The sequence below is a fragment of the Agrobacterium genomosp. 13 str. CFBP 6927 genome (assembly GCA_900012615.1).
Classification (GTDB): Bacteria; Pseudomonadota; Alphaproteobacteria; order Rhizobiales; family Rhizobiaceae; genus Agrobacterium.
In genome coordinates, this window is sequence record LT009757.1 from 262,954 (window position 1) to 318,023 (window position 55,070).

General features: G+C 60.1%; 45 protein-coding genes and 1 pseudogene. 26 read left to right on the forward strand and 20 right to left on the reverse strand.

The genetic code is table 11. The features are described 5' to 3' along the window. Positions 1-204 precede the first annotated feature (204 nt). Positions 205-2,016 (reverse strand): IlvD/Edd family dehydratase, encoded by a 1,812-nt coding sequence (locus tag AGR13A_RS15545; RefSeq protein ID WP_051796065.1) that lies wholly within the window; start codon positions 2,014-2,016, stop codon positions 205-207. A 520-nt stretch (positions 2,017-2,536) separates the two neighbouring features. Between AGR13A_RS15545 and ytfQ the strand changes: the two genes are divergently transcribed. The 5 genes from ytfQ to AGR13A_RS15570 all read left to right on the forward strand — a co-directional run bounded on the left by ytfQ (position 2,537) and on the right by AGR13A_RS15570 (position 7,974). Further along, entirely contained in the window at positions 2,537-3,496 is a 960-nt protein-coding gene (gene ytfQ, locus AGR13A_RS15550) for a galactofuranose ABC transporter, galactofuranose-binding protein YtfQ (RefSeq protein ID WP_080837286.1), read from the forward strand. Between the two features lie 181 nt (positions 3,497-3,677). Then, positions 3,678-5,201: a sugar ABC transporter ATP-binding protein gene (locus AGR13A_RS15555; RefSeq protein ID WP_080837289.1), complete on the forward strand. Its 1,524-nt coding sequence runs from the start codon at positions 3,678-3,680 to the stop codon at positions 5,199-5,201. Beyond that, complete coding sequence (locus AGR13A_RS15560) at positions 5,201-6,244, forward strand: ABC transporter permease (protein ID WP_167377630.1); 1,044 nt, start codon at positions 5,201-5,203, stop codon at positions 6,242-6,244. The genes AGR13A_RS15555 and AGR13A_RS15560 overlap by 1 nt, the downstream gene beginning before the upstream one ends. Then, positions 6,241-7,221 carry a galactofuranose ABC transporter, permease protein YjfF gene (gene yjfF / locus AGR13A_RS15565; protein WP_080723026.1) on the forward strand — a complete coding sequence of 327 codons (981 nt, stop codon included), beginning with the start codon at positions 6,241-6,243 and terminating at the stop codon, positions 7,219-7,221. The genes AGR13A_RS15560 and yjfF overlap by 4 nt, the downstream gene beginning before the upstream one ends. 18 nt (positions 7,222-7,239) lie before the next feature. Then, positions 7,240-7,974, forward strand: coding sequence for a FadR/GntR family transcriptional regulator (locus AGR13A_RS15570; RefSeq protein ID WP_035220762.1), 735 nt, complete (start codon positions 7,240-7,242; stop codon positions 7,972-7,974). A gap of 42 nt (positions 7,975-8,016) precedes the next feature. On the opposite strand, the gene AGR13A_RS15575 is transcribed toward AGR13A_RS15570, so the two are convergent. Together AGR13A_RS15575 and AGR13A_RS15580 are read right to left on the reverse strand one after the other, a co-directional pair. Then, positions 8,017-9,288 (reverse strand): glycerate kinase type-2 family protein, encoded by a 1,272-nt coding sequence (locus AGR13A_RS15575; RefSeq protein WP_080837299.1) that lies wholly within the window; start codon positions 9,286-9,288, stop codon positions 8,017-8,019. A 4-nt stretch (positions 9,289-9,292) separates the two neighbouring features. Continuing rightward, a complete protein-coding gene (locus tag AGR13A_RS15580) occupies positions 9,293-9,646 on the reverse strand; it encodes a DUF1304 domain-containing protein (protein WP_080837302.1) in 354 nt (117 codons plus the stop codon). 233 nt (positions 9,647-9,879) lie between these two features. Between AGR13A_RS15580 and AGR13A_RS15585 the strand changes: the two genes are divergently transcribed. The 3 genes from AGR13A_RS15585 to AGR13A_RS15595 are packed head-to-tail and all read left to right on the forward strand — an operon-like array spanning position 9,880 to position 15,351. Continuing rightward, the gene (locus AGR13A_RS15585) at positions 9,880-10,644 is read left to right on the forward strand and encodes an ImuA family protein (protein WP_080837304.1); all 765 of its coding nucleotides are present in this window, start codon (positions 9,880-9,882) and stop codon (positions 10,642-10,644) included. Continuing rightward, positions 10,559-12,076: a Y-family DNA polymerase gene (locus tag AGR13A_RS15590; RefSeq protein WP_167377560.1), complete on the forward strand. Its 1,518-nt coding sequence runs from the start codon at positions 10,559-10,561 to the stop codon at positions 12,074-12,076. The genes AGR13A_RS15585 and AGR13A_RS15590 overlap by 86 nt, the downstream gene beginning before the upstream one ends. Next, entirely contained in the window at positions 12,073-15,351 is a 3,279-nt protein-coding gene (locus tag AGR13A_RS15595) for an error-prone DNA polymerase (protein WP_080837310.1), read from the forward strand. Before AGR13A_RS15590 ends, AGR13A_RS15595 begins: the two co-directional genes overlap by 4 nt. Positions 15,352-15,365: 14 nt before the next feature. Here AGR13A_RS15595 and AGR13A_RS15600 read toward each other — a convergent pair whose 3' ends face one another. Then, positions 15,366-16,004 carry a class I SAM-dependent methyltransferase gene (locus AGR13A_RS15600; RefSeq protein ID WP_080837312.1) on the reverse strand — a complete coding sequence of 213 codons (639 nt, stop codon included), beginning with the start codon at positions 16,002-16,004 and terminating at the stop codon, positions 15,366-15,368. A gap of 58 nt (positions 16,005-16,062) precedes the next feature. Next, positions 16,063-17,001, reverse strand: coding sequence for an AraC family transcriptional regulator (locus AGR13A_RS15605; protein WP_035220770.1), 939 nt, complete (start codon positions 16,999-17,001; stop codon positions 16,063-16,065). 180 nt (positions 17,002-17,181) lie between these two features. On the opposite strand from AGR13A_RS15605, the gene AGR13A_RS15610 reads away from it, so the two are divergent. Next, positions 17,182-18,399 (forward strand): MFS transporter, encoded by a 1,218-nt coding sequence (locus AGR13A_RS15610; RefSeq protein WP_080837316.1) that lies wholly within the window; start codon positions 17,182-17,184, stop codon positions 18,397-18,399. A 136-nt stretch (positions 18,400-18,535) separates the two neighbouring features. On the opposite strand, the gene AGR13A_RS15615 is transcribed toward AGR13A_RS15610, so the two are convergent. The 6 genes from AGR13A_RS15615 to AGR13A_RS15640 form a co-directional block, all read right to left on the reverse strand. Then, on the reverse strand, positions 18,536-19,723 hold the full coding sequence (locus tag AGR13A_RS15615) for a Gfo/Idh/MocA family protein (protein WP_080837321.1): 1,188 nt from the start codon (positions 19,721-19,723) through the stop codon (positions 18,536-18,538). A 21-nt stretch (positions 19,724-19,744) separates the two neighbouring features. Continuing rightward, positions 19,745-20,797, reverse strand: a complete 1,053-nt coding sequence (locus tag AGR13A_RS15620; protein WP_080837323.1) for a sugar phosphate isomerase/epimerase family protein — start codon at positions 20,795-20,797, stop codon at positions 19,745-19,747. A gap of 145 nt (positions 20,798-20,942) precedes the next feature. Continuing rightward, positions 20,943-22,016, reverse strand: coding sequence for an ABC transporter ATP-binding protein (locus tag AGR13A_RS15625; RefSeq protein ID WP_080837326.1), 1,074 nt, complete (start codon positions 22,014-22,016; stop codon positions 20,943-20,945). A 17-nt stretch (positions 22,017-22,033) separates the two neighbouring features. Further along, positions 22,034-22,882: a carbohydrate ABC transporter permease gene (locus tag AGR13A_RS15630; RefSeq protein ID WP_080837329.1), complete on the reverse strand. Its 849-nt coding sequence runs from the start codon at positions 22,880-22,882 to the stop codon at positions 22,034-22,036. Beyond that, complete coding sequence (locus tag AGR13A_RS15635; protein ID WP_080837331.1) at positions 22,875-23,813, reverse strand: carbohydrate ABC transporter permease; 939 nt, start codon at positions 23,811-23,813, stop codon at positions 22,875-22,877. Before AGR13A_RS15635 ends, AGR13A_RS15630 begins: the two co-directional genes overlap by 8 nt. 72 nt (positions 23,814-23,885) lie before the next feature. Then, entirely contained in the window at positions 23,886-25,187 is a 1,302-nt protein-coding gene (locus AGR13A_RS15640; protein ID WP_080837333.1) for an ABC transporter substrate-binding protein, read from the reverse strand. Between the two features lie 197 nt (positions 25,188-25,384). On the opposite strand from AGR13A_RS15640, the gene AGR13A_RS15645 reads away from it, so the two are divergent. Genes AGR13A_RS15645 through AGR13A_RS15655 form a run of 3 tightly spaced genes read left to right on the forward strand, consistent with a single transcriptional unit; the run spans position 25,385 to position 28,396 of the window. Continuing rightward, positions 25,385-26,584 (forward strand): ROK family transcriptional regulator, encoded by a 1,200-nt coding sequence (locus AGR13A_RS15645; RefSeq protein WP_080837335.1) that lies wholly within the window; start codon positions 25,385-25,387, stop codon positions 26,582-26,584. A 52-nt stretch (positions 26,585-26,636) separates the two neighbouring features. Further along, positions 26,637-27,737 carry a Gfo/Idh/MocA family protein gene (locus tag AGR13A_RS15650; RefSeq protein ID WP_080837338.1) on the forward strand — a complete coding sequence of 367 codons (1,101 nt, stop codon included), beginning with the start codon at positions 26,637-26,639 and terminating at the stop codon, positions 27,735-27,737. A gap of 17 nt (positions 27,738-27,754) precedes the next feature. Next, positions 27,755-28,396: a ThuA domain-containing protein gene (locus AGR13A_RS15655; protein WP_003500892.1), complete on the forward strand. Its 642-nt coding sequence runs from the start codon at positions 27,755-27,757 to the stop codon at positions 28,394-28,396. 170 nt (positions 28,397-28,566) lie between these two features. On the opposite strand, the pseudogene AGR13A_RS15660 reads toward AGR13A_RS15655, so the two are convergent. Further along, a pseudogene (locus tag AGR13A_RS15660) lies at positions 28,567-29,924 on the reverse strand (amidase). Between the two features lie 344 nt (positions 29,925-30,268). Between AGR13A_RS15660 and AGR13A_RS15665 the strand changes: the two are divergent. From AGR13A_RS15665 to AGR13A_RS15675, 3 genes are all read left to right on the forward strand, one after another. Next, positions 30,269-32,587 carry an EAL domain-containing protein gene (locus AGR13A_RS15665; RefSeq protein WP_080837339.1) on the forward strand — a complete coding sequence of 773 codons (2,319 nt, stop codon included), beginning with the start codon at positions 30,269-30,271 and terminating at the stop codon, positions 32,585-32,587. A 29-nt stretch (positions 32,588-32,616) separates the two neighbouring features. Then, the gene (locus tag AGR13A_RS15670) at positions 32,617-33,510 is read left to right on the forward strand and encodes an amino acid ABC transporter substrate-binding protein (RefSeq protein WP_080837346.1); all 894 of its coding nucleotides are present in this window, start codon (positions 32,617-32,619) and stop codon (positions 33,508-33,510) included. Between the two features lie 71 nt (positions 33,511-33,581). After that, a complete protein-coding gene (locus AGR13A_RS15675; protein WP_080837350.1) occupies positions 33,582-34,484 on the forward strand; it encodes an amino acid ABC transporter substrate-binding protein in 903 nt (300 codons plus the stop codon). Between the two features lie 42 nt (positions 34,485-34,526). On the opposite strand, the gene minE is transcribed toward AGR13A_RS15675, so the two are convergent. Genes minE through minC form a run of 3 tightly spaced genes read right to left on the reverse strand, consistent with a single transcriptional unit; the run spans position 34,527 to position 36,368 of the window. After that, a complete protein-coding gene (gene minE, locus AGR13A_RS15680) occupies positions 34,527-34,787 on the reverse strand; it encodes a cell division topological specificity factor MinE (RefSeq protein WP_003500829.1) in 261 nt (86 codons plus the stop codon). Continuing rightward, positions 34,784-35,599, reverse strand: a complete 816-nt coding sequence (gene minD, locus AGR13A_RS15685) for a septum site-determining protein MinD (RefSeq protein WP_003510752.1) — start codon at positions 35,597-35,599, stop codon at positions 34,784-34,786. Before minD ends, minE begins: the two co-directional genes overlap by 4 nt. 37 nt (positions 35,600-35,636) lie before the next feature. Continuing rightward, the gene (gene minC / locus AGR13A_RS15690) at positions 35,637-36,368 is read right to left on the reverse strand and encodes a septum site-determining protein MinC (RefSeq protein ID WP_167377561.1); all 732 of its coding nucleotides are present in this window, start codon (positions 36,366-36,368) and stop codon (positions 35,637-35,639) included. Positions 36,369-36,780: 412 nt separating this feature from the next. Between minC and AGR13A_RS15695 the strand changes: the two genes are divergently transcribed. From AGR13A_RS15695 to aztD, 9 genes are all read left to right on the forward strand, one after another. After that, a complete protein-coding gene (locus AGR13A_RS15695; protein WP_080837354.1) occupies positions 36,781-37,467 on the forward strand; it encodes an HAD family hydrolase in 687 nt (228 codons plus the stop codon). A gap of 382 nt (positions 37,468-37,849) precedes the next feature. Further along, positions 37,850-38,566, forward strand: coding sequence for a FadR/GntR family transcriptional regulator (locus AGR13A_RS15700; RefSeq protein WP_035220791.1), 717 nt, complete (start codon positions 37,850-37,852; stop codon positions 38,564-38,566). Between the two features lie 62 nt (positions 38,567-38,628). After that, on the forward strand, positions 38,629-39,603 hold the full coding sequence (locus AGR13A_RS15705) for a sialic acid TRAP transporter substrate-binding protein SiaP (RefSeq protein WP_035220792.1): 975 nt from the start codon (positions 38,629-38,631) through the stop codon (positions 39,601-39,603). Between the two features lie 60 nt (positions 39,604-39,663). Next, positions 39,664-40,236, forward strand: a complete 573-nt coding sequence (locus AGR13A_RS15710) for a TRAP transporter small permease (protein ID WP_020809476.1) — start codon at positions 39,664-39,666, stop codon at positions 40,234-40,236. Positions 40,237-40,240: 4 nt separating this feature from the next. Beyond that, positions 40,241-41,647, forward strand: coding sequence for a TRAP transporter large permease (locus AGR13A_RS15715; RefSeq protein WP_035220793.1), 1,407 nt, complete (start codon positions 40,241-40,243; stop codon positions 41,645-41,647). Between the two features lie 69 nt (positions 41,648-41,716). After that, positions 41,717-42,763, forward strand: coding sequence for an L-idonate 5-dehydrogenase (locus AGR13A_RS15720; RefSeq protein ID WP_080837356.1), 1,047 nt, complete (start codon positions 41,717-41,719; stop codon positions 42,761-42,763). 16 nt (positions 42,764-42,779) lie between these two features. Next, positions 42,780-43,988 carry a mannonate dehydratase gene (gene uxuA / locus AGR13A_RS15725; protein ID WP_080837358.1) on the forward strand — a complete coding sequence of 403 codons (1,209 nt, stop codon included), beginning with the start codon at positions 42,780-42,782 and terminating at the stop codon, positions 43,986-43,988. A 350-nt stretch (positions 43,989-44,338) separates the two neighbouring features. Next, positions 44,339-45,283, forward strand: a complete 945-nt coding sequence (trhO, locus tag AGR13A_RS15730; RefSeq protein ID WP_080837361.1) for an oxygen-dependent tRNA uridine(34) hydroxylase TrhO — start codon at positions 44,339-44,341, stop codon at positions 45,281-45,283. Positions 45,284-45,623: 340 nt separating this feature from the next. Next, positions 45,624-46,874, forward strand: a complete 1,251-nt coding sequence (gene aztD, locus AGR13A_RS15735) for a zinc metallochaperone AztD (RefSeq protein ID WP_080837364.1) — start codon at positions 45,624-45,626, stop codon at positions 46,872-46,874. A 69-nt stretch (positions 46,875-46,943) separates the two neighbouring features. On the opposite strand, the gene AGR13A_RS15740 is transcribed toward aztD, so the two are convergent. Genes AGR13A_RS15740 through AGR13A_RS15755 form a run of 4 tightly spaced genes read right to left on the reverse strand, consistent with a single transcriptional unit; the run spans position 46,944 to position 51,795 of the window. Continuing rightward, the gene (locus AGR13A_RS15740) at positions 46,944-47,942 is read right to left on the reverse strand and encodes a TRAP transporter substrate-binding protein (protein ID WP_080837366.1); all 999 of its coding nucleotides are present in this window, start codon (positions 47,940-47,942) and stop codon (positions 46,944-46,946) included. Positions 47,943-47,958: 16 nt separating this feature from the next. Continuing rightward, the gene (locus tag AGR13A_RS15745) at positions 47,959-49,791 is read right to left on the reverse strand and encodes a TRAP transporter large permease (protein ID WP_080837369.1); all 1,833 of its coding nucleotides are present in this window, start codon (positions 49,789-49,791) and stop codon (positions 47,959-47,961) included. A 28-nt stretch (positions 49,792-49,819) separates the two neighbouring features. Further along, complete coding sequence (locus tag AGR13A_RS15750) at positions 49,820-50,947, reverse strand: LLM class flavin-dependent oxidoreductase (protein WP_059758165.1); 1,128 nt, start codon at positions 50,945-50,947, stop codon at positions 49,820-49,822. Further along, positions 50,944-51,795, reverse strand: a complete 852-nt coding sequence (locus tag AGR13A_RS15755) for an ABC transporter substrate-binding protein (RefSeq protein WP_080837371.1) — start codon at positions 51,793-51,795, stop codon at positions 50,944-50,946. Before AGR13A_RS15755 ends, AGR13A_RS15750 begins: the two co-directional genes overlap by 4 nt. A 211-nt stretch (positions 51,796-52,006) precedes the next feature. On the opposite strand from AGR13A_RS15755, the gene AGR13A_RS15760 reads away from it, so the two are divergent. Together AGR13A_RS15760 and AGR13A_RS15765 are read left to right on the forward strand one after the other, a co-directional pair. Continuing rightward, a complete protein-coding gene (locus tag AGR13A_RS15760) occupies positions 52,007-52,372 on the forward strand; it encodes an ArsR/SmtB family transcription factor (protein ID WP_035220809.1) in 366 nt (121 codons plus the stop codon). A gap of 1 nt (position 52,373) precedes the next feature. Next, on the forward strand, positions 52,374-53,003 hold the full coding sequence (locus AGR13A_RS15765) for a glutathione S-transferase family protein (protein WP_080837373.1): 630 nt from the start codon (positions 52,374-52,376) through the stop codon (positions 53,001-53,003). 6 nt (positions 53,004-53,009) lie between these two features. Here AGR13A_RS15765 and AGR13A_RS15770 read toward each other — a convergent pair whose 3' ends face one another. After that, on the reverse strand, positions 53,010-54,845 hold the full coding sequence (locus AGR13A_RS15770; protein WP_080840220.1) for an ABC transporter ATP-binding protein: 1,836 nt from the start codon (positions 54,843-54,845) through the stop codon (positions 53,010-53,012). Positions 54,846-55,070: the final 225 nt, after the last annotated feature.

A 55,070-nucleotide genomic window follows, 5' to 3' on the forward strand; every position in this document is an offset into this window, starting at 1 on the left:
GGTTCCCCCTCATCCGACCCTTCGGGCCACCTTCTCCCCGGCGGGGAGAAGAAAAGTGTGGCAACCTCGCACCCTATCCAAATCCCAGCAACCAATTGACCGGTTACGACATCTCGGTTGGACGCGAGGATTATATAAAAGGCATTTCAGCCCCGGGGATAAACCCGAGGCTGACGAGAAAAGCGTAAGTGCCGCGCCCTTGCTTCAGTGGTTGTCGCGCGGCAGGCCCTTGGTCTGGGCAATGCGCTGATACTTCACGGCCGGTTCCAGAACCGCTCCGGTTTCCATCTGGCTGACGATGCCGCGCTGGATTTCCTGCCATGGTGTCTGGTGATCGGGGAACTTGTAACCGCCCTCGGCGGAAAGCGCCTCATAACGCTTGGCCAATTCCTCACCGGAAATCAGAATATCGGCCTTGCCGCGGCCCACATCGATGCGGACGCGATCACCCGTCTGCAGAATGGCGAGACCGCCGCCTGCCGCCGCTTCCGGGGAAGCGTTGAGGATGGACGGGCTGCCCGACGTGCCGGACTGACGACCATCACCGATGCAGGGCAGCGAATTGACACCTTCCTTCAGAAGATAATCCGGTGCGCGCATGTTCACCACTTCCGCCGCGCCCGGATAACCGATCGGGCCTGCGCCACGCATGAAGAGGATGGTGTTGGCATCGATCTTCAGCGACGGATCGTCGATGCGGTGATGGTAGTCCTCCGGACCGTCGAACACCACGGCACGGCCTTCGAAGGCTTCCGGGTCGTTCGGATTGGAGAGGTAACGGTTGCGGAATTCTTCCGAGATCACGCTGGTCTTCATGATGGCGGAGGAGAACAGGTTGCCGCGCAGAACACGGAAGCCGGCGCGCTCCTTGAGCGGCTGCTCATAGGGACGGATGACCTTCTCGTCTTCGATGATCGCGCCACGGCAATTGTCACCGATGGTCTTGCCGTTGACGGTCATGGCGTCTTCCATGATCAGTCCCTGGGTCATCAGCTGGTTCACGACGGCAGGAACGCCACCGGCATGGTAATAATCCTCGCCGAGATATTCACCGGCCGGCTGCAGGTTGACGAGCAGCGGCACGTCTTCGCCATAGGTCTGCCAGTCATCCACCGTCAGCTCGACGCCGACATGGCGGGCAAGGCCGTTCAGATGGATCGGCGCATTGGTGGAGCCGCCGATGGCCGAATTGACGCGGATGGCGTTGATGAAGGCGTCCTTGGTCATGATATCGGAAGGCTTCAGATCTTCCTTGACCATTTCGACGATACGCAGGCCAGTGAGATAAGAGACCTCCTGACGGTCGCGGTAAGGCGCCGGAATGGCGGCGGAGCCCGGAAGCTGCATGCCGAGCGCTTCGGCAAGCGAGTTCATGGTCGTCGCCGTGCCCATGGTGTTGCAATAACCGGTGGAGGGAGCCGACGAGGCAACGAGCTTGACGAAGCCCTGATAATCGATCTCGCCCTTCGCCAGCAGTTCGCGCGCCTTCCAGACGATGGTGCCGGAACCGGTGCGTTCGCCACGGAACCAGCCGTTCAGCATGGGGCCGACGGACAGGGCGATGGCCGGAATGTTGACGGTGGCCGCCGCCATAAGACAGGCAGGCGTGGTCTTGTCACAGCCGATGGTCAGAACGACGCCATCGAGCGGATAACCATAAAGCACTTCCACGAGGCCGAGATAGGCAAGGTTACGGTCAAGACCCGCCGTCGGGCGCTTGCCGGTTTCCTGGATGGGGTGAACAGGAAATTCAATCGCGATGCCACCCGCTTCACGAATGCCTTCACGCAGGCGGTTCGCCAGCTCCAGATGGTGGCGGTTGCAGGGCGAAAGATCCGAGCCGGTCTGCGCAATACCGATGATCGGGCGATCGGACTGAAGCTCGGCCTGGCTGAGACCGAAGTTCATGTAACGCTCGAGATAAAGCGCGGTCATATCCGCATTGGCGGGGTTGTCGAACCACGCGCGCGAACGAAGCTTGCCTTGAGTTGCAGGCAGATTGTCGGATTTGGTCATTATGCAGGTCTCCAGCCGGAAGTGGCCAACGGTAAAATATTACGAAATGCGACAAGCTTATGTTGTGCGCAAGGAAAATGGAATCAGCTTTCGGAGATCACGCATAACCGACAGAGCCGGCGCAGACGAGTGGATCGGGGCCGTTCTTCGGCTTTAGCCGAATATTTTTCGGTGCTTACCACCATACCGGCACTTCTCAACGGTCTCTTCCTCCCTGCTTTTCCGGGTTACGACCGGCCGCTGGCCGGACATTCCCTCACAAGCTGACTTTCTTATTTATATTACTATTTGACGTCACCATGGGCTGTCAAGCTGGGAGGCCGTACATTTCAGGTGCATTTCGGCATCGGAAGTCAGTAAAAAATGGACACATAAGCCGTTGATTCATCATATTTTATGACAAATATCGATAAAATCGGCATTTCTCTAATTACGAAATGGCTAAAAAATCACTTTTCAAGAGTATTACTATATGCTCATAGTGTCGCCGTCACGCTGACATCATCTCTGGGAGGATAAGATGAGAAAAGCTCTTGCGGCATTCACTGTCGCCGTATCCGCATGCCTTGCATCCAGTGTTTCCGCGCAATCGCTCACCGTCGGCTTCTCGCAGATCGGTTCGGAATCCGGCTGGCGTGCAGCCGAAACCACCGTCACCAAACAGCAGGCCGAAAAGCGCGGCGTCACGCTGAAATTCGCTGACGCTCAGCAGAAGCAGGAAAACCAGATCAAGGCCGTTCGCGGCTTCATCGCGCAGGGCGTCGATGCGATCCTGATTGCGCCCGTCGTCGCCACCGGCTGGGATGCGGTGCTGAAGGAAGCCAAGGAAGAGAAAATCCCCGTCATCCTGCTCGACCGCCAGATCGAAGCGCCGGATGATCTTTATCTGACCGCCGTAACCTCCGATCAGGTGCACGAGGGCAAGGTTGCCGGTGACTGGCTGGTCAAGGATGTCGGCTCCAAGGACTGCAAGGTCGTGGAATTGCAGGGCACGACCGGCTCTTCGCCCGCCATCAACCGCAAAAAGGGCTTCGAAGAAGCCATCGCTTCCCACGCCAATATCAAGATCGTGCGCTCGCAGACGGGTGACTTCACCCGCACCAAGGGCAAGGAAGTCATGGAAAGCTTCATCAAGGCCGAAGGCGGCGGCAAGGATATCTGTGCCGTCTATGCCCATAATGACGACATGGCCGTCGGCGCGATCCAGGCGATCAAGGAAGCCGGCCTGAAGCCCGGAACCGACATCAAGATCGTCTCCATCGACGCCGTGCCAGACATCTTCAAGGCCATGGCGGATGGCGAGGCCAATGCGACGGTGGAACTGACACCCGACATGGCAGGCCCGGCCTTCGATGCGCTCGAAGCCTATCTGAAGGACAAGAAAGCGCCTGCTAAGTGGATTCAGACCGAATCCAAGCTCTACACGGCATCCGACGACCCGATGAAGGTTTACGAGGCGAAGAAGGGCCTGGGGTACTGAGCCGTTTCTTTTGGTAATTAAACGAGGACGAAAGCTCTCTCGCCCCGGCACAGAATGAACGCGTATTGAGCGAGCGGATGCCGCTTGTTTCTTCTCCCCGCCGGGGAGAAGAAAACCAGCCGCCACCTACGCGCTCATTCCACCCTTGATACGAGACCCATTTCGATACGGAAACTACTCAATGTCCGAAACGGCACCACTTCTGGAAGCACGCGCCATCGGCAAATCCTTTCTCGGGATCACGGCGCTGGACAATGTCGATTTCTCGCTCCGGCGCGGTGAAATCCACGCATTGCTCGGCGAAAACGGCGCGGGCAAATCGACGCTGATCAAGATACTGACCGGGGTTTATCACCGCGACAGCGGTTCGATCTTTCTGGAAGGCGCAGAGATTTCGCCCGCCAATGTGGGCGAGGCGCAGGCGCTCGGCATCGGCACGGTCTATCAGGAAGTGAATCTTCTCGAAAACCTCACCGTTGCCGAAAACCTGTTTCTCGGGCGCCAGCCGCGCCGCTTCGGACTGATTGACCGCAGCACGATGCAGAAGAATTCGCAGGCGCTGCTTGCCCAATACGGACTTTCCATCGACGTCAACGCGCTTCTTTCCAGCTATTCCGTGGCCATCCGCCAGATCATCGCCATTGCCCGCGCCGTCGATCTTTCCGGCAAGGTGCTGGTGCTGGACGAGCCGACCGCCAGCCTTGATGCCCATGAAGTCGAGATGCTGTTCGGCGTCTTGAGAAACTTGCGCGCCCGCGGCATCGGCATCGTCATCATCACCCACTTCCTCAATCAGGTCTATGATATCGCCGACCGGGTGACGGTGCTGCGCAACGGCCGCCTTGTCGGCACCCGCGATATCGGCAGCCTGCCCCGTTCCGAACTGATCTCGATGATGCTCGGTCGCGAGCTTCAGCACATTACCCACGACCATCAGGCGACCGAAGATACGGTTGCCGAGGGCGAGCCGCCGATCCGTTTCGAAGGTTATGGCAAACGCGGCAGCATCGCGCCCTTCGATCTCGGCATCCGGCCGGGAGAAATCGTCGGCGTCGCCGGTCTCCTTGGCTCCGGCCGAACCGAAACCGCCTTCCTGCTGTTCGGCATCGACCGGCCCGATACCGGCACTGCGATGATCGACGGAAAGACGGCGGCGATTTCGTCTCCTGAAGCCGCCATCACCGCCGGGTTCGGTTTCTGTCCGGAAGAGCGCAAGACCGACGGCATCATCGGCGACTTTTCCGTCACCGACAATATCGCGCTGGCGCTTCAGGCCCGGCAGGGCTGGGCACGGCCACTCTCGCGCCGGCAGAAGGCGGAACTGGCCGAAAGCTTCATCAAGTCACTCGATATCCGCCCGGCCGACCCCGACCGGCCGATCAAATTCCTGTCCGGCGGCAATCAGCAGAAGGCCATTCTGGCGCGCTGGCTCGCCACCCATCCCCGGCTGCTGATCCTCGACGAGCCGACACGCGGCATCGATATCGGCGCGCATGCGGAAATCTTGAAAATGATCGAAAAACTCTGCAGCGAGGGCATGTCGCTCGTCGTCATCTCTTCGGAACTGGAAGAGCTTACCGCCGTTGCCCATCGTGTCGTCGTGCTGTCCGACCGCCGCCATGTCAGCGAATTGAAGGGCGGCGAAGTGACCGCCGACAACATCATGCGGGCGATTGCAGATGCGGCAAAAACGGAGGCGGCATGATGGCAGCAGTGACACGACGCCTGAAAAGGCTCGCTCCTCAGCTTGTCGCACTGTTCGTCATTCTGGCAGCGATTACAATCGTTTCGCCGGGTTTCCTGCATGTCTCGTTCCAGAACGGCAGGCTCTATGGCAGTCTGGTGGATATTCTCGTGCGCGCCGCACCGGTTGCGCTTTTAACCATCGGCATGACGCTGGTCATCGCCACCAAGGGCATCGATCTTTCCATTGGCGCCGTCATCGCCATCTGCGGCGCGGTCGCGGCCACGCTCATCAGCAATGGCCATTCCATTCCCTCGGTCATCGTCATTTCGCTTGCGGTGGGCATTGCCTGCGGGTTGTGGAACGGCGTGCTGGTTGCCCTTCTCGACATACAGCCGATCATCGCCACGCTGATCCTGATGGTGGCGGGACGCGGCATCGCCCAGCTTATTACCGAAGGTGTCATTCTCACCTTCAACAATGACAGCTTTTCCGCCATCGGCTCCGGCTCGTTCGCAGGCATTCCACTGCCCGTCATCATCTGGGTGGCGGCCGCACTGCTGATCGGCCTTCTGGTACGCAAGAGCGCACTCGGCTTCCTGATCGAGGCGACCGGCATCAATCGCCGCGCCGCAGCCTTGGCCGGCGTCCGGGCCCGCTTCCTGCTGTTCTTCGTTTATGCGGTTTCTGGCCTCTGCGCCGCCATCGCCGGCATGATCGTCACCGCCGATATTCGCGGCGCGGATGCCAACAATGCCGGGCTGTGGCTGGAGCTGGACGCGATCCTTGCGGTGGTCATCGGCGGCACCTCGCTGAATGGCGGGCGCTTCTCCATCACCGCCTCGCTGATCGGCGCGCTGATCATCCAGACCATCAATACCGGCATTCTCGTCTCGGGCTTCCCGCCGGAATTCAACCTCATCATCAAGGCCGGCATCATCATGGTGGTGCTGACGCTGCAATCGCCGGCGATCATGACGGTGTTGGGCTTCGTGAAAGCGCCCAAGCCACACGCTAAACCGGCCGCCTCCAATGGCATGACCAAGGAAGGAACCGCGCGATGATCCACAGCCGCAACCTGCCCTTCCTCACCACGCTGACAATCTTCGTCATCGCCTATCTGCTGTGCGTGCTGCAATATCCGGCAATCCTGTCGACACGGGTGATCGGCAATCTCTTGACCGACAATGCCTTTCTCGGCATTGCGGCTGTCGGCATGACCTTCGTCATCCTGTCTGGCGGCATCGATCTTTCCATCGGTTCGGTCATCGCCTTTACCAGCGTCTTCGTCGCCGTGATGGTCGGCACCTATAATATCCATCCGCTGCTCGCCTTCGCCATCGTGCTGGTTGTCTCGACATTGTTCGGCTGCCTGATGGGGGCGATGATCCGCTTCCTCGCCATCCCGCCCTTCGTGGTAACGCTGGCGGGCATGTTTCTGGCACGCGGCGCGGCTTACCTCATCTCCACCCAGTCCGTGCCGATCTCGCATCCCTTCATCGATGCGATACAGGGTTTTTATTACCGCTTCCCGGGCGGCGGCAGGCTGACGGCGCTGGCCATGCTGATGCTTCTCGTCTTTGCCGCCGGCATGCTGATCGCCAGCCGCACCCGCTTCGGGGCCAATATCTATGCGCTGGGCGGCAACCCGCAATCGGCCGAACTGATGGGTGTGCCGATCGGGGCGACGACCATCGGCATCTATGCGCTTTCCGGCTTTCTCTCCGGCCTCGCCGGCATCGTCTATACGCTCTACACCTCATCGGGCTATTCGCTGGCGACGGTCGGCGTTGAACTCGACGCCATCGCCGCGGTCGTGATCGGCGGGACGTTGCTAACGGGCGGCACGGGGCTGGTGGCGGGCACCTTCATCGGCCTACTGATCCAGGGGCTGATCCAGACCTATATCGTTTTTGACGGAACGCTTTCTTCCTGGTGGACGAAAATCGTCATCGGCGTGCTGCTTTTCGTCTTCATCGTGTTGCAGCGCGCAATCATCTGGTATTCAAACAGGAGACTGGCCGGACCGCATCCGGCATAATTGCAAACGGAGGCTTGCTTGGGGCTGCTCGAAACAACGATAAGCGGACGAAAACGCCGGAACAGCCACGCCCATGTGGTCTCCGAACTCGGCAGCGCCATCGTTTCAGGCAGAATAGCGGAAGGTTCGCTCTTGCCCAATGATGCCGAACTGTCGCTGCGTTTCGGCGTTTCGCGCACCGTGCTGCGCGAAACCATGAAGACGCTGGCGGCCAAGCGCCTCGTCGAACCCAAGGCCAAGGTCGGCACCCGCGTTCTCGACCGTTCGAGCTGGAACTTCTTTGATCCCGACGTGCTGGGCTGGCGCTGCGAAGCCGGGATAGATGAGGAATTCGTCACGCATCTGGCGGAAATCCGCCTCGCTCTCGAACCGGCCGCGGCCGCCGCTGCGGCCCTGCAGGCCTCGAATGACGATATTGTTTCCCTTTACGTGATCGCCGCCAAATTCGACAATCCGAAACATACGCCGGAAACCATCGCCAAGGTCGATCTCGAATTTCACCTTGCCGTTGCACACATGTCCGGCAACCCCTTCATGCGTTCGGCAAGCGGGCTCATCGAAGCAGCGCTGGCCATTTCTTTCCAGCTTTCATCCCCCGCAGCCTCGCCCGGCACCATCGCGGAGATTGCCTCCAATCACCTGCGCATCGTGCACGCCATAGCGGCACGGGATGCCGATGCCGCCGTGAAAGCCATGCGCCATGTGATCGAGGTCGGCAAGGACCGGACGCAGAAGGCGATCAAGGCGCCTTGAGGTCGCCGTACCGCCCTCTCCCCGCGAAGAAGGTCCCACCTTTCACCCGATCAGGATCGCCCTGATATCGTTTACATTCGTCAGCGTCGGCCCCGTCACGACAAGGTCTCCGGCTGCATTGAAAGCCGTGTAGCTATCATGGTTCACGAGTGACTGGCGCGGATCGACGCCGGCATTGCGTATGCGGACAAGCGTATCCGGCGTCACCATCGCACCCGCCGCATCCTCCACGCCATCTATGCCGTCACTGTCGCCGGCAATGGCCCATATGCCGTCTGCGCCCTTCAGCGTCAGCGCAAGGCTCAGCAGGAATTCCGTATTGCGACCACCCTTGCCGGCCGGCCCCTTGCCGATCGTCACTGTGGTTTCGCCGCCGGAAAGCAGTACGGCCGGGCCTTTGACCGGCAGGCCCTTGCGGCTGGCGGAAAGAGCGATACCGGCCATGACAGCGCCGACATCTTTTGACTCGCCTTCCAGCGAATCTCCGAGGATGAGCGGCGTCAGCCCGAGCTTTACGGCCTCATCCGCCGCCGCCTGCAGGGCGAGCGAGGGGGCTGCGATCAGCCGGATATCCTCTTCGATATCACCTGCTTTCGGTGTTTCCTCACCCTTTTCCAGCACCATGCGCACCGTTTCGGGAAGATCGAGCGCATAACGGGAGACGATTTCCCGCACGGTTTCAATATCGCTCGGATCTGCAACCGTCGGGCCGGAGGCGATTTCGGACGGGTCGTCACCCGGCACATCCGAAATCAGCAGCGAAACAACCTTGGCCGGCCTTGCGGCCAGCGCCAGCCGTCCGCCCTTGATACGGGAGAGATGTTTGCGCACCGCGTTCATTTCGGAAATCGTCGCACCGCTGGCCAAAAGGGCACGATTAACGGCCATCTTGTCGGCAAGCGTCATGCCTTCGGCAGGTGCCACCATCAGCGCCGAACCGCCGCCGGAAATTAGCGCGATCACCATGTCGTCCGCCGTCAGCCCCTCAACGGCGGCAAGAATGCGTTTTGCCGCTTCCGCGCTTTTATCGTCAGGCACGGGGTGCGAGGCCTCGATGATCTCGATGCGTGTGGTCGGGGCGGCATGGCCGTAACGCGTCACCACCACACCGGAGAGATCGACATGCGGCCATGCCGCTTCAAGCGCGGCGGCCATGGCGGCCGAAGCCTTGCCGGCGCCCACCACCACACATCTGCCCTTGGGCGGGGAAGGAAGATGGTGTTGCAGCACCTTTGCGGGATCGGCGCTCGCGACGGCGGCCATGAATATGCGGTTGAGAGCGTCTCTTGCGGACGTGTCGTTCCATGCGCTCATCGGTTCATACTCCGATCCAGAGGAAGCCGAGCGCGAACAATGCCGGCAATGCCTGAATGAACAGGATCTTCATATTGGCTGTCATGGCGCCGAAAATACCGGCCACCAGAACGCAGGTGAGGAAGAACACCTTGAAACTCAGCCCTTCATCGCCCTGCATCAGCCCATAGATCAGCCCCGCCGCCAGAAACCCGTTATAAAGGCCCTGATTGGCGGCCAGCACTTTCGTCTGCCGGGCAAAATCCGCAGAAAGGCCGAAGGCTTTGCGGCCAGCGGGCTTTTCCCACAGCAGCATTTCCAGAATGACGATGTAGATGTGGATGGCCGCAACCACGGCAATCAGAATGCTGGCGATCATGGGCGGCTTTCCTCCAAAAACCTTGAGGTCCTGCCTCGGTCGTCTTCATGCGAAAACAGACGGCCGGCCGGACAATTCCGTTTTAGCGGCGGCACGCATGGCCGCAAGGCCATAATCCCGCTCTTCCCGTGCAAACTGTTGAAGAGCGGCACTGCATTGCTTGACTCTTTGCTGAAATAAGAACAAAACAGGAACAATAGAATTGAAAATCCGGAATTGAAACCTGTCATGCCATGCAAAAGCGCGCGGAACAGTTGCTCGTTGTCGAAGAGCTGCGTGAAAGGCTGGAAAGGATCGGTAACGGGCCTCATCGCCTGCACGAGACCTTGCCTTTCGGCGTGGATGCCATCGACCATCACCTGCCGGGAGGCGGGCTGAAGCTCGGTTGCCTGCATGAGGTGAGCGGCGGCGGCAATGGCGCTGCCGATGGCGCGGCGGCCGCCCTTTTTGCGGCCGGTGTGGCAGCAAGGCTTTCCGGCAAGGTTTTATGGTGTGTCACCCGCCGGGATCTGTTCATGCCGGGGCTGACGCAGGCGGGCCTGTCGCAGAACCGGGTCATCATCGTTGAATGCCGCGATGAAAAAGGCGTGCTCGACTGTTTCGAGGAAGGCCTTCGCTGCAACGGCTTCGGCGCAGTGATGGGTGAGGTGGCGAAACTGCCGATGAACGCCTCACGGCGGCTGCAACTGGCAGCGGAAACCTCTGGGGTTACCGGCATCGCCATCCGCCGCTTCCGGCGTCAAGCCGATGCGGCGCTGTTCGGCGAGCCGACGGCGGCGGTGACCCGCTGGCGCATCTCTGTCCGGCCCTCATCCCCCTTGCCGGTGCCGGGGGTGGGCAGGCCGCGCTGGTTTCTGGAGCTTTTGCGATGTCGCGGCGGCGAAAGTGCCGAATTTGAAGTGGAAGCCTGTGATGCAAAGGGTCGTCTCGCTCTACCTGCCGACATGGTCGACGGATCGTTTCCGGCGTCTTTCGGGCAAGGACGCGCCGCCGGTTGAAAAGCCTCTGGTCATGATCGGCCGCCAGGGCAGCCGCCGGCTGGTGCTGGCGCTCGACAAGGCGGCAAAGGCGGCCGGCATCCGGCCCGGCACGCCGGTCAGCAAGGCGCAGGCGCTGGTGCCGGGCCTTATCGTGGAAGATATGGATACGGCTGGTGATGCCCGCGCCCTGCAGCAGCTGGCCTTTCATTTCCTGCGCATCTATGCCCCCATCGTTGCCGCCGACCCGCCGGACGGGCTGGTGCTGGACACGGCGGGGGCGGACCATCTGCACGGCAATGAGGCGCTGATGCTGAGCGGCATGGTCAACCGCCTGCATGCCGCAGGCTTTGCCGCCCGCGCCGCCATTGCCGACAGCTGGGGTGCGGCCCATGCGCTGGCCCGTTTCGGCCGTGAGGAAATCAGCATCGTGCCACCGGGCGGGCAGCGGGTGGCGGTTAGCGGCTTGCCATTGGCCGCGCTCAGGCTGGAAGAGCGTATTGTTTCCGGGCTGAAGGTGCTCGGTTTCCGCAGCATCGGCGAGCTGGCCGATGCCCCGCGCGCGCCGCTGACCCTGCGTTTCGGCCCCGAACTCGTCCGCCGTCTTTCCCAGGCTTTCGGAGAGATCGGCGAACCCATTGAACCGGTGCGCGTGGCCGAGCTGGTGGAGGTGCGGTGCGCCTTTCCCGAACCCATTGCAGCGGCGGAGACGATTGCCCGTTATACACAAAAACTGGTTATGGAGCTTTGTGTCGCGCTGGAAAAGCGCGGCCTTGGCGCCCGCCGTGTCGATCTGGTGCTGCACCGGGTGGATAGCGGCCTGCAGGCGGTGCGGGCAGGCACCTCCAGACCGGTGCGTGATGTCAAACAGCTTGTCCGGCTTCTGACCGACCGTATCGACACCATCGATCCCGGCTTCGGCATCGAGATGATGGTGCTGACTGCCACCCATGCCGAGCCGCTTGTCGCCGCGCAGGCCCGATCCTCGCTTCTGGAGGAAGGCCGTGCGGACATCGCCGATACGGTCGATGTCATTCTCAATCGCGGCCACCGGGTCTATCGTTATGCGGCGGTGGCAAGCGATGTGCCGGAACGCTCCCTTACCCCCGTTGCGGCGCTTGCGCCTGAGGATACGCTCGGCTGGCCCGGCCACTGGCCGCGTCCGGTCAGGCTTTTTGCAAGGCCGGAACCCATCGAGACGCTGGCGCTGCTGCCGGATCATCCGCCGCGTTATTTCCTCTGGAAAGGCGTGCGCCACAATGTGCGGCGCGCCGACGGGCCGGAGCGGGTGTTCGGCGAATGGTGGAAACGCGACCGGGAAAAGGCCGCCGTACGCGATTATTTCATGGTGGAAAACGAAGGCGGCGAGCGCTTCTGGATTTTCCGCTCCGGTGACGGCGAACATGCGGAAACGGGCTCGCAGGGCTGGTTCATCCACGGGGTTTTCGCATGAATACGCCGCTTTATGCCGAACTGCAGGTGACCACGCATTTCTCCTTCCTGCGCGGCGCAAGCTCCTGTGAGGAGCTGTTCGAACAGGCGAAAAATCTCGGCATCCAGACGCTGGGCATCGTGGATCGCAACAGCCTTGCGGGCATTCCCCGCGCTTATGAAGCCGCCAATAATCATGGCATCCGCCTCGTCATCGGCTGCCGGCTTGATCTGGATGATGATATCTCCGTGCTTGCCTATCCCATGGATCGCCCGGCCTACGGACGGCTGTGCCGGCTGCTTTCCGTCGGCAAGAAAAGGGGTGGCAAGGGCAAATGCCGGCTGACATGGGATGACCTCGTCGCCTATGGCGAAGGCCTGATCGTGGTGCTGCTCGCTGACCTCGCGGATGATCTTTGCGCACTGCGGCTGCGACGTCTCAAAGCTGCCTTTGCCGACAGGGCCTATATGGCGCTCAGCCTCCGAAGACGCCCCAACGACCAGATGCGGCTTTTCGAACTGTCGACTATGGCGGAAGCGGCTGGTGTGCCGACCGTGGTGACCAATGACGTGCTGTTTCATGTGCCCGAGCGGCGCATGCTGCAGGATGTCGTCACCTGCATCAGGCACAATTGCACCATCGACGAGGCGGGTTTTCGGCGCGAACGCCATGCCGACCGCTATATGAAGCCGCCGCAGGAAATGCACCGGCTGTTTGCCCGCTACCCCGAGGCGCTGGCCCGCAGTCTTGAAATTGCGAAACGCTGCACCTTTTCGCTGAAAGAACTGGTCTATCAATATCCAGAGGAGCGCACCCTGCCGGGGCTGACAGCGCAGCAGGCGTTGGAAAAACTGGTCTGGGAGGCGGTGCCGGGGCGGTATCCGCATGGTTTGCCGGAGAAGGTGGAAAAGGCGTTGCATCATGAGCTGGCGGTTGTCGGCAGGCTGCAATATGCCTCCTATTTCCTGACCGTGAATGCCATTGTCCGTTATGCGCGCTCAAAAGATATTCTATGCCAGGGACGTGGTTCGGCCGCCAATTCGGTTATCTGTTTTGTGCTCGGCATCACCGCCATCGATCCTGCCCTCTTCAGCAATCTCGTCTTCGAACGTTTCGTTTCCGAAAACCGGGGCGAGCCGCCGGATATCGACGTGGATTTTGAACATCAGCGGCGCGAGGAGGTCATCCAGTGGGTCTATGACACTTACGGCCGTGACAAGGCAGCGCTCTGCTCCGTTGTTACCCGTTATCGCGGGCGTGGGGCGCTGCGCGATGTCGGCAAGGTTCTGGGCCTGCCGGAAGATCTGACGAAGCTTTTGTCCTCGCAGGTCTGGCGCTGGAGCGAGGGGGTGGGCGAAAAGCAGGTGAAGGAGCTGAACCTCAATATGGAGGATCGCCGCCTGAAGCTTGCCTTCGAACTGGCCAACCAGCTTGTCGGCACACCGCGCCATCACAGCCAGCATCCGGGCGGCTTTGTTCTGACCCATGACCGGCTGGACGAACTGGTGCCGATCGAACCCGCCGCCATGGACGACCGCCAGATCATCGAATGGGACAAGGACGATATCGATGTCGTGAAGTTCATGAAGATGGATTGCCTGGCGCTTGGCATGCTCTCCTGCATGAAGCGCGGCTTCGACATGCTGGAGGCACGCACGGGAGAGAAATACGATCTCGCCGCCATGCCGCCGGATGACAAACCCACCTATGCCATGATCCAGAAGGCCGATACGCTCGGCACGTTCCAGATTGAAAGCCGGGCGCAGATGTCGATGCTGCCGCGCCTGAGGCCGAAGGAGTTTTACGACCTCGTCATTCAGGTCGCCATCGTTCGCCCCGGCCCCATTCAGGGGGATATGGTCCATCCCTATCTACGCCGCCGGCAGGGAAAGGAGCCGGTCCTTTTTCCGAAAAAAGAACTTGAAAGCGTCTTGGGAAAGACGATGGGTGTTCCGCTGTTTCAGGAGCAGGCGATGCGGATCGCCATGGATTGCGCCGGCTTCACCGCGGATGAGGCTGACCAGCTGCGCCGCGCCATGGCGACTTTCAAGAATGCCGGCACCATTTCCAAATTCAGGGAAAAGCTCGTCACGGGCATGGTGGAGCGCGGTTATGAGCAGGAATTCGCCGAACGTATCTTCAAACAGCTCGAAGGTTTCGGCAGCTATGGTTTTCCCGAAAGCCACGCGGCATCCTTCGCGCTGATCGCCTATGCCTCCTCATGGCTGAAGTGCCATCATCCCGATATTTTCTGTACGGCGCTTCTCAACTCGCAGCCCATGGGGTTTTATGCCCCGGCGCAGATCGTGCGCGATGCGCGCGACCATGGTGTGGAGGTGCGCCCGGTCTGCGTTAATAACAGCCGCTTCGACTGCGTGCTGGAACCGACCGGCAAGACGGACACCAATGGCAAAGAACGTTATGCCGTGCGGCTCGGCATGCGTCTGGTGAAGGGGCTTTCCAACAAACACGCTGCCGATATCGTCGCCGGCCGGCAGGACCGGGCTTTTGCCTCGGTGGATGATCTCTGGCGAAGGGCCGGCGTTCCTGCCGCTGCCCTCGTCTGCCTTGCGGAAGCGGATGCCTTTCTGCCGTCGCTTTCGCTTGCCAGACGCGAGGCGCTCTGGGCCATCAAGGCTTTGCGGGATGAGCCGCTGCCGCTTTTTGCCGCCGCCGCCAGCCGGGAAAATGCTGTCGTGGACGAGCTTCAGGAACCGGCCGTCGCGCTCAGGCCCATGACGGATGGCGGCGAGGTGGTGCAGGATTACGGTCATGTGGGGCTCACCCTGCGCGAACATCCCATGACCTTCCTGCGGCGCGATCTTTCCCGCCGCCGCATCGTTACCTGCGCGGAGGCGGTGCGTGTGCGTGACGGCACATGGCTGGAAACGGCGGGTCTGGTGCTGGTGCGCCAGCGCCCCGGCTCGGCCAAGGGCGTGATATTCATGACGCTGGAGGACGAGACGGGCATTGCCAATGCGGTGCTGTGGGTCAAGACCTTCGAAAAATACCGGCGTGTGGTTCTGTCCGCCGGCATGGTCGGCATTTACGGCAAGATCCAGCGGGAGGGCGAGGTGGTGCATCTGGTCGCCCACCGGCTGACCGATCTGTCAGAGGCTCTGGCAAGCGTGGGCGAACGCAACCACGCATTCCCCCTGCCGCATGGGCGTGGCGATGAGTTCCACCACGGCATGCCGCCGGAAGATCATCGCACTATTAAGAAACGCCCGCCGCCTACAGTCGATGATGAAGATGATGTGGAGCGGATAAAGGTCATTTCCCGCAATTTTCATTGAAAAGGCGGTTCAGATTATCTTTTACGCGCCACGATATAAGGCCGCTTGTCATTGCCCTTTGTCGCGTGGAATTCCGTGGCCAGAATGTCGAAGCCTCCGGCTGTTATATGCCGGCTCAACTCGGTGGCGGTGAAGATGCCGGCATAGGGGGCCTTGCCGATTGCGCGCATGGCCGGCAACACAAGGCGGATAAACGGATTCATATCCCCGACGCAGGGTGTCTTGGTGATGAACAGCCCCTGCGGGGCAAGCAGGGAATGTATGTGCTGTAATGCACCGGGCAGGTCACGGACTAGATGAAGATAATTGAAACCCAGAACCGCGTTAAACTGCGCGGGGTGAGGCACAAGCGTTTCCACGGTCGCAATGCTGAAAACGAGGTTGGTGAGAGAGCCGGCGGCGTGTTTTCTTTCCTGCGCAATCGCAATCATGTCCGTGGAAATATCCGTCGCAAGATAGTCTTTGACACCGCCTGCCAGCCGGATTGCCGTTGTCCCGGTGCCGCAGCCCAGTTCCAATATACTGTCTTCCGGCCTCAGCAGGCCGCGGGTTCGCTCCAGCGTGCGCTCATATCCCGCTTCATCCGCAATCCTGCCTTCGGCATATTTCCGCGCTGTCCGGTTCCAGAAACGGGCGTCGTCGGCAATGCTCATGGTGGTTGTTCCCCGGACGGCGTCTCAAGCGATATCTTATCCGGCTTGTTTGAAGCTTTTAAGCCGCATCCTCCAGCCCTGCCGTGTCCTTCCTGCGGAACTGGCTGGGTGGTGCGCCGATCACGCGTTTGAAAGCGCGGCTGAAGGAGGCTTCGGAATCGTAGCCGAGTTTTTCCGCCGCCAGCGTCACACGCATGCCTTCGCGCAGCCATAGCCGCGCCTGATGCATGCGAATGCGCACCACATAACGCGCCGGGCTCTCCCCCACCACGCGGGTGAAGCGTTCCGCAAAACTGGACCGGGATGCGCCCATCAGCGAGGCAAGCTCTTCCACGCTCCAGTCCTTTTCGGGGGTGAGATGGATCGCCGCCAGCACCCGCCCAAGTTCGGGATTGCGCACGGCGGCAAGCCAGCCGCTGGAATCGCCGCAGCCATGTTCCACCCATGTGCGGATCAGGGTCGCCGTCAGGACATCGGCAAGCCGTGCCAGAATGCCCCCGGCGCCAACGCGGTTCAGTTCCACCTCGCGCGCCATGGCTTCCAGGAGATGCGGAATGGCCGGATCGCTTTTGGCAAGATCGCTGGTCAGCATCACATCCGGCATCAGCTGCAGCAGCGGATGCAGATTATCCATGTTGAAACGCATCGAGGCCGTGAACGCCACCGTGTCGCCGCCGGCGCTGGCGCATTGCATGTCGAAAATGCCCTGGCACACTTCCTTTTTGCCGAAGCGATCGAACAGGGCGGGCGTCACACCCTCGCCGCTGCCCAGCACATGGGCGTGGCCGCGGGGCAGAAGCACCGCATCGCCACATGTCAGCGTCAGCCACTCCCCGGAAGGTTTCTGCAATTTGGCCTGTCCCACGCCAATGAAATGAAATCGCGCCGCCTCCTGTTCGGGAAAGGCCGTCGCCCAGGGCGTAGCCATGCGGCAGCGGCCATATTCGACGCCATCAAGCCTGAGACCTCGCAGCATTTCCGTCAGGGCATCGTTCATGACATCTCACAAATTCGGACGTTTGGTTAAGGAATAAGGATTTTCTAGCATGGAAACGCCAGCCTGTCACGCATAGCTTACGACCATCGATTTGCAGGCGATGGACCGGCCTCCCCCGGCCTCATCGTTTCGCCATTCCGTTTCAGAGCGTATTCCCGCAATGCGCATCAGGAGATTTTCATGAATAGCCGGACAATCAACGAACTTAAATATACGCCGCGCAAGACAGAGCCGGATGCGAAATGGGCCGCCGTGGTTTCGCTTTCACTCGGCGTCTTCGGGCTGGTGACGGCGGAATTTCTGCCGGTCAGCCTTTTGACGCCGCTATCGGCCGATCTTTCCATCAGTTCCGGCATTGCCGGCCAGTCCATCACCGTCACCGCGCTGGTTGCGGCGGTGGCTGGTCCCGGCGTCGTCATCGGCACACGCAGCATCGATCGCCGCTGGACCCTGCTCGGGCTTACCACGCTGCTGATCATTTCCAGCACGCTTGCCGCCTTTGCCAACGGTCTTTTCATGCTGTTTGCATCACGCGTTCTGCTCGGCATCGGCCTTGGCGGTTTCTGGGCCATGTCGGCGGCGCTGGCGCTGAGGCTTGTTCCGCTGGATAAGATGCCACGCGCCATGGCCATCATTCTGACGGGTGTTTCGGTTGCCACCGTCTGCGCCGCCCCCGTGGGCGCGTGGATAGGGGCAACGCTTGGTTGGCGTGCGGCCTTCGTCGTTGCCGGCGTGCTTGGCGTCATTGCACTTCTCGTGCAATTGCTCACCGTTCCGTCCCTGCCGCCAGCCGGTGCGCCCGGTCTTGCCACCATGTTCCGGCTGCTACAGCGCCCGCAGGTCAGGATCGGCCTTCTGACGACGCTGTTCATCGTCGCAGGTCACTTTGCCGGCTTCACCTATGTCCGTCCGTTCCTCGAAGAGGTGCCGCACCTTGGCGTCGAGGCGATCTCGCTGGTCCTGCTGGTTTACGGTATCGGTGGTTTCTTCGGTAATCTCTTCGGCGGTTTCCTCGCCGAGAAAAATACGGCATGGGCGGTGACGTTCGCCGCCACCCTGATCGCCGCATCCGCCTCTGTTCTGGTGATTGCCGGCGCATCGCCCCTTGTCGCCGGTCTCGCCATCGCCTCCTGGGGCTTCGCTTTCGGCGCACTTCCGGTCAGTGTGCAGAGCTTCATCACGAGGGTTGCTTCAGACGAGGCCGAAAGCGCCGGCGCCCTGCTGCTCACCACCTTCCAGATCGCCATCTCCAGCGGTGCGGTTCTGGGCGGCCTGCTGATCGACCTTCAGGGCGCAACCATGGTCTTCGTCTTCGTGGCCATAGCGGCACTCCTCGGCGCATCGCTCATGGCATCCCGCCGTGGCGTGGTGCCGCAGGTCGAAGCCTCGCAAATATAAGATACCAGTTGCAGAAAAGGACCCGCACGCGTGCGGGTCCTTTGATTGATAAGCCGCTGCTCAGCGCCGGAGCCCCAAAAGGCTCGCAGCGCATTTTCAATCCGGGTCGGGCATGGCGATCATACCCGATCCCATTTCACAATTTCACCCAGCCACCGTTCTTCTTGCCGGATTCGATACAGGCCGTAACAAAGGCAACACCTTTGACGCCATCATCGATGGTTGGATAGGTAACCGCCTTGTCCAGCGCAGAGCCTGTGCGGCGGGCCTCAATGGCATGGGCCGCTTCCGTATATATGGTGGCGAAGGCTTCGAGATAACCTTCCGGATGGCCGGACGGGATGCGGGTGACGCGTGCCGCCGCGGCCCCAGCGCCTGCGCCGCCACGGGTGATGAGCTGCTTCGGCTCGCCGAGCTTCGTGAACCACAGATAGTTCGGATCGGCCTGCGTCCATTCGATGCCAGCCTTGTCGCCGTAAATGCGGATTTTCAGCCCGTTCTCGTGGCCAACGGCCACCTGACTGCACCACAAAAGTCCCTTGGCCGCCTGCTTGCCATCCTTCGGCTTGAAGCGCAGCATCACATGGGCATTATCATCCAGCCGTCGGCCCTCGACAAAGGTGTGCACATCCGCCGCCAGCTCATCCGCTTCCAGACCGGAAATGAAGCAGCCGAGATTATAGGCATGGGTGCCGATATCGCCGGTGGAACCGCCGACACCGGATTGCGCTGGATCGGTGCGCCAGACGGCCTGTTTCGCACCGGTCTGTTCCACCGCTTCCGTCAGCCAGTCCTGCGGATATTCCATCTGCACCAGACGGATATTGCCAAGTTCACCGGCCTCCACCAGTTCCCGCGCATGCCGCACCATCGGATAACCGGTATAATTATGCGTGAGGATGAACAGCGCATCGGCCTTGTCGGCCACCTGCTTCAGCTTTTTGGCATCTTCCAGATTGGAGGTCAGCGGCTTGTCGCAGATGACATGGATGCCGCGCTCCAGAAACGCCTTTGCGGCGGGATAGTGCACATGATTGGGCGTGACGATTGCCACCGCCTCGATACCGTCTTCGCGAAGGGCCTCTTTTTCGGCCATTTCCTCGAAGGACCCGTAGCAACGCTCAGGATCGAGCCCGAGTTCGCGGCCCGAGGCAATGGATTTTTCCGGCGTCGAGGACAGGGCGCCCGCCACGAGATCGAAACGATTGTCGAGCCGTGCGGCCATGCGGTGAACGCCGCCGATGAATGCGCCCGAACCACCGCCCACCATGCCAAGGCGAATCCGCTTGTTCGCCTTGTCGGTTGTCTTTCCTTCAATAGCCATAATATCTCCCCTGAAATGCTTTTAAAGCCCGAGCATGCGGCGGTTGGCCGCATCGTCGGTGCCACCGGATGCGAAATCGTCAAAGGCTTTTTCCGTAACGCGGATGATATGCGCCTTGACGAATTCCGCGCCTTCACGGGCACCGTCTTCAGGATGTTTCAGCGCGCATTCCCACTCGACCACGGCCCAGCCATCGAAATCATTGGCCGCCATTTTTGAGAAGACGGCACCGAAATCAACCTGCCCGTCACCCAGCGAGCGGAAGCGGCCAGCCCGCTCCACCCAGCCCTGATAACCGCCATAAACGCCTTGCCGCCCGGTCGGATTGAACTCCGCATCCTTGACGTGAAACATCTTGATACGGTCTTTGTAGATATCGATATTGTCGAGATAATCGAGGCATTGCAGAATGTAATGCGAGGGATCGTAGAGCATGTTGGCGCGCTTGTGGTTCTTCACCCGCTCCAGGAACATCTCAAACGTCACGCCATCATGCAGGTCTTCACCCGGATGGATTTCGTAGCAGACATCCACACCCTGCTCATCGGCATAATCGAGGATCGGCGTCCAGCGCTTCGCCAGCTCATCGAAGGCGGTTTCCACCAGACCGGCCGGGCGTTGCGGCCAGGGGTAAATGAACGGCCAGGCGAGCGCGCCCGAAAAGGTCGCATGCGCCTTGATGCCGAGATTCTTCGACGCTTTCAGCGCCAGCTTCACCTGCTCCACCGCCCATTGCTGGCGGGCTTTCGGATTGCCGCGCACTTCAGGTGCTGCAAAACCGTCGAAAGCCTCGTCATAGGCCGGGTGAACGGCAACAAGCTGGCCCTGCAAATGGGTGGAAAGCTCGGTCACCTCGACACCGTTCTGGCGCGCCACCCCGGCAAATTCGTCGCAATAATCCTTCGATTCCGCCGCTTTTCTGAGATCGATCAGCTGCCCGGCCCATGTCGGCACCTGCACACCGGCATAGCCCTTTTCGGCCGCCCATTTGGTAATGCTGTCCCAGCTGTTGAAAGGGGCGACATCACCGGCAAACTGGCCGAGAAAAATACCCGGTCCCTTGATCGTTCTCATAAAAACTCCTCCCTGTATCGATACAGTTAAGCGGTAAAACCGCTTTGGCTCCCAGCGCCAAGCTAACCGGTCGTAATTTTCAAACAAGCCCCAAAAGCGGAGGGACGAGAGAATTTCGCTATTTCACTAAAAAAGCGAAAACCGGCTAAAGCGCCAGCCCGCTCGCCCTGTCGAACACATGCACGCGCTCATGATGCACGGTCGCGGCAAAGGGGGTGTTGACCTTGACCGGCTGCTCGCCATCCACCACCGCCGTCACCTGATCGCCCGCCAGTTCGAAGACCACATGGGTCTGCGCTCCCGTCGGTTCCACCAGCACCGTCCGGCCGGACAGCGATATATCGCCGCCGATGGTCGAACCGATATGTTCGGGGCGAAGTCCGATCGTCACCGGCTGGCCGCGCTTGACCTTGCGTGTCGCGGCAATACGGATCGCGGTTCCGTCTTTCAGCCGGGCGGCAGGCTGGTCGCCCTCGCCATCGACCACGCCTTCGATGAGGTTCATGGCCGGCGAGCCGATGAAGGCGGCAACGAAGAGATTGGCCGGTGTCTTGTAAAGTTCGAGCGGCGTGCCCTGCTGTTCGATACGACCGTGATTGAGCACCACCACCCGGTCCGCCAGCGTCATCGCCTCGATCTGGTCATGGGTGACATAGATGGACGTCGTGCCAACTTTCTGGTGCAAAGTCTTGATTTCGCTGCGCATCTGCACGCGCAGCTTGGCATCCAGATTGGACAACGGCTCATCGAACAGGAAAACGGCCGGATTGCGCACCACGGCGCGGCCCATGGCGACGCGCTGGCGCTGGCCGCCGGAAAGCTGCGAGGGCTTGCGATCCAGAAGCTTGCCGAGATCGAGCATGCGGGCGGCTTCCGCCACGCGCTCCTCTATGACGTTCTTTGGCTGACCGGCGAGCTTAAGGTTGAAGCCCATGTTTTCAGCCACCGTCATATGCGGATAAAGCGCATAGGACTGGAACACCATGGCGATGTTGCGCTCGCGCGGGGTCATGCCGTTGACGACGGTGCCGCCGATGAGGATATCCCCATCGGTGATTTCCTCCAGCCCGGCGATCATGCGCAAAAGCGTGGACTTGCCGCAGCCGGAAGGCCCGACCAGCGCGATGAATTCGCCATCCGTAATATCAAGCGAGATGCCGTGAATGACATCGAGCGCGGCATAGGACTTGCGGATATCCCTAAGTTCGACGGAAGCCATGTTTTGCTCCTTTCAAGTCACGATTTGACGGCACCGGCCGTCAGGCCCGCGATGATGTGTTTCTGTGCGAGGAAGAAAACGATGACGGTCGGCAGGATCGTCAGCGTGATGAAGGCGAGAACGAGTTGCCATTCCGTGCCGAATTCGCCGCGATACACCATGATGCCGAGCGGCCAGGGATATTTCGATTCCGAATTCAGCATGATCAGCGGCAGGATATAGCTGTTCCAGCTGCCGACGAAGGACACGATGCCGACGGTCGCCACAATCGGCCGCGAAAGCGGCATGGAAATGTGCCAGAAGAAGCGCAGATAACCGCAGCCATCCACGAAGGCGGCCTGAAACAGCTCCTCCGGCAGATTGCGGAAATAATTGCGGAACAGGAGAATGCTCATGCCCAGCCCGAAGGCCACCTGCGGCAACACCACACCCCAGTAGGTGTCTAGCAGGCCGAGATCGCGGATGCGGATGAACAGCGGCAGGATCGCGGTGGCCGCCGGGAACATCAGCCCCAGCAGGAAATAATTCAGCAGGAGGGACGAGCCGAAGAACTTCACATGCGCGAAGGTGAAGGCGGCCATGGCCGAGACGGTCAGCGTCAGGAACACCGTCAACAGCGCGATGACAAGCGAATTGAAGATTTGCAGCCAGTAACGTTTGCCGAAGAGAATATCGCCGTAATTGGCCCATTGCCATTCGGCAGGAATGCCGAACGGGTTGACACGCAGGTCTCCCAGCGTCTTGAAGCCGCCAAGCGCGGTAGTAAGCAACGGGATGAGCACAATGGCCGCAATCAGGCTCAGCGATATGTAAAGATAAAGCTTGGTTTGCAGCGGCATGCGGACGGAGGTGGGTGTATCAGTCATGGCGCATGAAAATCCTTTTGTAACCGAAGGCGAGCGTCACGCAGATGATGAAAAGAACGACGCCGACCGCGCTGCCAAGCCCCACCTGCATGCGCATGACGCCGTAGGTGTAGAGGAAGGTAACCATGGTCTGCGTGGAGTTGGACGGCCCGCCGCCGGTGAGCGGCATGATCATGTCGAACAGCTGCAATGAGCCGATGACCGCAAAGAAGACGGAAAGGCGCACCGTGGAGCCGAGCATTGGCAGCGTGACATAACGGAACTTCTGCCAGCCGGAAGCGCCATCGATTTCGGCGGCTTCCAGCACGTTCTTGTCGACGGATTGAAGGCCGGCGATGAACAGCATCATGTGGAAACCAAAATATTTCCAGACGATGACGCCGAGCACGGCATAGATCGCCACATCCTTGTCGGCCAGCACGTAAGGGTTGGCAAAGCCGAAAAAATTGGAGATGGCGGCGAAGAGGCCATAATCGCCGTCATAAACGAAACGCCAGATCAGACCGGCTGCAACATCCGCCAGCACATAGGGCAGGAAGAAAACCAGCCGGAAGGCAACGACGCCGGGAATGCGGTGCGCCAGCATCATCGCAAGCCAGATCGCCAGCGGGATCTGGATCAATACGGAAATCAGGATGATGAGGCCATTATTGAGCAGGGCCTGCGAGAAGGCGGCATTGCCGAACAGGACCTGAAAATTCCGCAGCCCCACGAAATCCGTCGGCGTGCCATAGCCGTTCCAGCGATAAAGGCTGTACCACGCCGCCTCGCCCATGGGCAGGATGACGAACAGGGTAAAGAGCAACAGTGCCGGCGGTAGAAACACCAGAAGGGTCAGCGCCCGGTCATGCGCAACCGAACTTTGCTTGCGCTTCGCCTTTGCCGCGCCGCGCGCCGGTATGGATGCAGAAGTCATGGAAATATCCGTCATCTCTATCCGCTTTCTTTTATGCAGATATCGCGGCGCCGCGTTTTAGCGCGGCGGCCGCAATGCAGGTGACAATCAGCGAAGCTCGAAAGCGTCCTGAATTTGCTTGGCACCCTCTTCCGCGCTCATCTGGCCGGAGACGATCTCGACGGAGACATCATTGACGACGCGGCCGACGGCAGCGCCCAGCGTCTGATCAAAGAAGTTCTGGTGCCAGGTGGAGCCGGCAAGCTGCTTCGCCGAATCCGCCAACAGCGGGTTCTTGACCGCACCATCCGCACCCGTCGCAACGGGCAGGATCATGCCGGCGGCTGCCATCTTCTCTTCACTTTCCTTGCTGGTCAGGAAGGCCGCGAAATCGATCGCTTCCTTGGAGGCGTTTTTCGTGACCGCCCAGCCATTCAGGCCGCCCAGCGTATCGGTGGCCTTGCCCGCGCCGCCTTCGACGACGGGGAAGGCGAAGCGGCCGATATTGTCGGCGGCCAGCCCCTTGCCGTCACCGGCATTTTTACGCTGATTGGCCTCGGTATTGTCGAAACCGAGGATCATCGCCGCCTTGCCGTCACCGAACACGCCGAGCGCCTGCGGCCAGGTGGAGCCGAGATAGCCGGGCTGGAAGGGTTCGAGCTTGCCAAATTCGGCCAGCTGTTCACCCGCCTTGATGATGGCCGGATCCATGAAACCTTCGCCCTCGCCCTTGCGGGCGGCATCGAACACGGCCTGCCCGCCATTGCGCATGACGAGATAGCTCCAGTAGAAATGGATCGGCCATTTTTCACCGCCGCCACCGGCGATCGGCACGATGCCGGCTTCCTTGATCTTCTTGACCGTGGCGCCGAGATCATCCCAGCTCTTGATGTCTTCCACCTTCACGCCAGCCTTGGCAAACAGCTCCTTGTTATAAAAGAAGCTGACGAGGCTGACCTTGTAGGGCACGGCCCAGACCTTGCCATCAAAAGACAGGCCATCGATTGCGGAGGAGTTATAGGCCTGCCGGAGCTTGCCACCATCGGCGTCGAAAACCTCGCTCAGATCCTTCAGCGCACCGGTTTTGGACTGTTCTTCGAGAACGCCGCCACCCCAGCTATAGAAGAAATCCGGCACGTCGTTGGATTGTAGGAGGGTCGGCAATTTCGCCTTGAAGGCTTCGTTTTCCAGAAATTGCAGCTGTACATCCACATCAGGATGCTTGGTCTCGAAATCCTTGGCAATTTCCTCCCAGACGGCCACGGCTTTCGGGTCCAATTCCACATGCATCCATTTAACGACCGTTGCGGCCGAGGCGCTTGCGGCGCCGAGCATGAGAGCAATGCTTGTCGTTGTGGCAAAGCCTGTCAGCCTGCCGCTCAGGCTTGCGCCTGCGTGCCAAATCGTCATGATTGTGATCCTCCCTGGGGATTTCCTCATTTATTCCCCAATGCGGATTAATTCACATTAGGCCTCGCCCAATGTCAAGGCGCTATGCCGATTTTTTGCCCAAACAGCTTGACACACCCCTCCCCTACACCGTTATTTAATCCGCAACCCGATATAAATCGGCTTCACGAACAGGCATCGATCGCAGCAGGACCCCCATGAAGACCGCAGACCCAGAACTGATGCGCGCGATCAACAGGCTGAGCGTGCTGGATAGCATCCGCCGTCACGGACCGATCTCGCGTGTGGAAATCAGCGAAAGAACACAACTCTCCACCACAACCGTTTCGGCGATCACCGCCTCACTGCTCGATGACGGGCTGATTCTCACCCGTCATATCGGCGATATCCGCACTGAAGGCGCGCGCGGCAGGCCGCGCGTGATGCTGGAGCTGAACCCGGATGCAGCCCGCGTGGTGGGCGCCAAGATCGCCGCAAGCCGCATGGTCTTTGTCGTCACCGATTTCTGCGGCAACGTGCTTTCAACGCTTGCCCTGCCGATCCGTGTTGACCGCCAGCCCATCGGCGTCATCGCCGACCTGGTGGAGGACGGTGTGCGGCGCTGTGTGGTCGATGCCGGGCTATCGCTGGAAGATGTGGACATGGTCTGCCTCGGCCTGCCCGGCGTCATCGAACATCGCACCGGGAAAATCCGCAGCAGCCCGATTTTGCGGGAAGTGAACGTCAATTTCGCCGAGGAAATGACGGCGCGGCTGAATTCGCCGACCATCATCGAAAGCGACGCCCACGCCATCACGCTCGCCCATCACTGGTTCGGCCATGCCCGCGATCTGGAAGACATGGTGCTGATTTCGCTCGAACAGACGCTCGGGCTTGGCGTGCTGCACCAGAACCAGCTGTTTCGCGGTGCCGGCGGCCTCAGCCACAATCTCGGCGACCTCGTCATCGGCCTTGCCAATGATGGCACGGTACGGCTGGCGAGCCAGGCGGGCGAAAACGCCATTTTAGGCTCGCGCCCGGTGGACGGACGCTTTGCCGAGGCGATCCGGCTTGGTCGCGGCATGCAGCATGCCCATGCGCTGATTGCGGCTGAAGATCACAATCTCATTGCGGCAGCCCTGCGCGCCGGCGCGGCACTGGGCCTGACGCTTGCCAATATCGTCACGCTGTTTGCACCGCCACGTGTCATCATAACCGGCTCCAGCCTCGAACTTGGCGAACCCTTCATCGCCAGTATTCGTGACAGCTACAACGCCGCCGTGCCGCCTTCGCTGGCCGGCGTCGCCGAGCTGGTTTTCGACATTGCGAGCGACGAGCTGTGGGCGCAGGGGGCAGCAGCAGTGGCACTCTACGAGCTTTACGAATCGCCATGGAACACCACGGGGCCAGCGCTTTAGCCCACGGGTTGAGCACGGGCTTCGGCATTTCTGATTTACGGGAGGAAATCACATGAACAGGGTCGGTATCGGCATCATCGGCTGCGGCAACATCTCCAGCGCCTATCTCAAGGCCATGGCGTCGTTTCCCATTCTCGACATTCGCGGTCTTGCGGATATGAACGAGGCGGCGGCGAAAGCCCGCGCCGATGAATTCGGCCTTAAGGCAACCAGCATCGACGCGCTTCTCGCCGATCCTTCCGTGGAGATCATCGTCAACCTGACGATCCCCAAGGCGCATGTGGAGGTGGGGCTGCGCGCGCTTGACGCCGGCAAACACGCCTATTCCGAAAAGCCGCTCGGCATCAATTTCGCCGAGGGCAAACGCCTTGCGGATGCGGCAAAGGCAAAGGGCCTTCGCATCGGCTCGGCCCCCGACACCTTCCTCGGCGGCGGGCACCAGACCGCACGCCGTCTGATCGATGAGGGCGTGCTCGGCCAACCGGTTGGCGGCACGGCCACCTTCATGTGCCCCGGCCATGAGCGCTGGCATCCCAACCCGGCCTTCTATTACGAGGTTGGCGGCGGGCCGATGCTGGATATGGGACCCTATTACATCACCGATCTCGTCAACCTGTTCGGCCCGGTCGCCAAAGTCGCGGGTTTTGCCATCGCGCCGCGCAATGAGCGCCTCATCACCAGCGAGCCGAAAAGCGGTGAAAAAATCCCCGTTCATGTTGCCACCCATGTCTCCGGTGTGCTGGCGTTCCAGAATGGCGCCTTGGTGCAGGTGGGCATGAGCTTTGATGTGGCCGGCCACAAACATGTGCCGCTGGAACTTTACGGCACCGAAGGCACGCTGATCGTGCCCGATCCAAACCATTTCGGCGGCGAGGTGCAATTGCTGAAAAAGGGCGGCCAGTTCGAGCCGCAAGCGCTGTCATCCCCCTATGCGGACGGCAATTACCGCTCGATAGGCGTAGCGGATATGGCCCATGCGATCCGCGAAAATCGCCCGCACCGCGCCAATGGCGATCTTGCCCTGCATGTGCTGGAGGTCATGGAGGCCTTCCAGACGGCATCGGACACCGGCACCACCGTTTCCATCACCACCAAGGCGGAGCGCCCTGCTCCGCTCGAAACATCGCTGGTCGACGGCCAGCTCGGCAAATAATCCGGAGGAGAAAATAAATGCGCGAAGCACTCATCGTCTGGGGCGGCTGGAGCGGCCACGAGCCGCAGGAATGCGCCACCATCGTCAAGGACATGCTGGAGGAAGACGGTTTCAAGGTCTATGTCGAGCACAGCACGGAAGCTTTCGCCGATCCTTCGGTGCATGATCTCAGCCTCGTGGTGCCCATCGTCACCATGTCGAAGATCGAAAAGGAAGAGATCAAGAACCTGACGGCCGCCGTGGAAAACGGCGTCGGCATCGCCGGCTTTCACGGTGGCGCGGGCGATAGTTTCCGCGAATGCGTCGAATATCAGTTCATGATCGGCGGCCAATGGGTTGCCCATCCCGGCAATATCATCGACTACCACGTCAACATCACCCGCCCCGACGACCCGCTGATGGAGGGGATTGCCGATTTCCCCTATACGTCGGAGCAATATTACATGCATGTCGACCCTTCGAACGAGGTTCTGGCAACGACGAAATTTACAGGCGATCATGCCTGGTGGATCGACGGCGTGGTGATGCCGGTGGTGTGGAAACGCAAATACGGCAAGGGCCGGGTCTTCTATTCGGCGCTTGGCCATCAGGCCAAGGAGTTTTCCGTACCGCAGATGAAAACCATGTTCCGCCGCGGCGCCAACTGGGCGGCTCGGTGAGGCTATAGGTCGAGACGGCCAAATACTCTCTCCGTCATGCCGGACTTGATCCGGCATCCAGCAGCCGCGCGTCTGCGCGGCGTCAGGAGTCTTTCGCGATCAAGGACTTGATCGCGCTGGACCCCGGATCAAGTCCAGGGTGACGGAGAATGGCTGTGTGAACCGCCCTCTCAGCCCCGAACGATCTCTTCCGCAGCCATCGCAACACCCAGCACATGCTCATCCGCACCATGCAGGCCAGAAAGCAGCAAACCAACCGGCATTCCCGCCTCACCTGTTCCGCACGGAATGGAAACGCCGCAGAGATCGAAAAAATTGCCAATCTGGGTGTTGCGCAGGGTCTTTGCATTCATGGCGAAAAAGGCATCGTCATCATCGAGAAGCGGCGCGACCCTGGCGGCGACATGCGGCAATGTCGGCGAGACCAGCAGTTCGTCCTTGCCGATCATTTCGGAAAACGCCGCCGTCATGCGTTCACGCGCTTCCATAATCCCAATATAGTCGGGCATGGAGATATTCGCGCCAAGCCTGGTTCTCGCCACCACACGCGGGTCCATCCGCGCGGCATCCGCGCCTTCCAGCCGTGCCTTGTGCAGGGCAAAAGCCTCCGCCGTCACCAGCGCGCCCTTTTCCCTGATAAGATCGAACAATTGCGAAAAGATCGGGAATGCCTGCCGCCGCACTGAGGCGCCGGCACGGGAGAGCCGCTCCACCGCCTGTTCGAAAGCAGCTGCGACGCCCTCCTCGATACCGTCAAAAAATACCGTTTCCGGCACGACGAGCGACAGGCCGGCAAGAGGCTTGCGTGCCAGATCGGCAGCAGCCCTGCCACGCATGGCGGCATCCACCCAGACGGCATCCTGCACGGTTCGGGTCAGCGGCCCAAGCGAATCGAGGCTTTTCGCGAGCGGATAAACACCACGCATCGAATAACGGCCACGGCTTGCCTTGTAGCCCACCACGCCATTGAAGGCGGCGGGAATGCGCACCGATCCGCCGGTATCCGTGCCGATCGCCACCGGCACCAGACCTGCGGCCACGGCAACGCCCGCACCGGAGGACGAGCCGCCCGGCAGACGGTGATCATCCGTGGAGGCCGGATTGCGCGGCGTGCCGTAATGCGGGTTGATACCGAGGCCGGAAAACGCAAACTCGCTCATATTGGTGCGGCCGACACAGACCATTCCGGCCCTTTTCAGCGCCGTCACCACATCGGCGTCGCGGGGGCAGGCGCATCGCCCGCCAGCACGGTCGATCCGGCCGTGGTCGCCATGCCTTCAAGATCGAAAAGATCCTTCCAGGCCACCGGAATACCGTCGAGCACACCCAGGGAGCGTCCTTCGCGAATGCGTCTGGAGGCTGCCTCCGCTTCCGCCATGGCCCGCGCCGCCGTCAGGCCAACAAAAATCGCCTGATCGCCCTCTTTACCGATCGCATCCAGCGTCTCTTCCGCCAGGGCGCATGGATCGAGATGACCGCTCTGGATGAGAACGGAAAGCTGAGCGATGTTTTTACCCCTGTGAGCCATGATGATCTTTCCTGAAATCCGACAGTGCGCACAACATGCCGTTTATCGGCTGCTTGGCAAGGCCGGTCGGCGTCCCCAGCCGCAGAGAAGTCGACTTGAGAAACGCGCAAAGGTTGTCATACTGACTTGGCCGTTTTGTTTCAGGGCATGACCGCAAGCCTGCGATTCTTTCAATCTGCGATGCAGGAACGCTGGGGCTTACACGAGCGGCGACTATAAAAAGACGGATTAATTCTTAATCGCATCTAAACTTTGTTGAATTATTTAGCAGACACCGTTGAAATGCATGTCCTATAAAATTCCATAAAACAATTATAACGCGACATCGCGGGGGACTATCGCGCATGGAAGAGACTGCCTATCGGGGGATAGATAGACAGACTGAACCCGGCCACACGCTTCGCACAACGACGCAGCCGGCATCGGGCCGCCTTTCGCGGCGGCGTTCGCTCGCCAGCAAGATAACCCTGATATTTCTGGGCGGCGTGATTTTTTCCTACAGCATCGGCGCGCTTGTCGGCTGGTACATGTTCGTTGCCGCCGCCAGCGAGCAATGGCTCAACCAGGCCCGCGTCAATTCACAGATCGCCAGCGCGACGCTGCGCAGCATCTACACCTATGTCAGCGTCACCGCCGATACGGACGGGCAGGTCAACGGCATATTGACGGACAAACCGATCGGCGACGACGAATCCATCCTCGTTACCGGCTTCAATCCCAGTGACGTTCTCGCCCTCATCGGCGCGCAAACCAAAAACGCCGTCTGGCTTTTCCGGTATGACGAGGACGATTCCGGCTTCCGGCAGATCGCGGCCGCCTTCGACAACGCCACCGACGATGACGAAAAACCGCTCGCCACCGATCCCATCTTCTCAAGAGATGCCGTGGCCGCCCGTTTCGCCACCGGCTTTGCGACCATTGGCGAGTCGAACCATTATATCGGCCTGCTGCCGATCATCAGCATTGAAACGAAGAAACCGATCGGGGCGGTCGCCGTCAGCATCGGCGGTTCGGATGAGCTGTATGGCGCGCAACGCAAGCTGATCTACAATTCGCTCATTGCACTGATCGTGGTGCTGACCGTGACCGGTGTCCTTGTAACGGTGATTGCGCGGCACTTCCTGAAACCCGTTCCGGCTCTGGTGCAGGCGACGCTGCGCATCGCCCGCGAGGAAACGGATGTCGTTACACCGTTTCAGACGCGCAGGGATGAAATCGGCGATATGGCCACGGCCATCGAAACGCTGCGTGAGGCGGTTCTGGAACGCGGACGCCTGCGGCAGATACGCGACATGGCGCAGCAGCTGGAACATATGGCCCACCATGACGCCCTGACCGGACTGCCCAACCGCGTACTGCTGATGAAGACGCTCGAAAACCGTCTCGAGCACCTTTCCGCGTCGGGGCAGCCGTTCAACGTCATGCTGCTCGATCTCGACCGCTTCAAGGCCGTCAATGACACGCTGGGCCATGCCGCCGGCGATGCCTTGCTGGTGGCGGTGGCATCGCGGATTTCTGCCGTGCTCGGTGAAAACGACATGGTGAGCCGCCTTGGCGGCGATGAATTCGCGATCATACAGTCGGCAAGCGCTGACTGCGAGAGTAGTGCTGCGATGCTGGCGGCGCGGGTGGTGCATGCGGTCTCACGCAGCTTCAACCTCGAAGGCAGCAAAATCAGTATCGATACCAGTATCGGCATCGCCTGCGCACCGGGCCACGGCACATCCGCCACCCAGCTTCTGCAACATGCCGATCTCGGCCTTTATCGCGCGAAATCCATGGGCTGCGGTTATTTCGTGTTTTACGAACCCGGCATGGACATGGCGGTGCAGCACAAGCATGCGCTGGAAATAGACATGAAGTCCGCCCTCGAAAACCGCGAATTTGAGTTGCATTACCAGCCCGTCGTCAATCTGCAGAGCGGTCGCATCGTTGCTTATGAGGCGCTGGCCCGCTGGCGTCACAGCAAGCTTGGCCTCATCGCCCCGGACCGTTTCATCACGCTTGCCGAAGAAAACAACTTCATCAAACCTCTGGGTGAATGGGTGCTGTCACAGGCCTGCCAGGACGCGATGAGCTGGCCCCGGGACATCCGGCTCGCCGTCAATCTTTCCGCCGTGCAGCTCTGCAATGACGACATCGTCCCGATTGTCGACAGGGCGCTTGAAACATCCGGTTTTCCGGCGGAGCGTCTGGAACTGGAAGTGACCGAAACGGCAATGCTGGAGCGCGATAGCAGCGCCCGCGCCCTGAAGCTTTTAAAGGAAAGGGGTGTGCGCCTCGTGCTCGATGATTTCGGCACGGGTTATGCCGGGCTCAGCACATTGACCCATGTTTCCTTCGACAAGATCAAGATCGACCGCGAATTCGTCTCCGGCCTGCCCGGCAATCCCATGTGTTCGGCCATCGTCAACACCATCATCGACATGGCTGAACAGATTGGCCTGAGAGTCACTGCCGAGGGCGTGGAGGACGAGCAGCAGGTCGAGGCGCTCAAGCTTTCGGGATGTGACGAGGCCCAGGGCTATTACTTCGCCGAACCGGCGCCGCTTGCCCATATCCTCAAGAACCGTGCCGTCATCACGCCGATCGGGAAAGACGGGTTTGACGACGCCGGTCGGCCGATACAGGAAACCTATTGCCCACCACAAAAAGCGATTTGAGAAACCGGCTACCAGACAAAGGAAATAAAATGCGCCTTGCAGTATTTTGCCTTTTCCTCACATGCTTTGCTCCCATCACCCCGCTGCAGGCCGCCGGCGAAGGCGACACGCTTCAACAGATTGCCAAGACCGCAAAGATCCGCATCGGTTACCGCGAAGCCGAGCCACCCTTCTCCTATCAGTTGCCGAATGGAGAAATCACCGGCTTCTCGACCGATCTCTGCCGGGCGATCAGTGAAGATATCCGCAAACAGCTTAAGCTCGACCGGATCGACCTCGAATATGTGAAGGCCACGCCCGCAACCCGCTTCATCCTTGTCCGCAGCGGCCAGATCGATATCGAATGCGCGGCGACGACCAATAATAGCGAACGCCGGAAGGTGGTGGATTTCTCCTATCCGAACTTCATGACGGCGACGCAGTTTCTCTCTCGCAAGCAGGACAACCTCAAAAGCCTTGCCGATCTTGCCGGAAGGTCCGTCACATCCGCCTCCGGCACGGTCAATATCGAGCAGCTGAATGCCGTGAACCGGCAAAAGAACCTCAATATCTCGGTCATGCCGACGAAAACCAACGAGGAAGCGTTCGAACTTGTCGTTGCCGGCAAGGCCTCCGCCTTCGTCATGGACGGCATATTGCTGGCGGCGCTGGCAGCAACCTCCGAAAACCCAGACCTCTATGCACTTTCGGAAGACACGCTGAGCGCGCCCGAGCCTTACGGCCTTGTTTTCCGGCGCGACGATCCGGCCTTCAAGGCCGCGGTCAACGAAAGTCTGCGCCATATCTTCACCGGCCCCGCCATTCACGGCCTTTATGAGAAATGGTTCACCAAGCCCATTCCGCCGAACGGCATGAACCTGAACCTGCCAATGGCGGCCTCCCTGAAACAGGCCTATGAAAATCCGGCCGAATACCGGGACTGACGTGCAAGCGGCACGCGGCCCCTATTTTTTACGAAGACATGTTTTGGATTTATATTAGCTGGAGATGCGCGATGCAGAGATCGACATTGTGGCTTGCTCTTGGGGTTTTAAGTCTTCTGCCCGCCACTGCGGCCGGCGACGATACCCAGCCACCGACACTTGAAACCATTGCAAAAACCGGCACCATCCGGCTGGGTTATGCTGACCGAAACGTTCCTTTTTCCTATCTGGGCACCGGTCCGGAGCCGATCGGCTACAGTATCGAGCTTTGCCTGAGGGTGGCCGAATCCATCAAGAAGAAACTGGGCCTGCCGGAATTGAAGATTGATTTCGTCAAACGCACCCCCAGCAACCGCATCATGCTGCTCAACGACGGCACGATCGACATGGAATGCGTGGCGAGCACGAATACGGAAGAAAGACGCAAGGCCGTGTGGTTTTCCTACAGCCATTTCATCACCGGCACCCGTTATGTCGCGCTGAAATCCAGCGGCCTCACCACCGTCGGCGATCTTGCCGGGCGAACCGTGGTGGTGACGACGGGAACCATCAATATCGCTCAGCTCAATGTGCTCAATCGCAAACTGGGGCTGAATATCGCGGTTCTGCAAAATGACAGCACGGAAGGCGGGTTTGAGATGGTGACGGAAAACCGCGCCTCGGCCTTCGTCATGGACGATATTCTCCTGAGATCCTTCGTCGCCGAAACTGGCAGGCCGGAAGACTATTCCATCTCGAACGAATATCTCGCCCCGCCGCAGCCCTATGGCCTGATGCTCCGTCACGGCGATACCGGTTTCCGGGACGCCGTCAACGACGCGCTGGGGCAAATCTACGCAAGTGGCGAAATCGAGAAAATCTACGACAAATGGTTCAACGCGCCGATCCCGCCGAACGGCATGAACCTCAAACGCCCGCTGCCCGGCGATCTGGAAGAAGTGTTTCGAAAGCCGGTCGATACGACGGCTGAATAAATGAAAACGCCGCCCGGTGGGGCGGCGTTTTCGCAGGAAACATCACGCGGCGCGCAGGTCGGCGCTCAAGGGGATTTCGACGTCGATCTCGAGTATCGAGACATGCTCGTCACGATCCATCTTCACATGCACCCGGTCATTGTCGATCTGGACATGCTTGGCGATGACGGCGAGAATTTCTTCCCTGAGGATGGCGACGAGATCGGAGCCCGACGACGCCCTCTCGTGAGCCAGCAGCACCTGCAGGCGCTCACGCGCAAGCGGGGCCGACTTCTGTTTGCGGAAGAGACTGAAGATGCTCATGCAGCCCTCCTTGCGAAGATTTTGGAGAAGATACCCCGCTTCTCGCCCGGAATGACCACCGGAATGTCCTCACCGGACAGCCGGCGGGCGGCATCGAAATAGGCCATGGCCGGCGCGCAACGGGCGTCCGCCAGAGTGACCGGCGCACCGACGTTGGAAGCGCGCAGCACATCCGTGCTTTCGGGAATGATGCCGAGCAGGGGAATGGAGAGAATTTCCAGGACGTCGTCGACCTTCAGCATGTCGCCGCGTTCGGCGCGGGCGGAATCGTAACGCGTCAGAAGCAGGTGCTTTTCCATGCGCTCGCCGCGTTCGGCCTTCAGCGTCTTGGAATCCAGCAGGCCGATGATGCGGTCGCTGTCGCGCACCGAGGAGACTTCCGGATTGGTGACGACGACAGCCACATCCGCATGGCGCATGGCCAGCGTCGCGCCGCGCTCGATGCCGGCCGGGCTGTCGCAGATCACCCAGTCGAAATGTTTCTTCAACTCGGCAATAACCCATTCGACACCTTCCGGCGTCAGATTGTCCTTGTCGCGCGTCTGCGAGGCAGGCAGCAGGAACAGCGTTTCGAGGCGCTTGTCGCGGATCAGCGCCTGGGTCAGCTTGGCATCGCCCTGGATGACGTTGACGAGATCGTAAACCACCCGGCGTTCAGCACCCATGACGAGATCGAGGTTGCGCAGGCCGACATCGAAATCGACAACCACGACCTTCTGCTTGTTCTGCGCCAGTGCGGCGCCAAGCGCTGCGGTCGAGGTGGTCTTGCCGACCCCGCCCTTGCCGGAAGTAACAACGACTACCTTCCCCATACGGCTCTCCTGTTCCTGTGTTGTCTTCAGTGTTTCTTCAGCCAAGTTTTTCGGCCTTTATCGTATCGTTTTCCAGCCAGAGCTGAACGGGCTGGCCGCGCAGCTTGTCGTCAATATCCTCAGCCACCTTGTAGACGCCGTCGATGGCAAGCAGCTCCGCCTCCAGCTTGCGGCAGAAGATGCGCGCCGAGACATTGCCGAGCGAACCGGCCATCGCACGTCCGCGCAGCGCACCGTAAATATGCACCGAACCACCCGCGATGATTTCCGCCCCCGAAGCGACCGAGCCGATGACGGTCACGTCACCTTCGGGAAACATGATCGACTGGCCGGAGCGAACCGGCTCGTTGATGACCAGCGACTGCACGACGGCACGAACTTCGCCGGAAGCACGCGGCTTCTCCTCCGGCAATTCGACGGCGGTGACGGCAACCGGCTCCACCTCGACATCGGAGGCGGGCTTTCCACCCTTCAGCGACGGCGGCATGCCGGGTTCTATCATCGAGGGGCGAACACCCTCGATCCCCATGATGCCGACATTGCGCTCGGTCAGCGCCGCCAGCAATTCCTTCAAGCCCGCCTTGTCGAGCGTGAGCTCCGACACATCCAGGACCACCGGACGCGACAGGAAGAAACCCGCCGAACGCGCGGCAAGATCATCGAGCCTTTCCAGCCATTGATCGACCGGAGCTTCAGGGGACAGGACGACTGCGAGGAAGGAGCGGCCTTTGATACGGATGGAACGCTGGTCTGTTAGCACTTTGGTCATCTTGGTAAACAAATCGTTGACAATTAGGTACCTCGAATATGGTTAACAAATAGTTAACGGAGCCCTTAAAGCGACGGTTTCGTTAAGAAAATTCGATCCTGAAAATTCTCATGCAAAACATTCGGAAATGCTCACTACTCGCTGATTTTGCGTATTTTCATCGCTCGCGAAAACTCATGATAGCGGCCTATCCTTGCTGCAACCTGACCTCCCGCATCACCGGATAGCGCACCGCCTCCCCTGCCCGCCTTCACCCGAGTCGCCGGCAGTCTGAAGCGTCCGACTCTGGAACAGCCATGACCGCTACAGACCGAAAGATCGTCATTTGCCCCTCCGGCGGAAAAGCGATTCCGTTATCTCCGCCAATGCTGTAGACACGAGGGCAACTCCACACGTCCAACGGAAAAATGACATGCACAGCAAAGTCCCGCCGGCCAGCCAGATGTTTTCGCGCGAATATGACGCCTTCCTGTTCGACATGGACGGAACGCTGCTCAATTCGATCGCGGTGGTGGAACGTGTATGGCGCGAATGGGCCGTGGACAATGGCATAGAACCGAACGCCTTCCTGCAACGCATCCACGGCATGCGCGCATCGGAAGTGGTGCGCCGCGAGGCGATTCCCGGGCTCGATATCCAGGAACAGGCGGATATGCTGCTGCAAAAGGAAATGGAGGATGTCGAGGGCATTCTCCAGATTCCGCAGGCAGCGGCCTTTCTTGAGAAATTGCCGGCTGGAAAATGGGCGATCGTCACTTCCGCCGCCCGCGCACTTGCCGAACTGCGTCTGGCGGCAGCAGGCCTCACACCGCCCCCTGTCATGATCTGCGCCGAGGATGTGGTGAACGGCAAACCGGACCCGGAAGGTTACAAAAAAGCAGCAGAGAAGCTCGGCGTTAGGCCTGAAAACTGCGTCGTCTTCGAAGATGCACCCGCCGGCATTCAGGCCGGGGAAAGCATGGGCGCAACGGTGGTGGTGATCAATGCCACCCATTCGCACCCCATCGAAACGCCGCATCATTCGATTGGTGGGTATGGTGAGCTGGATGTCGTCATTGGTGAGAATGGCGCTCTGAGGCTCGCGGGCAATAGAGGCTGAAGAAGGCTGCCTGCGTTTAAGGCCTCGGCACTATTTTCAACCTTAAAGCGGCAAGTCAGTCGCTTCAGACTGTCCGGCGCAACCTTTTCCCGTCATTCCGGCCTTGAGCCGGAATCCAGCCGACGCGGCTCTCACGCGCCGGGAAGAGTCCTTTCAGCCCAAGGACTTGGGCTGGCTGGATCCCGGCTCAAGGCCGGGATGACGGCAGTGGTAAAAGCCCCGGAATAAGACAACGCCCGACCTGCTGAACAGCCTCAAACTCCTCCCCCACTTTTCCACCACCGGCCGATTGACAGTACCGCACAAATGCGTCCTAATAAAATTGGTAAGACCATCTTACCGCTTGCGCGATCGGGGGAGACTTTCGCGCTGGGAGGACATCATGTTTGTGGCTCTGGAGCCGCGCCGCCTTTACCGGCTGGTCGCGGAACAAATTCGCTTGCTCATTGAGACGGGAGAGTTGACCGATGGTCAACGCCTGCCGGCGGAACGCGACCTTGCGGAACGTTTCGGCGTATCCCGCCCGACGGTGCGGGAAGCGCTGATCGTGCTGGAAGTGGAAGGCCATATCCACATCCGCATGGGCTCGGGCGTTTATGTGAACGCGTCGCGCAAGCCGGACAAGGAAAAGCCGGCAATGCCGGATGCGCATGGGCCATTCGAAATCCTGCAGGCGCGCTGCATCATCGAAAGCGCAATTGCGGAGGAAGCGGCAAGGCTTGCGACACCGGAATGCATCGCCAAGCTCGATGATATCATCGAACGCATGGCCGGCGCGCTCGACAGCTCGCCGCAGGCGCTCAATTTCGACCGGGCCTTCCATACCGCGATTGCCGATATCATCGGCAATTCGGCGCTCAATCGCTTTACCGGCCTGATCTATGACGAGCGCAGCCTGTCACCCTTTTTCGAAAAGCTCGCCAGCTATTTCGAGGGGCCGCACACCTGGAACCTTGCCGTTCAGGAACACCGCGCAATCCGCGACGCCATTGCCGCCAACGACCCGGAAGGCGCACGCGAGGCGATGCGGCAGCATCTGACGCTGTCGCAAAAGAGATTTTCCGAAAGTTTCGGGGAGGAAACGATCGGGGAAGAGTGACCGCGCCGCAACCGGCGACGGGAAAAATGAGAAATCTGACTTTAATTCGGGAGGAGTTAAGAATGAAAATCAGATTGTCGACTTTGATGGGCGCGACAGCCGCCATCCTGCTTTCCGCCCTGGCGGCGCAGGCGCAGACCACGCTGAAATGGGCGCATGTCTACGAGACCTCGGAACCTTTCCATACGGATTCGGTCTGGGCCGCAGAAGAGATCGCCAAGCGCACCGACGGCCGTTACAAGGTGGATGTTTTTCCCGCCTCGCAGCTCGGCAAGGAAGCCGATATCAACCAGGGCCTGAAGATCGGCACCGTCGATATCATCATTTCCGGCTCGAGCTTTGCCGCGCGTGACTTCAAGCCGATTGGCGTCACCTATTTCCCTTACATCTTCCGCGATCCGAGCCATCTGATCGCCTATACCAAGAGCGACATCTTCAAGCGTCTCGCCAAGGGTTACGAAGACAAGACCGGCAATCACATCGCCGCCGTCAGCTATTACGGCACACGTCACACCACGTCGAACAAACCGATTGCCGCCTGCGCCGACATGGCAGGCCTGAAGATGCGCGTTCCTGACGTTCCGGCCTATCTGGCCATGCCGCGCGCCTGCGGCGCCAACACAACCCCGATTGCCTTTGCGGAAGTCTATCTGGCGCTCCAGAACGGCACGGTCGACGCCCAGGAAAACCCGCTGACCACCATCGAGGCGAAAAAGTTCTTTGAAGTGCAGAAGAATATCGTCCTGACCGGTCACATCGTCGACCACCTCAACACGGTGATTTCGAAGAACCTGTGGTCGCAGCTCTCCGATGCGGACAAGAAAATCTTCACCGAAGTCATGCAGGAAGCCGCCGTGCGGACCACCAAGACCATTGAGGGCCGCGAAAAAAGCCTCGTGGAAGACTTCAAGAAGCGTGGTCTCACCGTCGCCGAGGTGGACAAGGCTGACTTCGAGAAGAACGTTCTGGAGAAGGTGAAGTTCGAGGACTTCGGTTACGACAAGGCCGACTGGGAAGCCATTCGCGCCGTCAAGTGAGCCAAGATCCGGTGCGGCTTCTTTGCCGCACCGCCCTTTCTCTCCAGACGGGATATCTCAATGTCGCAGGAAATCCATACTCAGGTCACGCCTGAGGAACTCGCCCATACGTTCGATGAGGCGCCGCCCGAGGTCGATCTCAAGGTCTATTCATTCGAGGACTGGGTCACGCTCGGCCTTTTCTGGCTGATGACGGGCTGCGTGTTCCTTCAGTTCTTCACCCGTTACGTGCTCAACAACAGTTACGCCTGGACGGAAGAAATCGCCGTCAACTGCCTGATCGGCGTGGTGTTTTTAGGTTCGGTCATGTGCGTGCGCATGTCGCGCCACATCCAGGTGGATGTGCTTTATCATTACGTCCCGCCGCAGGTGGCCCGCGCCATGTCGATCCTTGTTGATGTGCTGCGCATCCTGTTCTTCGCCTATACGTCATGGCTGATGTGGCGCTATCTGGAAATCGTCGCGGATGAAGAAATGGTCACCGTGGCGCTGCCGCGCAACATCGTTTTCTACACGGTTCTGGCCGCTTTTGTTCTGATGTTCTTCCGCTCGGTGCAGGTCTTCATCGCCAATATGCAGCGTGGTTATTCCGTTCTGGAACGGCCCGAAGAATTCCAGAGCGCGGGGGATTGATCAGATGCTACTTCTTATCGGCTCTTTTCTTCTCCTGATGCTGATCGGCCTGCCGGTCGCCATTTCCATGGCCTCGGCCTCGCTGCTCTACATCGTGTTTTACAACGTCGCGCCTGACATCATCGCGGCGCAGCGCCTGATCGCGGGTGTGGAAAGCTTCCCGCTTCTCGCCGTTCCCTTCTTCATCCTTGCTGGCAACCTGATGAATACGGCAGGTGTGACGGGACGCATCTATTCCTTCGCCGTCGCGCTGGTCGGCTGGATGAAGGGCGGCCTCGCGCAGGTCAACATTATTGGCTCGGTGATCTTTTCCGGCATGTCCGGCACCGCGCTTGCCGATGCGGCCGGTATCGGCACCATCGAGATCAAGGCCATGAAGGATCACGGTTATCCGGTCGAAGCGGCCGTCGGCGTCACCGCCGCCTCCGCAACGCTCGGCCCGATCTTCCCGCCGTCACTGCCCTTCGTCATCTACGGCATGATGGCGAATGTCTCGATTGGCGCGCTGTTCATGGCCGGCATCGTTCCGGGCGTCGTCATGACGCTTTTGATGATGATCACGGTTGCGGTCTTCGCCTATATCAAGGGCTGGGGCTCCGATACGCCGTTCAGCCTCAGAACCATCTTCGGCGCGTCGATAGAAGTCTTCGTGGTGATGATGGTGCCGCTCGGCATCTATATTCTCACGGCGTTCGGCCTGTCGCTCAACCTGTCGATCCTGATCGTGCTGGTGATCCTGCTCGCCTGCGACTGGTATTTCGACTTTTCCGCCGTGATGGCGCTGATGACGCCGGTGATCCTGATCGGCGGCATGACCATGGGCTGGTTCACGCCGACGGAAGCCGCCGTTGCCGCCGTTCTGTGGTCGCTGTTCCTCGGGCTTGTCCGTTACCGGACGATGACCTTCAAGACGCTGGCGAAATCGACCTTCGATACGATAGAGACGACCGCTTCGGTGCTCTTCATAGTCGCGGCGGCATCTGTCTTCGCATGGCTGCTCACGGTGAGCCAGGCGGCACAGCTTCTGTCGGCGGCGATCCTGACGATCACCGACAGCAAGTGGATTTTCCTCGTGCTGGTCAACCTCCTGATGCTGTTCGTCGGCTGCTTCCTCGATACGATTGCGGCGATCACCATCCTCGTGCCGATCCTGCTGCCGCTGGTGCTGCAGTTTAATATCGATCCGGTGCATTTCGGTCTCATCATCACGCTCAACCTGATGATAGGGCTGCTGCATCCGCCGCTCGGCATGGTGCTGTTCGTGCTCTCGCGTGTGGCGAAACTCTCCGTCGAACGTACCACAATGGCCATTCTGCCATGGCTGGTGCCGTTGTTCGTGGCGCTGCTGCTGATCACCTTCGTTCCGGCCATTACTTTGTGGCTGCCGACCGAAATGGGCCTGATCCGCTAACGCCAACATCATCGCCCGCGCGGTTTCCCGCGCGGGCTTCTTCATCCATACACATATGAGGGCATCGTCATGCAGACACGCGTGGCACGTCTATACGGCCAGAAGGACATTCGCGTCGAAACGCAGGACCTTACCGCAGCGGGACCCGGCGAAGTGCTGCTTGCCATGGCGGCGGGCGGCATCTGCGGCTCCGATCTGCATTATTATCAGGATGGCGGCTTCGGCCCGGTCCGTGTGCGAGAGCCGATCATCTGCGGACATGAGGCATCCGGCCATGTGCAGGCGCTGGGAGACGGCGTCAGCGACCTTGCCATCGGCCAGCTCGTCGCCATCAATCCGTCCCAGCCCTGCGGCCATTGCCATTTCTGCCTGAAGGGCCAGCCGATCCATTGCCTTGAAATGCGCTTCATGGGCAGCGCCATGCGCCTGCCGCACGAGCAGGGCATGTTCCGCGACCGGCTGGTGGTTCCCGCCAAACAATGCGCGACATTTTCAGAGGATACCTCACCGGCTGAAGCCGCCTGCACCGAGCCGCTCGCAGTGTGCCTGCATGCCGTCGCACAGGCCGGCGATCTGGCAGGTGCAAAGGTGCTGGCGACCGGCACAGGCCCCATCGGCCTCCTGACCATCGCCGCCGCCCGCCACGCCGGGGCAAGCATCATCGTTGCCACCGACCTAACGGATGCCGCACTTGAACGCGCCCCCGCCATGGGTGCCGACCGCACGATCAATGTCGCGAAAGACGCCGAGGCGCTTTTGCCCTATCAGGACAACAAGGGTTATTTCGACGTCATTTTCGATTGCTCCGCAGCCGGTCCGGCACTTCGCACCGCCTTTGCCTGCGTGCGCCCGCGCGGCACCATCGTGCAGGTGGGCGTCACCGGTGACATCACCATTCCGCTCAACGCGCTGGTGGGCAAGGAAATCCTCTGGCGCGGCTCACAACGCTTTCATGAGGAATTTGCCGTCGCCGCCGGGCTCATCTCCACCCGCAGGATCGATGTACGACCGATCATTTCCCACAGCTTCCCGCTCGGCGAAGCGAAAGCGGCCTTCGAACAGGCCGGAGACCGCTCCGCCGCCTGCAAGGTGCAGCTGACATTTTCCGCAGACTGATATTTGAGGATTTAAGATGAGACACACATGGCGCTGGTTCGGTCCTGTCGACAAGGTCACGGTTCAGGATGCGGCTCAGGCGGGCGCTGAAGGCATCGTCAGCGCGCTGCATCACATTGCCACCGGCGATGTCTGGCCGGTGGATGAAATCGCCAAACGGCATGAGGCGATCAAGGCCGGCGGTCTTTATTGGGACGTGGTGGAAAGCGTGCCCGTTTCCGAAGATATCAAGACCCAGACCGGGGATTGGAAAAATCACATCGCCAACTGGCAGGAAACCCTGCGCCGCCTCTCCGCCTCTGGCATCCGCACCGTCTGCTATAATTTCATGCCCGTGCTGGACTGGACCCGCACGGACCTGCGCTGGGAAACAAGGCACGGCGCAAAGGCGATGCGTTTTGATCTTCCCGATTTCGCCGCCTTCGACATCCACATTCTGAAACGCCCCGACGCAAAGGCCGATTATCCGGACTGGCTGGCGGAGGACGCGGCAAAACGTTTCGCAGACATGCCGGACACGAAAATCGCCGCCCTCGGACGCAATATCGGCGCGGGCCTGCCCGGCTCGGCGGATGGTTACACACTCGCCCAGCTTCTCGAAAAACTGCGCTCCTATCACGGCATCAACCGCGAAAGGCTGCAACAGAACCTGATCGATTTTCTATCGGAGGTGACGCCGGTTGCCGAGGAGGTGGGTATCAACATCTGCGCCCATGGCGACGATCCTCCATGGCCGCTGCTCGGCCTGCCGCGTATCCTGTCGACGGAGGCGGACTATGCCCACATGCTCTCGCAGGTCGATAGTCGCGCCAATGGCGTGACACTCTGCACCGGCTCCCTCGGCGCGCGGGCGGATAACGACCTGCCTTTCATCGCCAGCCGTTTTGCCGATCGCATCCATTTCGTACATCTGCGCAACGTGACGCGCGACACGGACACCGTCCCCTGCTCCTTCTTCGAGGATGAACATCTGGAAGGCGGAACCGATATGGTCGCCGTCATCGCCGCACTCCTCACCGAAGAAGCGCGCCGCCGGGCGGAGGGCCGTGAAGACCATACCATTCCGATGCGGCCCGATCACGGCCAGGAAATCCTCGATGACCTGACACGCGGGGCCCAGCCCGGCTATCCCGCCATCGGCCGGCTGAAAGGGCTGGCGGAGCTGCGCGGCATTGAGCGCACCCTGTCGCACGGACGTTTCGGGCTGGCTAAGGGTGAGCGCTGAGCGAACCTTTATTCCTGCATGACAAGGATTTATTGTGCCGGTGCATATAGTGATCTGTCATCCGGCCTTGAGTCTACATCCAGGCTGCCCAAGTCGTTGAACTGAAAAGAGTCATCTCGACGCGCGGACGCGCGTCGGCTGATAGGATCGCTGAAGACGTATGCCTCACGATACTCAAATGGTGGCAAGCCACGCGTCAATGGCAACGGTGGCATGAGAATCCTGACAGTTTTTGTGTTGCAACGAAATATATAGGAAACCTCAAAAGCCGAGAATTTGACGATCTTCAAAATACCCGGACCCGCTGATAAATATTGCTTTGCGGCCGCCGTCGCTGTATTTCAGCGCCCATGACCGACACCACCATTCTCCCCCGCCCGGAAGTCACTGGCGATTTCCTTGTGGCCGCGCTTTATCATTTCGCCCGCCTGCCGCGGTTCGAAAGCCTGCGCGAGCCATTGTTCGAGCTCTGCCAGAATAATGGCGTCAAGGGTACGCTGCTGCTTGCGGCCGAAGGTATCAACGGCACCATTGCCGGGACGGATGCGGGCATTCACGCTGTGCTCTCCTTCCTGTGCGCCCAACCGGAATTTGCCGCGCTGGAGCACAAGGAAAGCCGGGCGTCGCACATGCCTTTCGTGCGCATGAAGGTGAAGCTCAAGAAAGAGATCGTCACCATGGGCGTGCCGGATATCGATCCGAACCGCATCGTCGGCACCTATGTCGACCCGCGCGACTGGAACGAGCTGATCTCCGATCCGGATACAATCGTCATCGACACCCGCAACGACTACGAGACCGCCATCGGCCTCTTCAAGGGTGCGGTCGATCCGCAGACGAAAACCTTCCGCGAATTTCCCGACTGGGTGAAGAACAATCCCGGCCTGCATAACAAGCCGAAGATCGCCATGTATTGCACCGGCGGCATTCGCTGCGAAAAGGCCACTGCCTTCATGAAGGAACAGGGCTTCGACGAGGTTTATCACCTCAAGGGCGGCATTCTCAAATATCTGGAGGAAGTGCCGGAAGAAGAAAGCCTCTGGGAAGGCGCCTGCTTCGTGTTCGACGAGCGCGTCTCGGTCGTTCATGGGCTTGCCGAAGGCGACCATAAGCTCTGCCACGCCTGCCGCAACCCCATCACCCCGGAAGTGCGGCAATCGCCGCTGTTCGAGGAAGGCGTTTCCTGCCCGAGCTGTTATGATGACCGCACCGAAGAGGACCGCCAGCGGTTCCGTGATCGGCAGCAACAGATCGAACTGGCAAAGAAGCGCGGCGAGCGGCATCTGGGACGGTAAAACGGGCCGGCAGCCGATTTGGCTGGATAGGCTTTGCCGAACACCCTTCCCTCATCCTTGAGGGGTACGAGACTATATTTGATTTCAGCGGGTTGCGTATCCTCGGGTCAATCCCGGGGATAGTGTCGCGTTTGCGGCCCGGGACCGATGTTTCAACTCTCATTTGCGTCGCTAACCGCACCTCTGCGGATTTTCAGAACTAAGGGCGACCACATCGGTTGACACGGACCCCGCCGATAATGCTAATAGGTTTACGTAACGTAATAACATTACAATCATTCTCATAGGGCTGACATCGGCCCTGATCTGTATGGGGATGACAACGTCTGGAAGGAACACCATGAGATTCTCCCTTCACCAGCAACTTGGCATGAGCGCGCTCGCCACATGCCTGACACTCGCCACCTCCCTATCCTCCGGCATGGCGCAGGCGGAAGAAAGCAAGGACGGCGTCAAGGAATGGCGGCTTTTCGTCGCCGATCATAGCGAACCGGTCGTGCGGGCCATCGATTTCGAAACCGGCAAGGAACTTGGACGCTACGATCTGAAAGGATATGCGGCGCTGACGGCCAGCGCCTCGGGCAAGACGGTTTTCGCCACCCAGTCGGATGCCGACATGGTGCATGTGATCAAGACCGGCATCGTCTTTTCCGATCACGGTGAGCATCGCGATCTGGATGTGGAAGATGCAGCGCTGCTACCCGTCACTTTTGAGGGCAAGCGCCCCTTCCACGTCGTACCGCACGATGACCATGCCATTCTTTTTTATGACCGTGGCGGCAAGGCGGAGATCATCGATGAAGCAGCCCTGCTGGATGGCAAGGCAAAGGTTCGTACCGTCGATACGACCGCTCCGCATCATGGAGTTGCGGTGACGATGGGCCGTTACGTTCTGGTGTCGGTGCCCAATACCGACATCGAAACGAAACCCGATACGCTGCCGCCCCGCATTGGGCTGCGTGTTCTTGACAGGGAAGGCAAGCAGGTTGGCGAGCAGGCGGCATGCACCGATCTGCATGGCGAGGCGACATCCGCACGGCTTGCGGCCTTCGGCTGCAAGGAAGGCATTCTCGTTGCCCGCCCCGGCGGCACGGATGGCCCGAAGCTCGAAATGCTGGCCTATCCGGAAGATTTCCCGAAAGCCTATACCGGCACGTTGCTTGGCGGCAAATCCATGCAGTTCTTCCTTGGAAACTACGGTGAAGACAAGGTTGTCCTGATCGATCCTGATAGCAGGGACGCCTTCCGTCTGGTGGAACTGCCGACCCGGCGTGTCGACTTCATTCTCGATCCCGCCAATCCGCGCAACGCCTACATCCTGACGGAAGACGGCGATCTACATGTGCTTGACGTGCTGGAAGGCGCCATCACCCGCAAGGCGAAGGTCACCGAACCCTACAGCAAGGATGGCCATTGGCGCGATCCGCGTCCGCGCCTCGCGGTTGCCGATGGGCAGGTCGCAATTTCCGATCCGCGCCATTCGCTGGTCCGCGTGGTGGACGCGGAAAGCCTGAAGGAAACCCGCACGGTTGCGGTGGAGGGCCAGCCCTATTCCATCGTCGCCGTTGGCGGCTCCGGCGCTTCGCACTGATACCGAACAAAAGAAACCCCGCGCGCCCGAAGGACGCACGGGGTTTCCTGATTTTGATGGGCCGTATTATCAGGCCGACTGCACAGCCTGTATCTTCTCGATGCCGCCAACAATGCCGGAGAAATCCTGCCAGACGCCCTGCGCGCCCTTGCGCCATTCGTCCAGTGCTTCCGGCTGCAGCACCTTGCCGCCCTTCGAAAGCGCAAGCTCGACGGACTTTACTTCGTCCTCGACGATCAGCTGGTTGAAATATTGCGCGCCTTCGCTCGAGGCTTCCAAGAGAACCTTCTTCTCTTCGTCATCCAGCTGGTTCCAGAAGGTCGCACCGTAATAGACGACGCCTGAAGCCCAGATGTGGCCGGTTTCCGTCAGATAGGGCACGACCTCGTAAAGCTTGAAGCCGGCATAAGCGGACTTGGTGAGATCCATGGCATCAGCCACGCCGGTTGCCAGCGCATTATAGGTCTCGGTGATCGGGATACCGACCGGGGTGGTGCCGAAGGCGCTCCAGAGCTTGGTGTGCAGCGGGCTCTGGATGACGCGGATCTTCTTGCCTTCCAGCTGCTCCGGCCGGGTTACCGGCTCCTTGGTCAGAAGATGGCGAGCACCGTAATTGATGAAATCGGCGGCGATGAATTGCTGGGCGGCGAGCTTCGTCTTCAGATCAGTGCCAGTCTCGCCCGTCACCACCTTGCGCACATGGTCGGCATCGCGAAACAGGAAGGGCAGATCGAGGATCTGCAGTTCCGGCACCCAGCCGGAAAGCGAGGAAACGGTGGAAAGGCTCGCCTGAACCGATCCGAGCCGGATATTTTCCGCCACTTCCTTTTCACCACCCAGCGCACCGCTCTTGACGATGTTGAAGCGGAAACGGCCGGGCAGCTTCGCTTCCACCAGCTCGCTGATCTTCACCCAGATTTTCGTCTCCGGCTTGTCATCGGCAAACAGCGAGGCAACCGTGAGGCTGCGGGTTCGAGCATTTGCCGTGCGCACAAAGGCCGGAGCGGCAAGCGTTGCGGCGCCGATGGCGGAGAGTTTGAGGAGATTGCGGCGATCGATAGTAGTCATGATTGAAACCCCAAATTTAGAAGAAAATGGCCCAGGCGCACAGAATGGCGAGGGAAACGAGAAGAGAGACGAGATAGGGAACGACGGCGCGGAAAAGCGCGGTCGCCGGAATACGGGTGACGCCGCTGACCACGAAGATCAGCATGCCGAGCGGCGGCGTCAGGCCATGGATCATCAGATTGACCACGAGGATGACGCCGAAATGGATCGGATCGATGCCGGCGGCCACGGCCGCAGGCAGCAGGATCGGCCCGAACAGCAGAATGGCCGCGCCGATATCCAGCACCAGTCCCACCACAAGCAGGATGAGGTTGGAGAGCAGCAGCACAGCGATCTTGCTGCCGCCGAGCAAAGTCACGAAGTCAGTGACGAGGCCCGAGACATTGTCGACCGCCAGCAGGAAGGCGAAAGGCCCCGCCGTGCCGATCAGAAGACCAATGGCCGCCGCCTCACCAGCCGATTGCCGGAAGGTCGCGAAAATGCGGCCTGCCCCCAGCCGGTAACCGAAACCGAGAAACAGCGTGTAGAGAGCGGCAAGAGCCGCAGCCTCCGTGGTGGTGACAACGCCGATGCGGATGCCGACCACCACGATGACGCCAAGCCCGAAGGCAGGTATCGCAGCTATGGCCGAACGCCAGCGTTCGCTGCCTGTCGCGCGCGGCAAGGTATCGACGCTGCGCACGCTGAAATGGATCGCCACCGCAAGGCAGACCGCCATCAGCCCGCCGGCAAAGAAACCGCCGACCAGCAGCGAGCCGACCGACAGGTTGGTCGCCGTGGCGAGGATGAGAAAGGCGATGGAAGGCGGAATGACATTGTCCAGCACGGAGGTGGCGGCAATGATCGCGCCCGCCTGCGCCGGAGGATAGCCATGTTTCACCAGTTCCGGCTGGAAGGTGGAGGCGCCGAAGGCGGCATTGGCGACCGATGAGCCGGACGCGCCGGAAAACAGCACGCTGGTCAAAAGCGTCGTCTGCGCCAGGCCTGCGCGCCGGTGGCCAACCATGGAGGCGGCAAAACGGACCAGCTGGTTGGCGACGCCCGATTCCGTCAGCAGGCTTCCGGCCAGCAGGAAGAAGGGAATGGCGAGCAGAAGGAATTTCGACATGCCGGTCACGGTTGACGAAACGATGGCCGGTTCCGGCAAGGTGCTGCCGAAGGCAATCGCCACATAGGCGGCGGCAAGGAAGGCATGGGCAAGCGGCGCGGCGAGCACGAGCCCCACGGCCGCCGTCAGCGCCAGAAACAGGCTCGGCGGCAGGCTCGTATCAACGAAAACTTCCGGCAGACCAACATAGGCCACGACTGCGATGGCGAGAGATGTGAGAACGGCAAACAGCTTGCCTTCACTGATACGCTGAAGTGCCAGATAAAGAAGGATAAGCGCGCCGCCTGCACCCAGAAAGCCGAAACGCACCCATTCCGGCAGGCCAAGCGTCGGAGACGTGCCGCCGAGCATCGCCGCGATCTCTACCCCGCCGAAGGCGAGGATGAGTGCGGCGACAAAGGAGAAGGCATCGGCCAGCACTTCGGTTACCGCGTGAAATCGCTGAGGCAAAAACCGCACAAAAACGTCAAGCCGCATGGCGAGAGCGCTTTTGAGGCTGAGCGGCGCACCGACCGCGATCATGGCCACATGCAGCCAGATGCCGAGGTCTTCCGCGCCGATAAAGCCGGTATGGAACAGGTAACGCAGGGTGACGTTGACCAGCACCACCACGAGAAGCGTTGCAAGGATCGCGGCGGCGACTGCGCCGAGCGCCTTGTCGAGAATGGCAAGCGCCCGCTCTGCTGCGAGCTGCGGGCCGATGCGCCGTTGCGCGATTGTTGTTGCCGGACTTGCCGTCATGTCTTGTCTCTCCACTCCCGCACCATGCTCAGGAGGCCTTGGCCGAGAGGTCGCGATCGAACAAAGTCGACCATGTGAATTGTTTTGCCGTCGAGACCTCACGCGATACGTCAAGACGCGGCAGAACCTTTTCGCCGAAGCGGAAAGCCTCTTCCAGCAATGGCATACCGGAAAGGATGAAGGTATTCACGCCCGCCTTCTTATAGGCCTCCAGCGTGCGGATGACAGTATCCGGCGAACCGACAATCGCGGTTCCCGGGCCCGGACGAACAAGCCCGATGCCGGCCCAGAGGTTGGGCGCGATTTCGAGATCGCGCAGATTCTCCGGCTTCTGCCCGCCATGCATCGCCGTCATGCGCTGCTGGCCGACGGAATCCGTCTTGCCGACGAAACGCTGATTGGCGGCAATGGCCCGCTCATCCATGCGCCCGTAGAGATCGGCGGCGGCGGCCCAGGCCTCTTCATCCGTATCACGCACAATAACATAGAGACGAATGCCGTATTCCAGCTCGCGGCCAAGCTTCTCCGCCCGCGCCTTGACGAGATCGACCTTTGCGCCGATCTGGTCCGGCGTTTCACCCCAGGAAAGATAGGTCTCGACATGTTTGGCCGCGACATCGATGGCCTTGTCCGAGGAGCCGCCAAACCACAATGGCGGAGGCTCGATGCCCTGCCCCACCGGCAGCGCCAACTTTGCGCCCTCCGTCTGGAAATGCCGCCCCTTGAAATCGACTGTTTCGCCGGCAAAAAGACGGTGCCAGATCTGCAGATATTCATCCGCCATATCGTAACGCTCGTCATGCGGCATGGTCATGCCGTATGCGCCGAGCATCTTCGCATCGCCCGAGACGACATTGATCAGCAGGCGTCCGCGCGAAAACTCCTGAAGCGTTGCCGCCATCTTGGCGAGCAGCGTCGGCGCGACAAGGCCCGGATGAATGGCGACCAGAAACTTTAGCCGCTCGGTATAGGAAAGCAGCGCGCCCGCCAGAACCCAGACGTCATGCGCGCCTGTGGCAAACAGCGCACCGGTATAACCCAGCTGGTCGTAAGCCAGAGCCAGCTGTTTGTAATAACCGAGATCGACCTTGCGGGACCCTTCCGGCTGCCAGGGATAAGCGCCGTCGGGCGCGCACATGTACCAGAAAACATTCATCTGCCGCCTCCCGTGCTGGCTGATTGCCCGGTCAGAACCGGTAAAGAGAAATGACCGTGCCTGTAAAGCGTATCGGCCTCCTCCTGCTGTTCGGCAAGGATATTTTCGGCAGCGGCCACGACCGAAAGGTCACGCGACCTCAGCACCTTGGCCCAGGACTGCGCATCACCTTCGCTGCCTGGTTCCGCGGCGAGAAGGGCGGCGGCTTTGTCGATATCCGCCATCACGGCCCGGCCGACGCGATCCAGTTCAGCCGCAATTGCCTGCCCTGTCTCGCCCGCTATGTTGTGGCGCGCAAGCGTCCAGAATAGCGAACGGTTGGGAATGGTCGAGCCACAGCGAACCAGAAGGCTGATCTCCTCATGGGTCAGGGCCTTTTCCAGCCGCGGCGACATCGTCACCCAGGCATCGACACGGCCTTCCACGAGATCGCGCAGGCTATCGCTGTCGCCGCTTTCAATACGGGTCACATCCGCAAGGCCAAGCCCCACGCCTTCCAGGCTGCGCGCCAGCAGATAGGTGTGAAACGATCCGTCAATCAACGATATGCGTTTTCCCGCAAGATCCGCTGCGGAGCGGATCGGGGTGTCGCGCCTCACGAGGATCGCGCCATTGGCGGGCCGTGGTGCGGACGCGGCGATATAGACCGCTGAAAGCCCGCGTGCATCCGCCTCAATGGGCGGCGTCGAACCAGTACCGCCGAAATGGATTTCGCCCTTTTCCAGAAGCGCCGCCGTGTCGCGGCCTTCACGATAGGCCACGAATTGCGGATCGAATTCTTCAAAGGCGCCGGGCCAGAGCCGGGCGAGCCGTAAATGCAGATTGTTGGGATGGACCCCGATTTTCATGTCGACACCTCATTTCGCAATCAATCTACTTTTTTATAGAATGTTTTCGAGGAACGTTTTGGCGATCCTCGGCCGGAAAGCGAAAGAGAAATCTACTAATCCTGTAGATTTTAAAAAATGCTTGATCGGGTCGAACTAGCTTTCATCAAGCCATTGAAATTTATCACCATACATTCTACTTTTTTGTAGTTTGAAAAATGGGCCTGTAGTCGTGACGAAACCGGTTTCCAATCTCATCTGCCGCAGCGTGGTGGAAGCGAGCGAGCTTTTGAAGCTTGTCGCCAACGCCAATCGTCTGGCCATCGTCTGTTATCTCATGGAAACGGAAGCTTCCGTTTCCGCACTGGAATACGAACTCGGCATCCAGCAGCCAACGCTTTCGCAGCAACTTGCCGAATTGCGCGACGCTGGTGTGATCGAAGGCTCGCGGGAAGGCAAAGCGGTGATCTATCGTGTCACCGATCCGCGAATTATTGAGCTCGTTCTGACGCTACGCGGTCTTTACACGGACCTTTCCGACGTAACCGGCAAGAAAGGCAGACGGGCACTGCCGCTGGATGAGGCGATGTTCGACTAACATGATCGACCTTTATACCTGGATCACACCCAACGGCCTTAAAATCTCGATTGCACTGGAAGAACTTGGCCTGCCCTATCGAAGCCACGCCATCGACATCGAAAAAGGCGAGCAATTTGCCGCCAATTACGTCCGCATCAATCCCGGCTCGAAAATCCCTGCGATTGTCGACGATGAAAACGGCACCGTCCTGACGGAATCGAACGCGATCCTGATCTATCTTGCCGAAAAGGCAGGCCGGCTTCTGCCCGCCGCCGCGACCGAGCGACTGGTTGTCACCGAATGGCTGATGTGGCAGGCTGCCAATTTCGGCCCGACACTCGGTTATGCCCATTATTTCCTGACCTACCATGCCGGACAGGCCCCCTTTGCCGAAACGCGTTTCGCGGCAGATGTGGCGCGGCTTTACCGGACATTGAACGACCGCTTGAGTGAGCGGGAGTTCGTGGCCGGCGATTTTTCAATAGCCGACATTGCCATCTGGCCATGGGTCTCCCGTTTCGCCCGCCACAGGATCAACCTCGACGACTTTCCAGCCGTGCAGACATGGTATCGCCATCTCGGACAGCGGGAAAGTTTTAAGCGCGGTTACCGTATACCTTTCGCGACATTGGATGTGCCGGGCCTGTAACCAGCTTCAGCAGGCAACGAGGTGGCCGGGCGAAACCTCGCGATATTCACGCGGCTTGACGACATAATCGACGGCGCGGATCGGGCTTTTCAGCTCGTCATTCGCAGCACCCCGCCGCGTGTTGCGGCGATCCGGATCCGGCACCGGCACGGCCGCCATCAGCTTGCGGGTATAGTCATGCTGCGGATTGTCGAAGACAGCGGCGCGTGGGCCGATTTCGACGATCTCGCCGAGATACATCACCGCCACCCGGTGGCTGACGCGCTCCACCACCGCCATATCATGGCTGATGAACAGGAAGGCAAGGTCGAGGCTCTGTTGCAGATCCAGCATCAGGTTGATGACCTGCGCCTTGATGGAAACATCGAGCGCCGACACGCTTTCGTCGGCAACGATCACCTTGGGCTGAAGGGCGAGCGCGCGCGCTATGCAGATGCGCTGGCGCTGGCCGCCGGAAAATTCATGTGGGTAACGCGAAGCCATGTCCGGTGAGAGACCGACTTTTTTGAGCATGCCGGCCACCACATCCTTCGCCTCGCGGGCGCTTCCCATGCGGTGCTCCAGAAAAGGTTCGGCAATCGCCGCACCCACCGTCATACGCGGATTGAGCGAGGCGAAAGGGTCCTGAAAGATCATCTGAACCGTCTTGCGCATATCCCGCATGCCCGTCTTGTCGAGGGCGAGAATGTTTTCGCCGTTGACCACGACCGAGCCGGCATCCGGCTCTATCAGCCGCATGATGGCGCGTCCGGTGGTGGATTTGCCGCAGCCGCTTTCGCCCACCAATGACAATGTTTCACCGGCCCTGAGATCGAAGGACACGTTTTCCACCGCGTGGACGCGGCCACTGAGCCGTCCCAGAAGACCGGAGTGGATATCGAAACGCTTGGTCAGCCCCTCCACCTTCAGGACCGGCTGTGCGGCGGCGTCGACTGTATCGGCCGGACGCGCCGGCTCCTGCGTTTCACCCGTGGTGGTATTGACGATGGGAAAACGGAGCGGTCTTTCCTCGCCTTTCATCGACCCCAGAACCGGAACGGCGGACAAAAGTGCGCGCGTATAGGGATGTTTGCCGCGATGGAAAATATCCGCCGTCGCACCGACTTCCACCTGCTCGCCGCGATACATGACGACCGTGCGGTCGGCGATTTCGGCGACCACACCCATATCATGGGTAATGAAGAGGACCGACGTGCCCTCCTCTTCCTGCAGCGTCTTGATGAGGTCGAGGATCTGGCCCTGAATGGTCACATCGAGCGCCGTCGTCGGCTCGTCGGCGATCAGGAGCTTCGGTTTGGAGGCGAGCGCCATGGCGATCATCACTCGCTGACGCATGCCGCCGGAAAAGCGGTGCGGATATTCATCGAAGCGCGAGGCGGCAGACGGGATGCGGACCTTTTCGAGAAGGCGGATCGTCTCCGCCCGCGCTTCAGCTTTCGACATCGGCTGGTGGCACAGCAAAGCCTCGGAAATCTGGTCGCCGATGGTAAAGAGCGGATTGAGGCTGGTCATCGGCTCCTGAAAGATCATGGCCACTTCATTGCCCCGCACCCGCCGCATGGCATCTTCGGAAAGTGACAGCAGGTTGCGACCGCCGAGCAGGATTTCACCCTGCACCCTGCTGCTTTCGCGGTCCAGCAGCCGCATGATGGAAAGCGATGTAACGCTTTTGCCCGAACCGCTTTCACCGACGATCGCAACCGTCTCGCCCGGCCCGACATCGAAGGAAATATCACGCACCACGGGCTTCCAGCCGCCATCCACGTGAAAAGACGTGGTGAGATTGCGGACGGAAAGCACGGCATTTTCGGCACCAAGCGGTGCTGCCTGCGGCATGGTCATGATCGTTCCCTTCTTTTTATGTTTCAACTCAGGCACAGCGTTGCGGCAAATTTCTTCTCCCCGCCGGGGAGAAGGTGGCCCGAAGGGTCGGATGAGGGGGCGACGTTTGAGATAGACCGCACCCTCGCCCCCCACACGCACACCGCCGCGCGCGCGCGCGCGCGCGCGCGCGCGCGCGCGTCGTCGTCGTACCGTACCGTACCGTACCGTACCGTACCGTACCGT

Bases quoted from the DNA above. Each gene is read 5' to 3' on its own strand.
- AGR13A_RS15670 (WP_080837346.1), top strand. From the start codon at position 32,617: ATGCGCCTTGCAGTATTTTGCCTTTTCCTCACATGCTTTGCTCCCATC.
- AGR13A_RS15645 (WP_080837335.1), top strand. From the start codon at position 25,385: ATGAAGACCGCAGACCCAGAACTGATGCGCGCGATCAACAGGCTGAGC.
- AGR13A_RS15770 (WP_080840220.1), bottom strand. From the start codon at position 54,845: ATGACCATGCCGCAGGCAGCACCGCTTGGTGCCGAAAATGCCGTGCTT.
- minD (WP_003510752.1), bottom strand. From the start codon at position 35,599: ATGGGGAAGGTAGTCGTTGTTACTTCCGGCAAGGGCGGGGTCGGCAAG.
- aztD (WP_080837364.1), top strand. From the start codon at position 45,624: ATGAGATTCTCCCTTCACCAGCAACTTGGCATGAGCGCGCTCGCCACA.
- ytfQ (WP_080837286.1), top strand. From the start codon at position 2,537: ATGAGAAAAGCTCTTGCGGCATTCACTGTCGCCGTATCCGCATGCCTT.
- trhO (WP_080837361.1), top strand. From the start codon at position 44,339: ATGACCGACACCACCATTCTCCCCCGCCCGGAAGTCACTGGCGATTTC.
- AGR13A_RS15545 (WP_051796065.1), bottom strand. From the start codon at position 2,016: ATGACCAAATCCGACAATCTGCCTGCAACTCAAGGCAAGCTTCGTTCG.
- AGR13A_RS15625 (WP_080837326.1), bottom strand. From the start codon at position 22,016: ATGGCTTCCGTCGAACTTAGGGATATCCGCAAGTCCTATGCCGCGCTC.
- AGR13A_RS15765 (WP_080837373.1), top strand. From the start codon at position 52,374: ATGATCGACCTTTATACCTGGATCACACCCAACGGCCTTAAAATCTCG.
- uxuA (WP_080837358.1), top strand. From the start codon at position 42,780: ATGAGACACACATGGCGCTGGTTCGGTCCTGTCGACAAGGTCACGGTT.
- AGR13A_RS15710 (WP_020809476.1), top strand. From the start codon at position 39,664: ATGTCGCAGGAAATCCATACTCAGGTCACGCCTGAGGAACTCGCCCAT.
- yjfF (WP_080723026.1), top strand. From the start codon at position 6,241: ATGATCCACAGCCGCAACCTGCCCTTCCTCACCACGCTGACAATCTTC.
- AGR13A_RS15585 (WP_080837304.1), top strand. From the start codon at position 9,880: ATGCAAAAGCGCGCGGAACAGTTGCTCGTTGTCGAAGAGCTGCGTGAA.
- AGR13A_RS15560 (WP_167377630.1), top strand. From the start codon at position 5,201: ATGGCAGCAGTGACACGACGCCTGAAAAGGCTCGCTCCTCAGCTTGTC.
- AGR13A_RS15715 (WP_035220793.1), top strand. From the start codon at position 40,241: ATGCTACTTCTTATCGGCTCTTTTCTTCTCCTGATGCTGATCGGCCTG.
- AGR13A_RS15590 (WP_167377560.1), top strand. From the start codon at position 10,559: ATGCAAAGGGTCGTCTCGCTCTACCTGCCGACATGGTCGACGGATCGT.
- AGR13A_RS15655 (WP_003500892.1), top strand. From the start codon at position 27,755: ATGCGCGAAGCACTCATCGTCTGGGGCGGCTGGAGCGGCCACGAGCCG.
- AGR13A_RS15555 (WP_080837289.1), top strand. From the start codon at position 3,678: ATGTCCGAAACGGCACCACTTCTGGAAGCACGCGCCATCGGCAAATCC.
- AGR13A_RS15745 (WP_080837369.1), bottom strand. From the start codon at position 49,791: ATGACGGCAAGTCCGGCAACAACAATCGCGCAACGGCGCATCGGCCCG.
- AGR13A_RS15695 (WP_080837354.1), top strand. From the start codon at position 36,781: ATGCACAGCAAAGTCCCGCCGGCCAGCCAGATGTTTTCGCGCGAATAT.
- AGR13A_RS15740 (WP_080837366.1), bottom strand. From the start codon at position 47,942: ATGACTACTATCGATCGCCGCAATCTCCTCAAACTCTCCGCCATCGGC.
- AGR13A_RS15755 (WP_080837371.1), bottom strand. From the start codon at position 51,795: ATGAAAATCGGGGTCCATCCCAACAATCTGCATTTACGGCTCGCCCGG.
- AGR13A_RS15700 (WP_035220791.1), top strand. From the start codon at position 37,850: ATGTTTGTGGCTCTGGAGCCGCGCCGCCTTTACCGGCTGGTCGCGGAA.
- AGR13A_RS15610 (WP_080837316.1), top strand. From the start codon at position 17,182: ATGAATAGCCGGACAATCAACGAACTTAAATATACGCCGCGCAAGACA.
- AGR13A_RS15640 (WP_080837333.1), bottom strand. From the start codon at position 25,187: ATGACGATTTGGCACGCAGGCGCAAGCCTGAGCGGCAGGCTGACAGGC.
- AGR13A_RS15600 (WP_080837312.1), bottom strand. From the start codon at position 16,004: ATGAGCATTGCCGACGACGCCCGTTTCTGGAACCGGACAGCGCGGAAA.
- AGR13A_RS15615 (WP_080837321.1), bottom strand. From the start codon at position 19,723: ATGGCTATTGAAGGAAAGACAACCGACAAGGCGAACAAGCGGATTCGC.
- AGR13A_RS15705 (WP_035220792.1), top strand. From the start codon at position 38,629: ATGAAAATCAGATTGTCGACTTTGATGGGCGCGACAGCCGCCATCCTG.
- AGR13A_RS15720 (WP_080837356.1), top strand. From the start codon at position 41,717: ATGCAGACACGCGTGGCACGTCTATACGGCCAGAAGGACATTCGCGTC.
- AGR13A_RS15630 (WP_080837329.1), bottom strand. From the start codon at position 22,882: ATGACTGATACACCCACCTCCGTCCGCATGCCGCTGCAAACCAAGCTT.
- AGR13A_RS15595 (WP_080837310.1), top strand. From the start codon at position 12,073: ATGAATACGCCGCTTTATGCCGAACTGCAGGTGACCACGCATTTCTCC.
- AGR13A_RS15750 (WP_059758165.1), bottom strand. From the start codon at position 50,947: ATGAATGTTTTCTGGTACATGTGCGCGCCCGACGGCGCTTATCCCTGG.
- AGR13A_RS15635 (WP_080837331.1), bottom strand. From the start codon at position 23,813: ATGACGGATATTTCCATGACTTCTGCATCCATACCGGCGCGCGGCGCG.
- AGR13A_RS15650 (WP_080837338.1), top strand. From the start codon at position 26,637: ATGAACAGGGTCGGTATCGGCATCATCGGCTGCGGCAACATCTCCAGC.
- AGR13A_RS15605 (WP_035220770.1), bottom strand. From the start codon at position 17,001: ATGAACGATGCCCTGACGGAAATGCTGCGAGGTCTCAGGCTTGATGGC.
- AGR13A_RS15580 (WP_080837302.1), bottom strand. From the start codon at position 9,646: ATGATCGCCAGCATTCTGATTGCCGTGGTTGCGGCCATCCACATCTAC.
- minC (WP_167377561.1), bottom strand. From the start codon at position 36,368: ATGACCAAAGTGCTAACAGACCAGCGTTCCATCCGTATCAAAGGCCGC.
- AGR13A_RS15575 (WP_080837299.1), bottom strand. From the start codon at position 9,288: ATGAGCGCATGGAACGACACGTCCGCAAGAGACGCTCTCAACCGCATA.
- AGR13A_RS15665 (WP_080837339.1), top strand. From the start codon at position 30,269: ATGGAAGAGACTGCCTATCGGGGGATAGATAGACAGACTGAACCCGGC.
- AGR13A_RS15675 (WP_080837350.1), top strand. From the start codon at position 33,582: ATGCAGAGATCGACATTGTGGCTTGCTCTTGGGGTTTTAAGTCTTCTG.
- minE (WP_003500829.1), bottom strand. From the start codon at position 34,787: ATGAGCATCTTCAGTCTCTTCCGCAAACAGAAGTCGGCCCCGCTTGCG.
- AGR13A_RS15620 (WP_080837323.1), bottom strand. From the start codon at position 20,797: ATGAGAACGATCAAGGGACCGGGTATTTTTCTCGGCCAGTTTGCCGGT.